This window comes from Aquimarina ulvae (assembly GCF_053613295.3).
Genome location: NZ_JBSIBP030000014.1, coordinates 1 through 57,671, shown reverse-complemented (window position 1 = coordinate 57,671; position 57,671 = coordinate 1). Strand labels below are relative to the sequence as shown.

General features: G+C 35.5%; 40 protein-coding genes and 1 riboswitch (1 of these 41 running past the window's edge). Of the genes, 20 read left to right on the top strand and 20 right to left on the bottom strand.

All coding sequences use genetic code 11. The annotated features are described in order from the left end of the window. Positions 1 to 680: the 3' portion of a ketol-acid reductoisomerase gene (ilvC, locus tag ACWGOQ_RS21270; protein WP_452059779.1), read on the top strand. 796 nt of this gene lie to the left of the window's left edge; 680 of the gene's 1,476 nt are visible here — the last part of the coding sequence; its start codon lies off the left edge, out of view; it ends in the stop codon at positions 678 to 680. A 113-nt stretch (positions 681 to 793) separates the two neighbouring features. Beyond that, a complete protein-coding gene (ilvA, locus tag ACWGOQ_RS21265) occupies positions 794 to 2,059 on the top strand; it encodes a threonine ammonia-lyase (RefSeq protein WP_452059780.1) in 1,266 nt (421 codons plus the stop codon). A 176-nt stretch (positions 2,060 to 2,235) separates the two neighbouring features. Here the strand turns inward: ilvA and ACWGOQ_RS21260 are convergent, their stop codons facing one another. From ACWGOQ_RS21260 to ACWGOQ_RS21225, 8 genes are all read right to left on the bottom strand, one after another. Continuing rightward, complete coding sequence (locus tag ACWGOQ_RS21260; RefSeq protein ID WP_452059781.1) at positions 2,236 to 2,625, bottom strand: hypothetical protein; 390 nt, start codon at positions 2,623 to 2,625, stop codon at positions 2,236 to 2,238. Positions 2,626 to 2,715: 90 nt separating this feature from the next. Continuing rightward, the gene (locus tag ACWGOQ_RS21255; protein ID WP_452059782.1) at positions 2,716 to 3,258 is read right to left on the bottom strand and encodes an acyl-CoA thioesterase; all 543 of its coding nucleotides are present in this window, start codon (positions 3,256 to 3,258) and stop codon (positions 2,716 to 2,718) included. Positions 3,259 to 3,272: 14 nt separating this feature from the next. Next, on the bottom strand, positions 3,273 to 3,638 hold the full coding sequence (locus ACWGOQ_RS21250) for a DUF8785 domain-containing protein (protein WP_452059783.1): 366 nt from the start codon (positions 3,636 to 3,638) through the stop codon (positions 3,273 to 3,275). 24 nt (positions 3,639 to 3,662) lie between these two features. Beyond that, positions 3,663 to 4,817, bottom strand: coding sequence for a serine hydrolase domain-containing protein (locus tag ACWGOQ_RS21245; protein WP_452059784.1), 1,155 nt, complete (start codon positions 4,815 to 4,817; stop codon positions 3,663 to 3,665). Further along, on the bottom strand, positions 4,814 to 5,158 hold the full coding sequence (locus ACWGOQ_RS21240) for a hypothetical protein (protein ID WP_452059785.1): 345 nt from the start codon (positions 5,156 to 5,158) through the stop codon (positions 4,814 to 4,816). The genes ACWGOQ_RS21245 and ACWGOQ_RS21240 overlap by 4 nt, the downstream gene beginning before the upstream one ends. A 10-nt stretch (positions 5,159 to 5,168) precedes the next feature. Next, on the bottom strand, positions 5,169 to 6,560 hold the full coding sequence (locus ACWGOQ_RS21235; protein ID WP_452059786.1) for a DNA recombination protein RmuC: 1,392 nt from the start codon (positions 6,558 to 6,560) through the stop codon (positions 5,169 to 5,171). 72 nt (positions 6,561 to 6,632) lie between these two features. Then, positions 6,633 to 7,097: a DUF5063 domain-containing protein gene (locus tag ACWGOQ_RS21230; RefSeq protein WP_452059787.1), complete on the bottom strand. Its 465-nt coding sequence runs from the start codon at positions 7,095 to 7,097 to the stop codon at positions 6,633 to 6,635. Between the two features lie 50 nt (positions 7,098 to 7,147). Further along, on the bottom strand, positions 7,148 to 8,617 hold the full coding sequence (locus ACWGOQ_RS21225) for an immunoglobulin domain-containing protein (protein ID WP_452059788.1): 1,470 nt from the start codon (positions 8,615 to 8,617) through the stop codon (positions 7,148 to 7,150). A 790-nt stretch (positions 8,618 to 9,407) separates the two neighbouring features. On the opposite strand from ACWGOQ_RS21225, the gene ACWGOQ_RS21220 reads away from it, so the two are divergent. The 5 genes from ACWGOQ_RS21220 (at position 9,408) to ACWGOQ_RS21200 (ending at position 30,732) form a co-directional block, all read left to right on the top strand. Then, positions 9,408 to 11,957 (top strand): TonB-dependent receptor, encoded by a 2,550-nt coding sequence (locus ACWGOQ_RS21220; RefSeq protein WP_452059789.1) that lies wholly within the window; start codon positions 9,408 to 9,410, stop codon positions 11,955 to 11,957. 3 nt (positions 11,958 to 11,960) lie between these two features. Continuing rightward, positions 11,961 to 17,684 carry a fibronectin type III domain-containing protein gene (locus ACWGOQ_RS21215; RefSeq protein ID WP_452059790.1) on the top strand — a complete coding sequence of 1,908 codons (5,724 nt, stop codon included), beginning with the start codon at positions 11,961 to 11,963 and terminating at the stop codon, positions 17,682 to 17,684. Positions 17,685 to 17,826: 142 nt separating this feature from the next. Then, positions 17,827 to 22,434, top strand: a complete 4,608-nt coding sequence (locus ACWGOQ_RS21210) for a hypothetical protein (protein WP_452059791.1) — start codon at positions 17,827 to 17,829, stop codon at positions 22,432 to 22,434. Further along, a complete protein-coding gene (locus tag ACWGOQ_RS21205) occupies positions 22,427 to 24,529 on the top strand; it encodes a fibronectin type III domain-containing protein (protein WP_452059792.1) in 2,103 nt (700 codons plus the stop codon). Before ACWGOQ_RS21210 ends, ACWGOQ_RS21205 begins: the two co-directional genes overlap by 8 nt. 8 nt (positions 24,530 to 24,537) lie before the next feature. Next, positions 24,538 to 30,732: a T9SS type A sorting domain-containing protein gene (locus ACWGOQ_RS21200; RefSeq protein WP_452059793.1), complete on the top strand. Its 6,195-nt coding sequence runs from the start codon at positions 24,538 to 24,540 to the stop codon at positions 30,730 to 30,732. A 143-nt stretch (positions 30,733 to 30,875) separates the two neighbouring features. On the opposite strand, the gene ACWGOQ_RS21195 is transcribed toward ACWGOQ_RS21200, so the two are convergent. The 3 genes from ACWGOQ_RS21195 to ACWGOQ_RS21185 all read right to left on the bottom strand — a co-directional run bounded on the left by ACWGOQ_RS21195 (position 30,876) and on the right by ACWGOQ_RS21185 (position 34,012). Beyond that, the gene (locus tag ACWGOQ_RS21195) at positions 30,876 to 31,685 is read right to left on the bottom strand and encodes an ABC transporter ATP-binding protein (protein WP_452059794.1); all 810 of its coding nucleotides are present in this window, start codon (positions 31,683 to 31,685) and stop codon (positions 30,876 to 30,878) included. 155 nt (positions 31,686 to 31,840) lie between these two features. Continuing rightward, the gene (locus tag ACWGOQ_RS21190; protein WP_452059795.1) at positions 31,841 to 32,872 is read right to left on the bottom strand and encodes a FecCD family ABC transporter permease; all 1,032 of its coding nucleotides are present in this window, start codon (positions 32,870 to 32,872) and stop codon (positions 31,841 to 31,843) included. Then, positions 32,873 to 34,012: an ABC transporter substrate-binding protein gene (locus ACWGOQ_RS21185; RefSeq protein ID WP_452059796.1), complete on the bottom strand. Its 1,140-nt coding sequence runs from the start codon at positions 34,010 to 34,012 to the stop codon at positions 32,873 to 32,875. Between the two features lie 87 nt (positions 34,013 to 34,099). Here ACWGOQ_RS21185 and ACWGOQ_RS21180 point away from each other — a divergent pair, with 87 nt between their 5' ends. Beyond that, complete coding sequence (locus tag ACWGOQ_RS21180; RefSeq protein ID WP_452059797.1) at positions 34,100 to 34,747, top strand: Dph6-related ATP pyrophosphatase; 648 nt, start codon at positions 34,100 to 34,102, stop codon at positions 34,745 to 34,747. Here the strand turns inward: ACWGOQ_RS21180 and cobC are convergent. The 5 genes from cobC to ACWGOQ_RS21155 are packed head-to-tail and all read right to left on the bottom strand — an operon-like array spanning position 34,744 to position 37,919. Beyond that, positions 34,744 to 35,262 carry an alpha-ribazole phosphatase gene (cobC, locus tag ACWGOQ_RS21175; protein ID WP_452059798.1) on the bottom strand — a complete coding sequence of 173 codons (519 nt, stop codon included), beginning with the start codon at positions 35,260 to 35,262 and terminating at the stop codon, positions 34,744 to 34,746. The genes ACWGOQ_RS21180 and cobC overlap by 4 nt on opposite strands. Next, positions 35,244 to 36,008 (bottom strand): adenosylcobinamide-GDP ribazoletransferase, encoded by a 765-nt coding sequence (locus tag ACWGOQ_RS21170; protein ID WP_452059799.1) that lies wholly within the window; start codon positions 36,006 to 36,008, stop codon positions 35,244 to 35,246. Before ACWGOQ_RS21170 ends, cobC begins: the two co-directional genes overlap by 19 nt. A gap of 21 nt (positions 36,009 to 36,029) precedes the next feature. Continuing rightward, positions 36,030 to 36,368 carry a hypothetical protein gene (locus ACWGOQ_RS21165; RefSeq protein ID WP_452059800.1) on the bottom strand — a complete coding sequence of 113 codons (339 nt, stop codon included), beginning with the start codon at positions 36,366 to 36,368 and terminating at the stop codon, positions 36,030 to 36,032. A 12-nt stretch (positions 36,369 to 36,380) separates the two neighbouring features. Further along, positions 36,381 to 37,415, bottom strand: coding sequence for a nicotinate-nucleotide--dimethylbenzimidazole phosphoribosyltransferase (gene cobT, locus ACWGOQ_RS21160; RefSeq protein ID WP_452059801.1), 1,035 nt, complete (start codon positions 37,413 to 37,415; stop codon positions 36,381 to 36,383). Further along, positions 37,416 to 37,919 carry a bifunctional adenosylcobinamide kinase/adenosylcobinamide-phosphate guanylyltransferase gene (locus ACWGOQ_RS21155; RefSeq protein ID WP_452059802.1) on the bottom strand — a complete coding sequence of 168 codons (504 nt, stop codon included), beginning with the start codon at positions 37,917 to 37,919 and terminating at the stop codon, positions 37,416 to 37,418. It lies immediately after the preceding gene. An 83-nt stretch (positions 37,920 to 38,002) separates the two neighbouring features. After that, positions 38,003 to 38,338, top strand: a riboswitch (cobalamin riboswitch). Between the two features lie 77 nt (positions 38,339 to 38,415). On the opposite strand from ACWGOQ_RS21155, the gene ACWGOQ_RS21150 reads away from it, so the two are divergent. After that, a complete protein-coding gene (locus ACWGOQ_RS21150; RefSeq protein WP_452059803.1) occupies positions 38,416 to 40,347 on the top strand; it encodes a TonB-dependent receptor plug domain-containing protein in 1,932 nt (643 codons plus the stop codon). Between the two features lie 65 nt (positions 40,348 to 40,412). Here ACWGOQ_RS21150 and ACWGOQ_RS21145 read toward each other — a convergent pair whose 3' ends face one another. After that, complete coding sequence (locus ACWGOQ_RS21145; RefSeq protein WP_452059804.1) at positions 40,413 to 41,873, bottom strand: GFO_1087 family putative carboxy terminal peptidase; 1,461 nt, start codon at positions 41,871 to 41,873, stop codon at positions 40,413 to 40,415. 138 nt (positions 41,874 to 42,011) lie between these two features. Between ACWGOQ_RS21145 and ACWGOQ_RS21140 the strand changes: the two genes are divergently transcribed. The 4 genes from ACWGOQ_RS21140 (at position 42,012) to ACWGOQ_RS21125 (ending at position 44,261) form a co-directional block, all read left to right on the top strand. Continuing rightward, the gene (locus tag ACWGOQ_RS21140) at positions 42,012 to 42,521 is read left to right on the top strand and encodes a GFO_1088 family ECF-type sigma factor (RefSeq protein WP_452059805.1); all 510 of its coding nucleotides are present in this window, start codon (positions 42,012 to 42,014) and stop codon (positions 42,519 to 42,521) included. Then, positions 42,508 to 43,014, top strand: a complete 507-nt coding sequence (locus tag ACWGOQ_RS21135) for a PG0215 family putative anti-sigma factor (RefSeq protein WP_452059806.1) — start codon at positions 42,508 to 42,510, stop codon at positions 43,012 to 43,014. The genes ACWGOQ_RS21140 and ACWGOQ_RS21135 overlap by 14 nt, the downstream gene beginning before the upstream one ends. Before the next feature lie 51 nt (positions 43,015 to 43,065). Next, positions 43,066 to 43,599, top strand: coding sequence for a GFO_1090 family protein (locus tag ACWGOQ_RS21130; RefSeq protein WP_452059807.1), 534 nt, complete (start codon positions 43,066 to 43,068; stop codon positions 43,597 to 43,599). A 113-nt stretch (positions 43,600 to 43,712) separates the two neighbouring features. Then, positions 43,713 to 44,261 (top strand): GFO_1091 family lipoprotein, encoded by a 549-nt coding sequence (locus tag ACWGOQ_RS21125; RefSeq protein ID WP_452059808.1) that lies wholly within the window; start codon positions 43,713 to 43,715, stop codon positions 44,259 to 44,261. 288 nt (positions 44,262 to 44,549) lie between these two features. Here ACWGOQ_RS21125 and purB read toward each other — a convergent pair whose 3' ends face one another. From purB to ACWGOQ_RS21110, 3 genes are all read right to left on the bottom strand, one after another. Continuing rightward, positions 44,550 to 45,893: an adenylosuccinate lyase gene (gene purB, locus ACWGOQ_RS21120; protein WP_452059809.1), complete on the bottom strand. Its 1,344-nt coding sequence runs from the start codon at positions 45,891 to 45,893 to the stop codon at positions 44,550 to 44,552. 136 nt (positions 45,894 to 46,029) lie between these two features. Then, the gene (locus ACWGOQ_RS21115) at positions 46,030 to 46,581 is read right to left on the bottom strand and encodes an adenylosuccinate lyase (protein ID WP_452059810.1); all 552 of its coding nucleotides are present in this window, start codon (positions 46,579 to 46,581) and stop codon (positions 46,030 to 46,032) included. A 197-nt stretch (positions 46,582 to 46,778) separates the two neighbouring features. Continuing rightward, positions 46,779 to 47,459 (bottom strand): SIR2 family NAD-dependent protein deacylase, encoded by a 681-nt coding sequence (locus ACWGOQ_RS21110; protein WP_452059811.1) that lies wholly within the window; start codon positions 47,457 to 47,459, stop codon positions 46,779 to 46,781. Positions 47,460 to 47,831: 372 nt separating this feature from the next. Between ACWGOQ_RS21110 and ACWGOQ_RS21105 the strand changes: the two genes are divergently transcribed. From ACWGOQ_RS21105 to ACWGOQ_RS21075, 7 genes are all read left to right on the top strand, one after another. Further along, entirely contained in the window at positions 47,832 to 48,569 is a 738-nt protein-coding gene (locus ACWGOQ_RS21105) for a LytR/AlgR family response regulator transcription factor (protein ID WP_452059812.1), read from the top strand. Between the two features lie 1,206 nt (positions 48,570 to 49,775). Next, positions 49,776 to 49,937, top strand: coding sequence for a hypothetical protein (locus ACWGOQ_RS21100; RefSeq protein ID WP_452059813.1), 162 nt, complete (start codon positions 49,776 to 49,778; stop codon positions 49,935 to 49,937). A gap of 201 nt (positions 49,938 to 50,138) precedes the next feature. Continuing rightward, the gene (locus tag ACWGOQ_RS21095; protein ID WP_452059814.1) at positions 50,139 to 52,085 is read left to right on the top strand and encodes a tetratricopeptide repeat-containing sensor histidine kinase; all 1,947 of its coding nucleotides are present in this window, start codon (positions 50,139 to 50,141) and stop codon (positions 52,083 to 52,085) included. 108 nt (positions 52,086 to 52,193) lie between these two features. Then, entirely contained in the window at positions 52,194 to 52,865 is a 672-nt protein-coding gene (locus ACWGOQ_RS21090) for a response regulator (protein ID WP_378295438.1), read from the top strand. Positions 52,866 to 53,388: 523 nt separating this feature from the next. Continuing rightward, on the top strand, positions 53,389 to 53,553 hold the full coding sequence (locus ACWGOQ_RS21085) for a hypothetical protein (protein ID WP_452059815.1): 165 nt from the start codon (positions 53,389 to 53,391) through the stop codon (positions 53,551 to 53,553). Between the two features lie 50 nt (positions 53,554 to 53,603). Then, entirely contained in the window at positions 53,604 to 53,768 is a 165-nt protein-coding gene (locus tag ACWGOQ_RS21080) for a hypothetical protein (RefSeq protein WP_452059816.1), read from the top strand. Positions 53,769 to 54,915: 1,147 nt separating this feature from the next. Further along, a partial coding sequence (locus tag ACWGOQ_RS21075; RefSeq protein ID WP_458202863.1) for a cadherin-like domain-containing protein occupies positions 54,916 to 57,671 on the top strand: 2,756 nt, incomplete at its 3' end.

Genomic DNA, 57,671 nt, shown 5'->3' with positions numbered 1-57,671 from the left:
AATATGGTGGAATCACCAATATGATGGATCGATTGTCTAACCCTTCTAAAATAAAAGCATTCCAGCTTTCTGAAGAATTAAAAGGTATTATGCGCCCATTATTCCAGAAACATATGGATGATATCATCGATGGTCATTTTTCTAAAACGATGATGGAAGATTGGGCCAATGATGATAAAAACTTACTATCATGGAGAGCGGCGACCGGAGAAACGGCATTTGAGAAAACTCCTGCAGGAGATGTAGAAATTTCTGAGCAAGCTTTTTATGACAATGGTGTGTTGATGGTAGCTATGGTAAGAGCAGGAGTAGAACTTGCTTTTGAAGCAATGACATCATCCGGAATTATAGAGGAATCTGCGTACTACGAGTCTTTACACGAAACACCACTTATCGCCAATACGATTGCCCGTAAAAAACTGTATGAAATGAATCGAGTGATTTCTGATACAGCAGAATACGGATGTTACTTATTTGATCATGCTTGTAAGCCATTATTAGAGGATTTCATGAAAAAGATCGATACTGATGTAATTGGTACGGCCTATGATGAAGGAAAAAGTAATGGAGTAGATAACGCAAAGCTGATTGAAGTGAACGCGGCATTGAGAAATCATCCTATAGAAGTTGTGGGAGCCAGGCTGAGAGCGTCTATGACAGCTATGAAGCCAATAGTATAATCAAGATAACTTATTTGTCTAGCTGGGTCTGTCGAAGTTTTTTGAGATGTGTATTGTGTAATCTTTGATGGACTCAGACTGGCAAATGCTTTAAAAATATAATTGAAATAATAGTGAATACTGAAGTGACAACATATTTTCCAGAACTAGAGGATATACAACGAGCAGCCTCTGTAATTAAAGAGGTTTCTATGGTTACTCCTTTGATGAATAGTATTCGATATTCAAGAAAATATGATGCAAATATTCTACTTAAGAGAGAAGATCTTCAACGAGTCCGATCATACAAGATCCGTGGAGCATTTAACAAGATAAATTCTTTAACTAAAGAACAATTGGCTAAGGGAGTTGTATGTGCTAGCGCAGGGAATCACGCACAAGGCGTAGCTTTTGCTTGTCATCATCTGGGTATACAAGGAACTATTTATATGCCATCTGTTACACCAAAGCAGAAAATAGCACAAACCAAAATGTTTGGTGGAGCATACGTAGAAATTGTTTTGGAAGGGGATACTTTTGATGACGCTTCCAAAGCTGCAAAAGAGGCTTGTGTGACGGAAGGAAAAACATTCGTACATCCATTTGATGATCCTAAAACTATCGAAGGTCAAGGAACGATAGGATTGGAGATATGTAAGCAAGTGGACCATCCTATTGACTATATTTTTGTTGCTGTAGGAGGAGGAGGTCTGGCGGCCGGTCTTTGTGGAGCTATGAAAGCATTATCGCCCAAGACCAACATCATCGGGATAGAACCAGAAGGAGCACCTTCGATGTTGACTTCTATAAAAAAAAACAAGAATACAGAGATTTTTGATATTGACAAGTTTATCGATGGAGCGGCTGTTCAGAAAGTAGGTGACCTAAACTTTGATATTTGTAAAACATATTTGTCAGATATGATTACCGTTCCCGAGGGATTGGTATGTCAGACAATTTTAGATTTATATAATAGGGATGCTATTGTGGTAGAACCAGCCGGAGCTTTAACGCTAGCTGCTTTAGAGTTTTATAAGGATAAAATAAAAGGCAAAAATGTGGTATGCATTATTAGTGGTAGTAATAATGATATTACCAGAACTGCAGAAATCAAAGAAAGAGCATTGTTGTATGCCGATCTTAAACATTATTTTATTGTTCGTTTTCCGCAGAGAGCCGGAGCCTTAAAACAATTTGTTGGTGAAATTTTAGGTCCCAATGATGATATCACTCATTTTGAATATTCTAAAAAATCAAGTAGAGAAAATGGTCCTGCAGTGGTAGGAATCGAACTCAAAGATAAAAACGATCTGCAACCACTAATTTCCCGAATGAAGAAATTTAATTTTTTTGGTGATTATCTCAATGATAAACCAGACCTGTTTCAGTTTTTGGTGTAACCCCAAGGTATAAACGTCATTGATCTTAACTCAAAAAAGAAACTAATTTTTAAAACTAAGTCTGCCCAAGTGTTGCACTCAGTTTGTTGAAATGTAAGTAGAACTTCAGCTTTGGCTAATCATTAGCTGTAGAAGAAGAATTCTAAGCGCAGTCTAAGGGTCGAATCTTCGGATAACTATTGCTGCAAAAGCCCATCAGCAATCCAATCTTCCACAACATCAATAGTCACTTGTGGTAATCTTCCTCCTTCTTCTGGCGGAGGCATTACGGTATTAATACCCATAGTTGCAACTCTGTTGAATAGGCCTCGATTATTTACAGCATCCACTACCTGATCATAGGTTGTTAGCATCATAATTGCACCTTGATCCAGTGGGTCTCCGTGACATTCTATACAATTTGTATCAATAATTGACTTCACATGAGAGATATAGGTAGAAGTTTGCTCTGGAATGGGGTCGGGATCAATGATCACCTCAGGTTCTGTAATACCTTCGTCACTGCCACCGCAACTTAGTAAAATAATCGTGCAAAAAACAAATACTAGGCGAATTGGGATTTTCATAGCTTTTTAATTTTTCTTTAAATATAACAAATATTAGCGTCAAGTATTTGATTGATACTATAGCAATAGAACGTAGAGAATTTAGATTAATTATAAATCTAATTTTATATTATATTTTTCTAATGATTCGAGATGATCTTCCAGCTTAAATTCTGATGCTTTAAATCGATCTTTTCTAGCTTTTGCATCATCTTTTCGAATAATACTTCTAACAAAACGACGCACTGCTGTTTTATTCTCTAAAACCAACCCTGGCACCGGGATACCTTTTCCCTTGTCATCTTTTGCCACCATGGTAAAGTAACTAGAGTTACAGTGTTTTACTTTGCCTGTCATTATATTTTCTGACTCTACCCGAACGCCAACCACCATAGACGTTGTACCTACATTGTTCACAGATGCTTTCATAGTTACCAGTTCACCAACTTCAATAGGTTTCAGAAAATCTACTTTGTCCACACTAGCTGTAACACAATATGCTTCAGAGTGTTTGGATCCACAAGCAAAGGCAATCTGATCCATAAGCGACAGAATATATCCACCGTGTATTTTTCCACTAAAATTAGAATGTGATGGAAGCATTAATTCCGAAATAATAACCCTAGATTCTCTTGCCGTCTTATATTTTTTCATAAATAACTTTTTTATTACTTTCTGAAATGTGGTGATTCTTCTTCTTCTACATCAATAACAAAATATTTGGTATCTCCTAACCATAAAATAGTTGCAAACCTTTCTTTATATTTCAATTTCACATAACTACCTTGAAACTCTTCTAGTTTTTTAATAACTTCTTTATTTTTGTCCTCTACTGAAAAACTAAAGATCTGAGCACCCGAAATTCCTTGACTGATTTCTCCTTCCCAAGTTTTAAACACTACACCTTTATTACTGAATTTGATGAGTTCTCCGCTTCGGACACCTTCACTATACTTGGCAAAGTAGATTATTGCATACCAAATGGCAAAAAGCAAGGTGATTACTAAAATGATAATGGCTAATATTTTTTTCATAGATAATGTGTGTAGTTGGAAATTTTAAAAAGCTGCATATACTTTGGTCACGAACTCGTCAATTTGACTTGGTGCTAACCATCGGGTCACAATAACGAGGTTTTGTTTTTGATCAATTACACTAAAATTACCTCCAAAACCTGCTGCATAAAATAAATGTTCTGGTAAGTCTTCCCAATGGTGATTTCCTTTTTGATTGAGCCACCACATTAATCCGTAGTTTGAATTAGCATCTGATGGTTTGATAGCTTCTCGTATCCAATTTTCTGAGATGAGTTGTTGATTTTTCCATCTGCCATCATTCATAAATAATAATCCAAAACGGGCGTGATCTTTTGTGTTAATGAATAGTCCACCGCCAGAATGACCACCACCACTAACTGATTGCATATGAATACCATCAATATTCATCCAAGAGTTATCATATCCATACCATCGCCAGGTTGTGGAGGCGCCGATGGGGTCCATAATTTGTTCTTTCAGGATTTGTGGTAGAGGTCTTCTCCAAACCTGTAGTAAGGAATAAGCTAATACATTAACTCGAACATCATTATACTCAAAAATAGTTCCGGGATCATTCAATGTTCTAAATTTCCAATCATCAATACCTCCATCTGCTGGCGGGCGATCTGCCCAATCATAACCACCCCATAATTGTCCTGACCAATCAGAAGACTGTGTTAATAAATGTCGCCAGCTTATTTTTTGATTATGGCTGCCATCATAGGTGTGATCCCAAACATAGTTGTATGCAAAATCATCAATGGAATGAATTAAATTTTGATCAATAGCTAACCCAGCCATCGTTGATAAATAGCTTTTGGTAACACTAAACGTCATATCCACACGATCTATATCACCCCATTTTGCAATGATAAATCCATCTTTGAGAATCAAACCGGCGGGAGCACCTCTTTTTTTAGTAGGCCCCAATATCTGGTGATAGGGTTCACTTTCGAAACCTTTTAGGATGGCTTGTCTCAGATCTTTCGACCCGGAATATTCATTTTCCTTTGCATACTGAACGGCTTCGTTAAGTTTTGTAGTATTTATCTTAAATTCTGAAGGACTTTTTTCTTCCCAGTTTTCGCGGTTGGGAAAATAGACTTGTTGTGCTAAACTAATCTCAGCCGTTAACAATAGTAAAAAGAATACAATGAATTTGTGGGGGCTTTTCATTCGGTCGAGGATTTTGTTTTGATTACTTTTTTCATCAACAATAATACACCAATAGCAAAGGCTAATGAACCAAAAAAGGAAAGGATATTGATAGCAGAAGATAAATAGGTATAAGATTCACCTTGCCATTTTTCGTAAAAAGCAAGCTGAATAAATATTACTTGATTTATTACTATAGAAATAAATATAATGCTATTGCCAATTAAAATTAGGATACCATCCGTTTGTGTTCCCATTTTTATCAAATAGTATATACTAATAACAATAAAAAACAGCGTTGGTATGGCATATGCAAGTCCCATTAATAATTGTACAATAATTTGAGAAAAATCTGAATTCATAGTAGTAAGGTTATAATTGATGATCATCAGAAGCACGTTTTATAATTGCTTCTGGAAGTGATTTTTTCGCTTTAGCTCCCATTTTTTTTAGCTTTTCTACACTACTAATTAAATTCCCTCGTCCTTCAACCAGTTTATTCATAGCTGCAGAGTAATCCTTTTTAGCATCATCGATCTTTTTGCCAACTCCGGTGAGATCTTTTACCAATCCCTCGAACTTATCATACAAAGCGCCCGCTTGTCGTGCAATTTCGATGGCGTTACGTTGTTGCTTTTCGTTATTCCACATGGTGTCGATAGTGCGTAAAGTAGCTAACAGCGTCGCAGGTGTTACAATTACTATGTTTTTTTCAAAAGCTTGATTGTACAGTTTGTTGTCTTCATTGATAGCGATAGCAAACGCAGGTTCTATTGGTACAAATAGTAGAACGAAATCAGGAGATTCTATATCATATAAATCCTGATAATTTTTTTCTGAAAGTTGATCGATATGACGTTTTAGTGCAATGATGTGTTCTTTTAAATGGGTAGCTCGTAGAGTGTCATCATCTTCATTTACATAACGTTCATAAGCGGTTAGCGTTACTTTAGAGTCGATTACCATTTTTTTACTGTCAGGTAAATGAATGACCACATCTGGTAGAACTCGTTGCCCGTCAGCTTTGGTAAAACTTTGCTGTACAAAATATTCCCGGTCTTTCTCTAATCCTGATTTTTCTAATACACGCTCTAAGACCAATTCCCCCCAGTTTCCTTGCATTTTGCTATCACCTTTTAGCGCTTTAGTAAGGTTGGTAGCCTCTTTACTCATCTGTTCATTTAAATCTTTAAGACCCAAAATTTGCTGTCGTAAAGCTGCGTGATAGTCGATGCTCTCTTTGTGTGTTTGTTCTACTTTTTTCTCGAAGGTATTGATTTTTTCTTGTAGCGGGCTAAGGATATTTTTAATATTCTCTTTATTCTGCTCTGTAAATTTATTAGATTTCTCATCCAAAATCTTATTCGCCAGATTTTCAAACTCTTTGGTGAATTTTTCCTGTAGCTTTTCTACTTCGTCTTTTTGTTGTTGATTTTTGAGCTGCAAGTTTTCGAACTCTGTATTTCTACGGGTAAGCTCGGTATTAAGGAAATCTTTTTCTCTACGAATTTCTTCTCGTTCGTTAGAAATTTCCGTAAGTTGTTTTTCTAACGATTGCTTATAGGTTTCTTGTTGTTGTTTGGTGAATTCTAATTGCTGATCGGCAGCTTTTTTGGCTTCTTCAAACTGCAGTTGTAATTGATTGGCACGTTCGTTTAATGTACTTTGATCACTTTTGCTTTTAAGTGAAGCCACGTATTTACCTATAAAAAAACCAATTATAATTGCTACTACTGCAACGATAAGCAATATGTATTCTGACATGTAATTTTTGTTTATTCAAAGATAAAGATTTAGCAACTATAAGTCGAAAAGATATACAGGGAAATACTTAAATTATAATTGCTCTTCCAGATCTTTTAGGGTCTTTAGCAGATTTACCAGATGTCGTTCTGAATGATGACGCATGATAAAATCAAAGTACCAAATAGCATCTATCGTACTGGTATTTTGAAATCGCCATTGAACCTCCATTAGATCTTTGATAATATCAGATAGATCATCATTCGCATCACCAAGTCCATTATCAGGTTTTGACATTTCAAAAGGATCCAAAATCATCTGATAAAATCCTAATTCAGGAAAATTAGAGCGTATGGTATTTGAAATTTTTTCAAAATTAAATTCAGGAGCTTCTGGATATTCTTTTTCATCTTCCAACACGTTTCCTTTTAAAGTAAGGTATTCCTGATATAGGGATATTAATGATTTCTTTAAAAAGAACTCTTTGTTTTCAAGAGGTAATTTTGGAGTGGTTCCCCACTGAATGATTGGTTCTATTATATTTAGTAGCTGATGCAAGGTTTTGTTTTTATGTGCATCTAAAATATTAAATTATAACGATATGTGTTCTAAAGTTTATAAAAACTTACGCATCCGCAGGTGGTACCTGTACCGGGTGGTGATGGTGCACCTCCGGAGCCTGTAATGACTCTATTTTGAAAACCTGCTAAAGGTGAAGTGCTTGTAAACAAATAGCTATAGGTACCATCTCCGTTAGTAGCCATTTTTAGTGTATGACTTCCTAAGTTTAGCCCTGGTATACTAGCATAAGGTACATTTTGTATCCATATCTCATATTCAAACGCAGTTCCTGTATTGTTCTGCACTTGTAGTTGATATGAGTTACCCGGTCCAAATTGACCGTCATCAAAAAAGTTAACGATCATATCGGTAGTGGGAGTTCCAGTGGGTGCAACAGTTGTTAAATTACCTGGGTTCACTCTGTATGTTATTCTTCTGTTCGTAATAACAGAACAAGATCGAATAGTGAGTATAACTTCTGTTCTGGTAATACTGGTATCACAACCTGTACTTATTGTACTGCGGGCTTCTGCATAATAACTACTTGCTGCGGTTGGTGTATAACTAGTATTTCCTGCTAATAATAAAGTGCCGCCGGTTGGAGCATCATACCAGTCTGCAGTTTCGCCTGGATTTACGGTTACGGTTAATGCAGGAATTGTAGCGCTGCTGCAAACATTCTGATTACCGCCGCTAGTCGGAGGATCCGGAGCTGTATTTACGGTTACATTTGTAGATTCTGTATTAGAGATCGTTCCGTCAGAAATCGTTACGGTATATGTATACATACCTGTTGCCAGTCCGGTAATTGTAGGGTTCTGAGCGGTAGAACTAAAAGAGTATCCCAATGGTCCTGTACCGGACCAAGAAAATGAAGCGCTTCCGCTTCCTGCTCCAGAAGGATTTGCTAAAAGATTAAGAGTTTCTCCAACGCAAATAGGGCTATTTGATGAGGGAGAAACATTTAGGGTTCCTCCACCATTGTTAAGTTCTTCAAATGAATAATCGGCTCCCGCGCCTCCATTACAGGTAGAGTAAATTGCTGTTCCAATTTGTATACGTTTTGCTGCACTACAAGGTCTAGAGGTGTCTAAACTACCACCTGATTCTATGACTACAGATGCCCCTGCTGGAAACGCTAAAGTAACATTAGATGTCCAGGAAGCATACCCTCCGTTGGCAATAATCCATAAAGAAGTATTAAAACTGGAAGTATTAGCCACGACCAATGTATCTGTTCCTGCAGTGGCATCTCCAACGGTCAAAGAATTAAAATTGTTGGTGATATTCGCAGAAATCGTTACAGAAAAACCTCCTTGAACAAAAACATCATTCGTTCCAGCCAGCTGACCAGGATATGTGGTTGCCGGAATCCATGCAGCCCCATTATAAACTTCCCAAATACCAGCTGTTGTCCAATTTCCCGAAGCTACCGACCTGTAATCATTCACGGATTGAGAATAACTTGCTTGGGTAAAAAATAATAATATAAGGACTCTAAGTAGTGTTTTTATCATAAATAGTGTTTTCAACTTCTAATACTATAACAATTTACTGGGTAAAACTCCTTTGATCTATGTGGTAAAAATATTCTTCAAGCATCTGGTTTTTATACATACGAAAATTTTAATGTGTTGGTTTTATTTTAACTAAAAAGCGAACACAATCGATTTTTGATGTATTGGTTTTACATTTCTTGGTAAAACTACTTCGTTAAAAATAGGTGGAAAATTTAAAAGGTAGCATTGATTAAAAAAGCATATGCTTTATAGTCTTGTTTTTTATGCAATTCTCAAAAAAAAATATTTTGTCATATATTAATTTTTTAGGGTATAAGATAGGTGAATTTCACAAAAGATCAATGTCTTACTTTATAACTTTCGGTTTTGGGATCTAAACAAATGTAATGAAATAACTTTAAAAAAGATACTAGAGAGGATAATGGCTGATTACATCTATGGTCTTACTTGCAGCTATTGTTAAAGTATGATTCGTATCAAATTGCAATGTTCTACTAATGTCAGTTTCCTCCTGTTTTATTGTCTTAGGTTCATTTACTTCGCTAAAATTTGCTATATAAATGTTTTTTGACTTTGCTGCTTCATTTTTATTAGTGTCAACACCAGTCACTAGACTACTTCACCGCTTCAATAAGCAAATCAAAGCAGAGTTTTTTTAAAACCCCTGAAAACCGTGAACTCTAAAATTCTCTTTTAATTTAATTTTGACTCAGAATAGAAGAAGTTAACAATATGACAACGATTCGAGTTGAAAAATAGTATAAAAAATGAGGTTTAGCAGAGGGATATGGGAACAAAGAAAGCTTTGTTGCCAAAAAGTTACGATGTGAACCTGAAAATTAAAGAGGAAGATTACTTGATGAGGATAATACTATTTTGTGGTTTTTTATTATTAAATGTTACAGTTGCTTTTACTCAGGATTTGGGTCAGATTGGAAAGGCTAAATTATTTAAACTAACTGGTGGGGTAGCAGCCAACGCGGTATATTATGAAGGAATGTCTAACAGAGACCCATTTACTTATATTTTGTCGGGTAATATCAACCTGAATATCAGCAATGTATATAATATTCCGTTTTCATTTTCGTATTCTAACCAAAAATTTGCCAGTAGCAATCCGTTTTCTTTTAACAGACTAAGTATGCATCCATCTTATAAATGGGTAACAACGCATATCGGCGATGTGAGCATGAATTTTTCTCCTTATACTTTAAGCGGTCATCAGTTCACAGGGTTTGGCTTTGATCTAACTCCTGGAGGAAAATGGAATATTAGCGCTATGTATGGTAGGTTATTGAAACAATCCGAATACAATGAAGATGACCCAAATTCGCAACCAGCATTTAAGAGAATGGGATATGGACTGAAAGCAGGGTATGCTTTCGAAAAATTCTCCCTGGGAGCAATTTTTTTCAAAGCTTCAGATGATCAGAACTCTATACAAAACCAGGTCCCTCTCACTTTCGAACTTCAGCCGAAAGATAATGTTGTAGTTAGTTTAGAGGGTAATATAAAGCTGTTAGACAAAGGTCAGATCCGGGCAGAAGCAGCGTTATCTACAATTACTGAGGATATAAATGCTACTGGAGAAGAAACCAACCCAGGTATCTTTTCTTCTTTGTTAAAAACCAATATTACTACCAATCAATATAAAGCATATAATTTGGGATTCTCTTATGCCGTTGGACAAGGAACGGTAGGGGTAAATTATGAATATATCGATCCTGAATACCGTACATTGGGGGCGTATTTTTTTAATAATGATTTGGAAAATATAACGATCAATGCTACACAAAATGTTTTTGACAATAAAGTAAGTATTGTATTTAACGGAGGATTGCAGCGCGATGATCTAGATAATGTAAAGAGTACACAGCTACAGCGTGTAGTTGGTTCGATAAATGTAACATACAATGCTTCAGAAAAATTAAATCTATCAGGGGGGTATTCTAACTTTCAATCGTTTACTAATATAAAGGATCAATTTGATTTTATAAACGAAGTATCTCAGACTGAAAATCTGGATACATTGGATTTTCAGCAGATTTCGCAAAATGCAAATCTTAATGTCAATTATATTTTGAAAGATACGGATCGCAAAAAACAAAATTTAGGAATGACTTTGTCATATCAAAATGCAGTAAATAAACAAGGAGGGAATACCTTAGAGAACGGAAAATCAAACTTCTACAATGGTAATGTATCGTATTCCATAGGATATCCTGCGAACGATTTGAATGTGTCCACATCTGTCAATGTTAGTTATAGTGCGGTTGGAGTCGAGAGTGCTACTACCTATGGTCCTATCTTGTCAGTAAACAAGAAATTTTTTGACAAGCAGTTGAGGACCAATGGTTCTGTGAGCTATAATCAAAGTCAAGTGAATGGGACAAAACAGGGAGAAGTTACCAACATCAGATTAGGGAGTAGCTACAGCTACAAAAAAAAGCATAATTTTAGTCTTAATTTGCTGTCTCAATTCAAGAATGGTACTACTTCAAACCAAAATTTCACAGCGACTTTCGGGTATAGTTATATTTTAGACAAATTTAAACCAAAAATTAACTTTCCTAAACGAAAACCTAAAGCAAGATCATCCAAAAAGAAAAACAAAAATAGAAAGGATAGTAAAGAAACAGTGAGTTTTCGCTACAGAGATTCTCTATACGCAGGTACGCTACCAGAAGTGAATATACAGTTGCAAAAGATACAGAACCATCCGCGATTTGATTATATGCCTACTTATAAAAAGGGAGAGCTGGCTATGTTACGACAAATAGCCGAGGATGAAAAGCATGCAAAAGAATACAAACCGAAAGCCTTAGAATTCCTTAAAGAATTATACAGTTATGAAGATTTCCTGGCTGGCTATGAGCGGTTAATCTATGAAACGATGATGGAATTAAAAAGAGATATGAATCGTTTAGATTATGCTTTTGAAATGGATTTTGTAAAGTCTAAGGTTAAGGTAGATCAACATAAATTGCATTCCATGACCTCGGATAATAGAACGAATACCTCTGAGAAATTACAAAAAGAATATCAGGAGGCTGTCAAAAATAACGAAACTGCTTTAGCGCGTTTAATAGGACATCGATGGATGCTTATCTATGTTATGAAGTATAACACATTAGAAGATATCAGAAAACCAGATCGATATTTGAAAGAAGTAATGGAAGTAGAAAAGGAAAATATTTTCAAGATGTGGGATCGAGATGAAGAACAACAAAGAATACAATTATATATCATAACCAAGATTATTGATTTTTATTTCAAAGAATCAGTGCACCATACGGATCCTAATAAATTTGAATTAAAATATATCGAAAAGAAATAAAATATGAGAAAGTTACTATTTGTCATTTTTGTACTATCTGTAGGTTTAGCTCAGGGAATTGCTCAACAATTTCCAATTACCGTTATTCCTCAGATCGCACAGCCTAGCCCTGTTAATTTTAGCAATTATTCGGATGCATCCACGTTAAATAGTCCCATACAGTTAAGGCTTTTACTTAACGATATCACAGCAAATAATGAGCAGATACGTTTAAAAATCTCCTTTGAAGGAAATGGGATCTCTTTCGAAAGTAATGAATTGGTGATAGGAGCCGAGCCTCTTTTTATTGATGGAGGAACACCACTTGAATTAACAAATACAGAGCTCGCCCCTTATTTTGAGTTTGAGAATATAAGAGGGATTAATCCGAATACCTATGGTGCTGCCATTCCAGAAGGTAGTTATCGATTCTGTTTTGAGGTTTTTGATGCCGTGACTGGAAATAGATTGGCTTCAAAAACTTGTGCTACTACCTATATTTTCAGAAATGAACCACCGCTACTAAATTTGCCTTTAAATAAAATCAATATCGAACCTACAGAGGTAGAAAATATTGTTTTTCAATGGACACCAAGACATATTAATGTAAGTAATGTAGTGTATGAATTGAGTATCGTAGAGATCTGGGATGATACGGTAGACCCGCAAACAGCATTTCTTTCTTCAGTTCCTGTATTCGAAACGACAACACGTTCTACAACTTTTATTTACGGTCCTTCTCAACCATTGTTGCTAACAGGTAAAAGGTATGCGTGGAGAATACAGGCAAAGGCACTGCAAGGAGCAGAAGAAATAGGGTTATTTAGGAATGAGGGGAAAAGTGAAATTTATTGGTTCTCTAAAGTAAACCCTTGTGAAGCGCCATTTAACGTATATGCAGAGGCAAAAGGAACTAATAAGATTAATGTTTTTTGGGAGGAAGATCTCAATAAATATAAAGAATATGCTATTGCTTATAGAGAGGCCAACAAACCAGGTGCAGAATGGTTTACGATGAGAACCAATAGTGGATGGGCTACTATTTGGCACTTAAAACCCGGTACAACATATGAAGTAAAAGTGCTTGGTACGTGTAAGTTTCAGGATAGTAAATTTTCTGAAATACAAGAAGTAACCACCGCAACTGAAGAAGATAGTAGCTCGGATTATAATTGTGGAATTGTTCCGGATGAAGTTGCTATTTCTAACCAAAATCCTCATCCAGGACTAAGCGTTGGAGATAGAATTACTGCGGGTGATTTCGTAATTACATTAATAGAGATTGAAAGTCAGAGCAATGGTATTATTTCTGGAAAGGGGTTTGTACGTGTTCCATATCTAAAGTATGCACGTCTTGCCGTAAACTATGAAGGTGTATTGGTCAACACCGATAATCAGCTTGCTCAAGGAGAAATAGTCACAGTATATGATGAGAATTTTGGTGATGGTACTGAGATAACCGTAGATGTAGAGATTGACCCAATTGATGTTATCACTGGTGACGAAGGCGAAATTACTACAGTAACAGTGGATTATGACATTGATACTATAGAGGTAAATGACAATGGCGGATGGACCATTACCGGAAGTGATGGAGAGGAAGGTACACTACCCGGTGGAGAAGATTATGTCATTACAGATAGTAATAATGATACCTATATTGTATCCGAAGACGGAACGATTACTCAGGGTGATATGGCTACTGGTGGTGCTGTTACAGCAGACACTACGAATGGAGCAGATAGTGATGGTATTTCAGAAATACAGCAGGTAGGTGTAACCATAGAATTCATAGCATCTGGGAAATATAGTTTTGATAAAATACATTCAGACGCTAGTACCTCTCTAGCATCCCAGTATCCAACCGTTACCTATGGGGATAAGGTGTATCCGATAGCGTTTAAGGCAGTGTCCAAGTTGAATGGAGACGACACTATCAAAGCAAAAGTCACCTTCGAAAATGATACCTATACACCAAACGATATTATTTTTAAGACGAAAGAAGGAATCTCTGTACCTGCCACATGGAAAGATGATGGAAGTGAGGTGACCCTTACTTTAAAACAGACTTTTGATTATGCTATAGAAGATATAGTAGCAACAGTTGTTACAAAAGAGGATGAAAATAAACAAGATATAATAGGCACTTTTAAACTAGTACATCTTGGGGCAGACGTATCTGATATTGATCTCATAATTGTACCTGTCAACAATGCAAGAATTGAAAATGGATTAGAACGCAAGATCAATGAAATTTATAATAAAGCAGGAGTTAACTTTAATACCAGAATTGCGGAGACGCTAGAGGTTCCTAAAAGTATCTGGGATCAGAATGAAAATAATTCGTTGGATATAGGAGATAGTAGTGTATTATCCTACTATACAGAAGAAGAAAATGCTATTGTCAAGTATTTTAAAGAACAAGATAGATACGAAGCTACTAAGTATTACATGTTTATTAGTGATCTGCCGGTTTCGGATTCCGATACGAATGGTTTTATGCCACTTAAAGGACAGTTTGGGTTTGTGTTTGATACATCAGATCAAGGAAAGATCGCTGCGCACGAGTTAGGGCATGGTGTTTTTGGGCTGGAACATCCCTTTACAAAATACGGAACTCCAGAAGGTACAACGGATTTCCTAATGGATTATGGAGGAGAGACCGCATTGTCTCATATGGATTGGAAAAAGATGCACGCACCCGGATTACAGCTATATTGGTTTCAAGGAGATGAGGATGGAGCCAGCGGAAGAAAAAAGCTAAGTAAAAAAGAAAAAATGCTTGTAGTTCTTGAGCACCTAAAGAAAAGTTACAATGATATTGATGAAGAAATTCCGTGGACTGTTTTTTTAAGGGAAACTAGTGGACGAAGCACAACATATTCGTCTTTAACGGGAGCATATGACTTTCCGATAAAAGACAATAAAAACCTCAAATTCTATCTAAAAAATCAACCTAGTTCCTCTATTTCTAAAATTAAAATCCTCAAAGGTGGAGAAGATTTAAATAAAAAAGATGGGGCAAATATCACTTATGAGCTGCAAGTAACAATAGACAATAGTGCTGATGATTTCATATTTGAGTTTGACCACCATGATGAACTGGAGGCTTTTTGCAACGAGATGTTGATCGGCAGGGACCAAGTATATACTAAATCCAATCAAAGTGAATTTTCAAAAGAAATTATTGCATACCTCCAAGATGAAAAATTTCCTAAAAATGGAATTACTGGAGTAACTGATTGTAATAATTTAGATGTTTATTTTGCAGAAATACCAGCGGACTATTTAGCAAATTTTGACGATGCGCAACTGTGGCTCGCGATGGGGAGTTTATTGGATTGTATAGTGGATGATAAAGGCACCTCAGAAGAGCAAGCATTGCTTACCATCATCAAAGCTTTAGGAGAAAAAAATCCAAATTTCTTTCTGAATAATCTGATAACAAAAGGTGACGATGGTAAAAACCTATTTGGAAAACTTTATTCCAAAATGGATAACTGGGGAGGAGCTGATAATTTCACCAAACTAATAGATGAAATTTACAGTATTTGGAAAAAATCGGAATTTGCGGTTGAAGCTGTTTTGGACGTTCCTTACGAAAGTGAAAAAGCTTTAGGGTTTTATGTAAGCGACTATGACCTGTTCTATGATGGAGAGACTTCGATTAGATTAATGAAAGAGGTTACCTACATCAACCCACGTCCTGGAACTGGAAATAATGACGGGATAGTGACTCAGAATCAACTTTTAGGAACCTATCATATCTACCAACCAATAAAACTAGTGAAATACAAAAACATCACTAGCCCTGGGTTTGATGTAAAATCTGGAAACATCCCGATTTTTGTATTACAAGCAATTGCACAAAACTACACAGCTAGTAACACAGATCGTGGAGCTAACTTTGCTTTTGATGCGGCATTAACAGTTTCCGGAATCGGTAACATTGCAAAACTAAGGCATTTGTCAAAGCTCGGAAAGCTTAAAAACTTAGTTCAAGGTCTGGAAGGAGTGGATGCTTTATTATCCACAACAAACTTGTTGCTCAAGTATTCTGGGTTTTGTGAGAAACCAACAACCGAAGGAAGAAAAGGATTTTGCGAAAAATTAGGTTTGTTTGGTGATGTCATGGGTTTAGCAAGCGGTTTTGGAAGTGCCACGGTTAGGATAGCTGAAACAAGGAAAAGAGCAAACGATCTTTTGGAAGATATTGAAAAGAACCCAGAAATCATAACAGATGCTGATGACCTGTACCTTATCAGAAAAGGTCTTATAGATATAATCCAAGGAGGAGATTTAACAGCCTTGCGAAAAGCTATTAATAGGGATCTAATCTTACGTGAGTTTACAAGCTTGGAAAATTTTGCACTTACAATGTCCTCACTGGAGCTCCTGTTAAAATACGCTGATAGTTGTAAGGAAGACGGAGTGTGTAAAGAAACCCTTTTCTTTTTAGGAATTATTCAAAAGGGTATAAAGGTGAAGGGTCTTAGTCAGAAAATTGCCAACCAAGCTAAAGGACTCAGGACGGCAATAGAAAAGAATCCGGCTGCTTACTCAGACGATTCGACCAAAAGAAAAAGCTTGTTGGAACAGTTGGAAACGACAGTATTTATAGGAGCCCTTGAAAGCACACCTTCTTTAAAAATAGCATTAGCAGACCCAAACAATAGTGCTTTGAAAAGACGATTCGAACAAGCTTCCTTTAGTAAGAAAGCTGATTTGTCTCGTGCTTGGAATGCTTTAGAAAAATTTCCTCGTATTCAAACGTATGAAGGAGGAAGAAACCTAGAAGTTCTTACGTCAGTCCACAACCGATTTAACTATTCCAACAAACCTTCGTATGAGGGGTTAAAGGAACTGTTCAGCGGTAATGCCAGCAAACAAAAGTTAATTGATGGACTAAAACAAGCTAATGATGTGTTCCCCGCAGATCTCCCCATTACATTTAGTGGGATCAAAAAAGGAGAAATCATCATCTCCAATGATAGAAATGGAAAAGGTGATGAAGTAGCTCGCTTTGTCGATGGAGTTCTGGAGAAAAGAAAAGTAATTCCTGATGATGAGGTTTCCCAGTATCAATTTGTAAAAAAGTATGACGAACAGTTTGACATCCATAAAAAAGGAGATCAGGTTGGATTTAGACAAAAAATAGATACTTATAAGAATGTTAGTTATGATGAGTTTATTAGGTCGGTAAGAGATTTTAGCGGTGGAAAAAATACTGAACTATCAAAAAAAGCTTATCAATTATGGGGTCAAGAAAACTGGAAAGATTTAGAAACATTGTTTGTCTCAAACAAGCTAAATGGCGAATGGCCTCCTTATAATGGATTTAAGTCAATTACCAAAATAGAAAAGGGAACATCTTTGGCAGGAAGATTATACGATAGATTTCAGGAAAGCCCAGAGTTAGGGGGGTCTTTTGCAAGTCCTGTTTTAAGTGTTTCTGAAGGGATCAACAATTATGTTTTTACTCACGATTCGAGAGCCTTAAAAGGAGTGCCTAAACGTGGCACGTATCATATTGTTTTTAGAATTAAAGAAAGTGTGCCGGCGAACCTTGAGTTTTCTCAGGGAGAAGCAATTCCTTGGTTTGGATATGAAGGAAAAGCTGAACAAATAAAATCCTCAAAAAAATTCGATGAAATAAAAGAACACGTCGAGATTGTAGAGATGCAATTATATAATGGTTCTGAATGGAAAGAGATGAAATTCAACGGTAATGAATGGGTAGAGAATTAAAAATAGTTTATTAAATCACTGTTTTCAGTGTGTTATAGAAACACTGAAATTAATACTATTGTACTCTAAATATTGATGGAGTTTAATAAAGTCTTAGAATACAGATTAGGTTGTTTTTTTAAAATAAAATAGGAAGGTTATAATGATAAAAATTAAAAGGATATTTTTTAGAAACCAAGTAGCTTTTATAACAGTATTTCTTATCAATATTGTACTCTGCTATGGTACGCCAGATAGCATCTTGGATACTGATAACAGAAATTCAGAAGTCTCTAAAAAAGATTCGAAACCCAAAACCGAAGAGACATTACCAGCCAAAACCTTTCGAAAATTCAAATCTCTCGAAAAGTTCAATACTCCGGTTCGCAAGCCAAAATCTGTAGCTGCTACAGTAGAAGAAGGCTTTGATTTTATTACAATAGACTCCTTACAAAATAGAAAATGGCTTGAAATGGCCGAGGAAACATTTGCTAAAATTGAAGAAACACAAAATTATATAGATCAGTTAACCAGTGATAAGCTGTCGCAGTTACCAGTCGCTATATCACCCAAAACTATTAGCAGTACGAAATATACAGTAGGAATCGCGAAGGCAGTATTTACTCCGTCTGTAGCCGAACTTACTGTTTTTCTCAAAGTAGAAACTGCAAGAGGTATATTGATATTAGGTGCAGAGGACATAAAATTATCTCATGACGGAGGAATTGTAGGTGATGCAACACTAAATCTTATTTCTAAATTTAATATAAACATTAATCAAGGTAAAATACTATTATCGCTTAACGGTAGTTTTAATGATCGTAAAACCTATGCAACCATTGACTGTGATGGTTTTAAGGAATTAGGAATTGATGCAGACGTAATTTTTTCCAGTGATTTAATTTTTCCTGTAAATGAAGATGGTAAAAAAATCGATGCGAAACAAGTTACTGCAAGCGTAAAAACTACGATAGCAGACTGGAACGATTGGGTTGTTAATATCTCATTGCCAGAATTTGGAGTCAAAGGATTAGAAGGAACAACGTTTCGTTTGAATACTGCAGTATTGGATTTTAGTGATCTTAGAAACGATGATGCAGTTCCTGCGGATTACATCAATACTTACTATTCTAATAATCCTACTCTTTGGAGAGGAGTATATGTAGAAAGTCTGCAAGTTGTATTACCCAAGGCTTTTAAAAAAAATAACAGCACTAAAAGAGTAGCCTTTACAGGAACCAAAATGATTATTGATGATGCTGGAGTAACGGGATCTTTTGAAGGGAATAGTGTACTGTCGATTGACGAAGGTTCTGCGTCAAAATGGCAGTTTTCTCTAGATTATTTTAAAATAGAATTACAAAGAAATACGCTGATCGATGGAGAATTTAACGGAGAGATGGTTCTTCCGGTTTCTAAAGTAGGCAGAATACAGTATAGTGCTTTTATCCAACCAGATGAGTATACATTTCAAGTTTCAAAGACCGAAGGGTTAAGTTTTGATGTCTGGAATGCTAATGTTGATTTAACGCCTGATTCTTATATAGAGATGAAGATTGAAGACGATGTATTTCGTCCGATGGCTACATTGCATGGTTCTGTCTCCATAGCTTCCAATTTAAAAAAAGATGATAATTCAAACGGAGATAAAACAGTAGATTTTAAGGGGATAACGTTTGAGAATATGGTTCTGCAAACCGAAGCTCCTAAGTTCTCAGTATCATATTTTGGGTATCAGGGAGAACAAAAACTCGCAAATTTTCCAGTAAGTTTAAATGAAGTTGGATTACGTCTAAAGGGTGAAGCTGCAGAGTTGGTGGTGGATTTTAGTGTTAACTTAACCTCAGAAAACGATGGAGGTAACGGAGGAGGTTGTAAACTGGCCATCAAAGCAAAATTAGAAGACGACAGCGGTCGAGAACGCTGGAATTATGATGGGATTGATCTGGAACGTCTTAATGTGAAGATGGAAGTTGCTGGATTAGAATTAGAAGGAGCCATTTTTATTTTTGAAGATGACCCTGCCTATGGAAAAGGGTTTGCCGGAGCTGTCGGAGCAAAATTTACAATGGGTATGGAACTGGATGTCGAGGCCAAAGCTTTATTCGGACGTACAGATGAGTTTAGATATTGGTTTGCAGATGCTGGCGTAACCTTGCCAACACCTATACCTATTTTTACAGGATTTGCCATTAATTATTTTGGCGGTGGTTTTTACAATCGTATGAAAATGGCAGGAATTGATCGAAGTGCAAATGGAACTTTTGAGAATATAGGAACTTCTGTTTCTGGGGTTATTTATGAGCCTAGTGCACAGAATAATTTTGGTATGAAAGCGTCTGTAGGGATCATTACCCAAAATTCAGAAGATCTTTTTAACGCTACTGTAGAATTGGGAATGTCTTTTCGTCGTTCTGGAGGGTTAGAGGAGATTTATTTTAAAGGTGAAGGGAACTTGATCTCAAGCATACCGAATTCATTTTACGATAGATTGACAGAAAAACTAGCAATCTTAGCAGATGGCGAAGATGCATTGGTTCCGGCATACCGTCCCGAAGGTCGCATTGCTGCCAACGTGTTTATCAAGCATGATTTTACCAATAAGGTCTTTCATGCGACCTCTGAGTTATATATCAATTTAGGCTTTTTAAAAGGGATTGGGGATAACGGAAGAGCAGGATGGATGGATTTTTATGCGGCACGGGATACTTGGCATCTATTAATAGGTACGCCCGAAGATCCTATAGGAACAAAAATGGATCTGGGAATTCTTAAAGAAGAAACCCGAGGATATTATATGACCGGACAGGATCTGCCTGGAAGCCCGCCACCTCCACAAATGGTAGCCCAACTTTTAGGGGTAGATGCCGCAAAACTTGAGTATACAAGAGATTTGAATAAACTAGATTCAGGTACCGGAATGGCGATGGGAATGCATTGGGCGATGACTACTGGAGATCTACGGTTTCTAATTTTTTATGCACGGTTTGATGCTGGGTTCGGATTTGATATTATGCTAAAAGATTATGGAGAGGCTCATTGTAAAGGATCATCAGAGCAGATAGGAATGGATGGATGGTATGCTAATGGCCAAGCGTACGCCTATCTTCAAGGTAAGGTTGGATTAAAAGTTAAGCTATTCTTCAAGACAAAAAAAATAGATATTTTTTCTGGTAGTGGAGCAGTTTTAGTACAAGCTCGCCTACCTAATCCGGTTTGGCTTCGTGGATATTTTAAGGGGCGTTACAGTGTTTTAGGCGGTTTGGTCAAAGGAAGTTTCAGATTTAAAATAGAATTGGGAGACAAATGTGAAGTAGTAGGAGAAAGCGCATTAGATGGTATCGTAGTGATTGGAGATATCGTCCCTAAGGAGAATGCAAGCGATATAGATGTGTTTTCTGTACCTCAAGTTGCGTTCAATTTACCTATTAATAAAGTATTTGAATTACCTGATGACGAGGGTGACCATCGTTACAAGATAATGTTAGATAAGTTTGAACTATCCAAGGGAGGGAACAAACTACCTGGAGCAATCGAATGGAATGACAGCAATGATTCTGCGACTTTCTATTCTCATGAGGTGTTACCTCCATCAAGCGATTTAAGGGCGATAGTTCAATTGCATTTTGAAGAATGGATCAATGGAAGATGGGAAGTAATACAAAATAACGGAAAACCTGCAAACGAGATTAAAGAAGTAACTTTTACTACAGGAGTGGCACCTGAAACTATCCCATTGAGTAACATAGAATATATGTATCCTGTATTGGGACAGAAAAATTTCTTTGTGAAAGAATATAAAACAGGATATGTTAAACTAAAAAGAGGGCAATCGTACCTGTTCGATGCGGTACCTGGTTGGAAGAAAGAAATAGTATTGAAAACTACTACAGAAGAAAAACAAGAAGAGTTTCAGTATAATGCAGCGAATAAGCAGCTTATGTACGACCTGCCTAAAGGTGTAAATACAGCAACGGACTATCTGGTGCAAATATCGCTAATGCCTCCTGATAGTGAATCAAATAGCAATGTATCAGAATCGTATAGCACTAGAAATCTTGGAAATGATAGTACAGGAAATGATGCAGAGATACGCTCCAGAACAATTGATCAATTGTCAGTAAATGGCGAAGAACGCGAATTGCTGAGTTATGAGTTTAGAACCAGTAAGTATACCACTTTCCAAGCTAAGGTAAATCGGATGGATAAAAAGCAAGATTTGTACAGGCATTTGTCTCCATATGAATTAATACTTCAGCAGGATATTGTCCCGGATGAACCTTTTGACCTTGTAGATTTGGTAGGGAATCGTTATTCAGGTAACAAGCCATTGGTTGTAGCCCAGGCGCAGCTGAATAATAAATATTATAAAAGCTATATCTACCCATTGTTATATAAAGAGTATCCGCTAGCCGATATGATTGAAGTTACAAGAAGTACAGATGGTGTTGGAGTTCCACCCGTGGAGGCAGTAGAGCCAGTAACGTCTTATATCACTTACTTAGAAAATGGAGTTTTTGATACTGAGAATTTTAACCCTTATAGTTATAATCTCACTTCTTATTATTATCGCGATTATCTGGATCTGAGATATCAGCTGATTCTAAAAGAAGATACTTCCTTATTACAAGAATATCCTCAATTGGTTTCAGGTACCTTTCCTTTTATGAGAAAAGGAGATTACAGAACGAAATGGAATTACAAATTACCAGGTCAATTACAAGGTCAATCAGGAAAAACTATAAACTATTATAATCCTCTTTATGAGTAAAAATTTCAACCATATTATTTATAATCTAACGTTCTTGTGCTTATTCGTTTCGAATGTCTATGCTCAAAAACCTATAGGCGATGTGGAACCAGCTATAGAGGTAATAGGTTTTGTAGGAAAAGAAAATATAAAGCTTCGATGGGCTCCTAATACACCATTGGCCTGGAAATATGCAAATCAATATGGGTTTTACATAGAACGTCAAACAATTGTAAAGGAGGGCAAAATACTCACTACGCCTATCATTCAAAGGTTGCATGTAATGACAATAAAGCCAAAGCCTATGGCAGAATGGGAGCAGCTAGTAGAAGATAATGACAATGCAGCCATCGTTGCTCAAGCGATCTACGGAGAGGATTTTGAAGTGGAAATGGAAGAAGGAGGCAATGGCATGTTAACGATTCTCAATCAGGCACAAGTGTTAGAACAACGTTTTGCTTTTGCTTTATATGCTGCTGATCAGGATTATGAAGTAGCTAAATTTTCTGGATTAGGCTATGTTGATAACGATGTAAAGCCTGGAGAACGCTACTTGTATAAGGTTTTTACTGAAGTGCCAGAAGAAAAAATGAATATTAAATTCGGAGGGGTATATGTAGGATTGCAAGATTATAGAGAACTACCAAAACCACAGGAGTTTGTAGGAGTTTTTAAAGATAAAAGTGTAATGCTAAGTTGGAATTATAGGCTCCTAGTGCGTGATTATAATAGCTATGTATTAGAGAAGTCAGCAGATCTTGGGCAAACTTTTGTAAAAGTGTTGAATGTACCAATTACTAATTTGAATAATAATAAGGAGCAAGCGGCTAGCCGAATGGTATATATAGATAGTCTTGCTCAGAACAATAAGGAATACCATTATAGACTAAAAGGAATTTCTCCATTTGGTGAAACAGGTCCATATTCGGATGTCTTAGTAGGAAAAGGGGTAAAAGGAAATTATTACAACCCTGCAATCCTCAAGGCAGATATATCAGAAAATCAAAAGAGCGTAAAAATCGTATGGGAGTTTCCTGAAGAGGGTAAGGAAGGTTTGTCTCATTTCGAAGTTCTTAGAGCAAACGAAATAAAAGGAAACTACGTATCGATACAACAAAACATACGTAAAACAAGTCGGACACTACAGCTTCAGGATATACAGCCGATAAGCTACTATAAAGTAGTTGCGGTCGGAAATGATGGATCCAGAAGAGAATCTTTTCCCTTTATGGTACAACCCGATGATGCCACTCCACCAAATGATCCAAAGGGATTAACAGGCAAAATTGATACTACAGGTGTTGTAACATTGCAATGGGAACAGAATACAGAACCAGATTTATTAGGATATCGTGTTTTTAGAGCGAACCTAGAGGGCGAGGAATTTACTCAAATTACGTTTGCACCTATCAAAGAAAACAAAGTTATTGATAGTATTCCGATCAAAACTTTGGTTAAGAAAATTTACTATAAAGTTCAAGCCTTTGATAAACGATATAATCCTTCTGGTTTTTCAGAAATATTAATGCTTAGGCGTCCTGATATTATACCACCAACGCCTCCGGTATTTTCTAAGTTTAAAGTAGAAGATAACGAGGTTCGATTGCAATGGGTTCCTAGCAGTAGCGAGGATGCTGTAAAAACAATCATTTATAGAAAAGAAAAAGGTACAGATCAAGATTGGCAATTAGTGACTGATCAGGATATTTCTCAGACTTCTTATGATGATACCACTATTCAAGAAAATACTACCTATTTGTATACCGCAATAACACAAGATGATACTGGGTTGGAATCAGATCCTATAAACCCATTACTTATTATTGTGCCAGAGGGTAGGGTCAAACCTACTATAGATCGTTTTACAGGGGTAGTAGATAGAGAACAGCAAAATATTATGCTCAATTGGAAATATAAAGAAAAAGGTATAACAGAGTTCTTGTTGTTTAAAGCCCAAGGGAATGAACGTCCTGGTTTATATAAAGTATTCAAAAATCAGGAACAAAAATTCACGGATACGGATCTGATAATCAATACTAATTATCAGTATTTACTGCAAGCAACGTTTGCATCAGGAGTAAAATCACCTCTTAAAAAAATTGAGGTAAAATACTAAAAAATAATATGAAAAGAATATTAGTAATTACGGGGATGTTTTTTCTAACTTTTCTAAGTTCGCATGCACAGGATTATAGGCTTAGATTAACAGGAACTACTGGAACTGCTGGAAGGGAAGATGAATGTAATGCAAGAAATATAACAGTATCTTTTCCTGGACTTTTTTATCAGGGTAGAATTACTAACACACCATATGAGATTAATGAAACTGAAATTCTAACTACTGGTAATTTACCTTCTAGCATTAACATGAGGATTACAGGAAATTTTAGTAGGGTCTCGTGCCCACCTATACATTCTAGAACTGTAGAATTAAATTATTCCTGCTCTAGAGGTTCTTTTAGTTTTCCTAATTGGGTAAGCAATGGGTCTGCAAGGTTAGAAATTATTCCAATAATTGATCTATCCTTTGCAGATGGCACTAGGCCTCCTGCCATAAATTACATTTGCGAATCAGAGCGTGTGCGTATCAATGCTACAGCGGGTTTTCCAGATCCCCAAACAGTGTACAATTGGCAGTTTTTTGATAATATAACGAGCTCTCCGGGTGTTTGGAGAAATATTACGCGCCATACCGGAAGTTCTTCTATTGATTTGACGCTTAGTGATTTATTTCCGAATGCAACAAATAGAGCAAGAGCTTTGGATAGAAGTATTCCGATTCGTATAAACCCAAACTGTGGTACTGTTGAGGAACTCCCCTCTAACGTGCTTACAGTAAATTACCAACAGGAACTTCCGGATTTTGCAACGACACCCTATTCTGTAACACAACCTTCTTGTTCGGATAGCAATGATGCGGTTTTAAAACTCAATTTCGACCGTCAGATTGATAGTTCGAGCGAACAGATGAGCATTAATCTTATTAATACTGATGATAATAGGCCATACGGTAGTAATATTGTTGGGTTCAATGGTACATCCGGAACACAATTTGTACCTGAAGGCAATGGTGTGTACTCCCATACGTGGCGGGTACCAAATGATGGAAGGCCACTAGTATCAGGTAATTACCGTGTGGAGATTGCTGGTTTTATAAGTGGTGCTACGATTAGCTGTCCAAAGGATCCGATAAATATCCGAATAACTGCTCCTACTGCTGTTAGTTTTACAGCTACAAAGATCAGAGATGAAGTATGTCCAAATCAGAATAATGGTCAGATTCGTTTAACCGCATCAGGAGGTAATAATAGGTATCAATACAGGAGATCACCTACAGGAGGTTGGCAAAATTTCTCCTCTGGCAATGTAATCACCTTAACACACGATACATATCAAATTTTAGTCAGAGATGGTAATCAATGTATAGGGAATGGAGGAACTTCTACTATGATTACAATAGAAGAGGCTACTCGGATAACACATACTGTAGGAACTGTTACAGAGCCTAGTGCGCCCGGTCGAAATGACGCCATAATAAGAATTACTAGTGTTAGTGGAGGAAACCCGGTTGTTTCTGGTGTTAGACGATATTATAATTATACAATTCTGACTACAACCCCAAATATTACAGGTACGGCTGATCGAGAAGGTTTTGATATCCTAGGATTACCAGCTGGGGTACACCGTATCCGATATACAGATGCCAACGGATGTCCTCAGGAGTATACGTTGCCAAGGATCAATGATCCACAACCTATTACCTTTGATGTGGGGTATGAAAGCCCAAGTTGTTCAGCATCTCAGGACGGGCGTATTATATTAGAAAATGTTAATGGAGGCTATCCACCTTATACGTATGTTTGGACCCGGGATGGCAGTCCTTATGGAACAGGTCAATCCTCCATAACAGGAGGCCAGGATAATTATTCAGTAGTTGTCACAGATACTAGAAATGGTCGGGTAGAAAGCACAAATCTAAGTTTTTCTAATATTCCGGACCCAATAACCATAGATAGTGTTGAGATTACCGAACTACTTTGTTATGATGGTACTGTTTCTGCTACCATTGCTACCAGTGGTTCAGGCAACTATGAATACGGTATTTGGAATGGAACTAGCACTAGTTATATTACTTCTAATGTAATCACAGATATTCCTTACTCTGGAGCAGGATACCGATTTGTAGTTAGGGATGCTACAGCGCAGGTATGTGTTTCGGAGATTAGTGAACTATACCAAATAAATCGACCTGATGAATTTTATATTGACTACAATCCTACTAGTGATGTTGTCAATAATACGGTGAACGGTGGGAATAGTGGATCCATAACAATTACGCCACAGGGAGGTAGATCTCCATACACGGTAACTTGGGAGGTTGAAGGGAGCACGCTTACACAAACAGGTGCATCGATTTCTGGTTTACCTGCAGGAAACTATGTGGCTAGTGTTACCGATGCCAACAATTGTTCAACTACTTCCGGTACGATAGCAATTACAGAGCCGGATCGACTCACCGCGCTTATTGATATCACTAATTTGATTCCATGTTACGGGGGTACAGGTACCTTGACCGTCAGTGCCTTGGGCGGGTTATTGGATCAAAACAATCAATACCGCTATCAATGGTTTGTCGAAGAAAATTCAGTTTTTATTCCAATTAACGCTGCCAATGGGGCGCAATTGGAAAATGTATTAGCAGGAAATTATCAGGTTGAAGTTAGTGATGATTATACAACCACTACAGCATCTATAATACTTAACCAACCCGACTTACTCACTTTATCAGTTTCCAAAACAGATGTCAGTTGCTATGATGGTACCGATGGTACCATTGTATTAACTCCTGATGGAGGAACAGCCCCATATTTTTATTCTTTGGACGATGTTAATTATATGTTGGTAAGTGAGCTTGCCGATAATACGGTTACAGGACTTGCAGAAGGAGATTATACGATTTACCTTCGAGATTCTGAGGATTGTACTCTTGTTAATGCTGAAACTATTAGATTGGATCAACCAGAGGCTATAAGCATTGTGGAGACAGATAACCAAGCAGTTACTACAGTAGGCGGTACTAATGGATCTTTGGATATTACTGTTACATTGGGAGCATCGCCATATACGTTTAATTGGACGCTTGACAATGATCCTGTGTTTACAGCAACTACAGAGGATATCAATAACCTTAGTGCAGGAAACTATACAGTAATTGTAACTGATGATAATGGCTGTCCGCAAGAAGGGACTTTCGAAATACAAGAACCGGGTCCTTTATTAGTGGAACTAACCCAGGAAATGCCAGTACTGTGCTATGGCGAACAAACTGGAGAACTGTTAGCCAATGTAAGTGGAGGCTTTCCAATCAATTCCACTGTGGATGATTTTGAGTTTCGATGGTATGTGATAGAAAATGGTACGGAACGATTTTTAGAAACCGGTAATGGCCTTGTTCGATTGGAAAATCTTGGAGCGGGCATCTATAGAGTAGAAGTAGAAGATACGGTAGGGACTCAAAATGAGGCTACCTTAGAGATTACCCAGCCTGATGATTTAGTGTTAGAATTAGAAAGTGACCCAGTACATGTTTTGTGTCATGGAAGCGCCACAGGTAGTATCGATGTAACAGTAACTGGTGGTCCCCGCGATGAAAATACGGGAGCATATTATCCGTATAACTTCCGATGGAGCAAGCAGGAAGACCCTGATTTTGAAGCTACAACCGAGGATCTGGAAGATATCACTTCGGGAACGTATGAATTGGTTGTGATCGATGAGAACCTATGTACTACATCTTTAGAGAATCCAATAGTAATCACTCAGCCAGATGCGCCGTTGGAGATTTATGATATAGTTGCTACAAATCTTACTGGATATCAAACTCAAAATGGAAGTATTTCATTAGAAGTACGTGGAGGAACCTCTCCTTATGAATATGAATGGATTGATACCAATAATCCATTATTTACAGCAAACAGTCAAGATATAGGTAACTTACCCTCCGGAAGCTACGAGCTGCTTATTACGGATGCCAATGGGTGTACAATTCCTTTGAGTCAGCAAATTACAGAACCTAACGAATTAATTGTTAGGATTCTTCCTATTGAAGAAGAAGGTGGAGTACAATGTTTTGGAGAATTATCTGTAGTACCGTTAACCACTACTACCGAAGGAGGAAGCGGAGAGTATACCTACCAATGGTATGAAGAAAGCGATCCAAATACTATTTTGTTTGAGAGTTCAGAGACAGCTACTATCCCTGCAGGAATTTACGTTGTTTTAGTGAGTGATGAAAACGGAAATATAGATACTGATCGTTATGAAATCACAGAACCAAACGCTCTGGAAATATCAGAAACTATTACAAATTTACTATGTAATGGTGATAGAGATGGCACCATTGATATTACAGTTAACGGAGGAGTACCTCCTTATAGTTATAGTTGGAGTAATGGAGAACAGACAGAGGATATAGGTTCATTAAGCGCAGGGAATTATATTGTTACAGTAACTGATGCCAATCAATGTATATTGGAAAAAGAATATCGAATTGAACAACCACCAGCATTATTTATAAGAGATATCACTCGTGTCTACCCATCATCGGATACAGCTAGAGATGGTAGTATCACCTTGGATATAGGAGGCGGAACTACACCTTACAGATTCGTATGGCAGGAAATTAACGGAGCCATACAACCTACCACAACAAATATCCTTTCTAATGTAGGATCTGAAAAATATAGTGCTCAAATTATTGATGCCAACAACTGTATGCTAATTATTGAAGATGTTGATCTTTTTGTACCACCCGCATTAGAGGTTTTAGTAGAACGGGTTAGTGTAGTATCATGTTTTGAGGATACCGAATCTGGAAGCTTGCGAGCTACTGTTACAGGAGGCATTCCGTTTAATTCTTCAAAACAATACAACTACCAGTGGTTTAACGCCGATACAGGAAACCCCATAGGAGAAGATGCATTCATATTGGAAGGTATTGGTGCAGGGAACTATTATGTGACCGTATCTGATGCAGTTGATGTGAGCGCTACCAGCTTAATTTTTCAACTTGGACAACCAGATTTACTGCAATTAGAGTTGGAATCAGATTTTATAAATTGTGGAGACCAGAACGATTGGTTTGTTAGCTCTATACCTTCCGGAGGTACACCGCCTTATAGATATCTTTGGAGCAATGGTACTAGTGAAGGACAAATAGAAAATGTAAATGCAGGTACTTATTGGTTGGAACTGATTGATAGTCGAGGTTGTTCTGCCAGACGCGAGATTACCCTTACTCCACCAGAGACACTGATTGCCGATATTTCTTATATAAACCCAACTTGCTATGAAGGATGTGATGGAACGGCTAGTTTGAGTGTGCAAGGAGGAACTGCACCATATACCTATCAGTGGAGTAATGGGATCACAACACAGAATTTAACCGATCTGTGTGAAGGAAGTTATGAAGTTATCGTCACAGACAGTAAAGGATGCACTGTAGCACAAGAAATCACACTAGAAAACCCTGAACAACTTATTGTTGATTTAGGTGAGGATATCACCTTATGTTTGGGGCAGTCTACGTTGTTGGACGCTACCATAAGCGATTCCAATGCTTCCTACGAATGGATTTCGACTAATGGCTTTACAAGTACTCAGGCAACAATAGAGGTAGCTACGACGGGTATTTATGAAGTAGAAGTTACAGACTCTAGAGGATGTATAGCTATAGGAAGTATTTATGTAGAGGCTACTTCAGAAGTGATCTCAGCTAACTTCTTATCGTCTACACAAGTTTTTGTTAGTCAGGAGTTTGTGATTGTAGATAATAGTGATCCGTTTCCAGATAGTGTAGAGTGGATATTCCCTCCAGAGGCAGTAGTCAGTTATAGTGATCAGAATTATGCAGAGGTGCAGTTTGATGTGCCAGGAACTTTTAGTATTACACAGATTACCCACAAAGGGCTTTGTGAGGAGTCTATTACAAAAATAGTTACGGTTGTTGAAAAAGAATTTGATGAAACAGATGATTCGTCTTCAGCGGATGATATTAAAACTTTTATACATTATTCCGTATTTCCAAACCCAACTACCGATGGTAATTTTTCGATCAACATCGAGCTATCCGAGGTCAATGATGTCAACTTAAAAATCTTCAATATGACCAATAATTTGGAGTTGGATTCCAGAGGATCACAGGGGAGTATGAATTATGATTTCACCTATAACATGGCAAGTCTTCCATCAGGATTGTATTTTCTCCTTATTGAAGTATCTAATGGAAGTAGTAGAGTGCATAAACTGGTAGTCAATTAATGCTACGAGCAAAATGATAGTGGGTATATTTTAACAATTTGTAAAATTATATATCTAAAATAGTCTTTAAAGTCAATGATTTTAAAGACTATTTTAGTTGAATACTAAAAAAGTCTTATTGTTTATAATCAAATAGTTAATACTTAATGTCTTACTTTATAACTTCCGGTTTTGGGATCAAATAAAATCAAGTCTTCTGGAAATAATGAAGAAAAAGCCCTGCATTGTATGAGTTCTTTTGGACGACCAAATTCAAAACCTTCATTGTTCATGACAATCATTTTATCACATAATTGTATGGCAAAGTCAATTTCGTGAGTGGAAAATAAAATTGTTTTTTGGGTTTCGAAGGCTAAACGTTTTAACAACTTTAGTATGTATGCTTTATGATATACGTCCAAATGTGTAGTTGGCTCATCCAACATGATAAAAGGGGTATCCTGTGCAATCGCACGTGCTATAAGTACTTTCTGTAATTGGCCATCGCTTAATTCGAAACACTTCCTATTTACAAGTTCTTTGATATGAGTGACTTCTATAGCTTTTCTTACTTTTTGTATATCCTCTTCTAGTAGTTTGCCCACCCAATTGGTATAAGGCTGTCTACCTAGCGCGATGAGTTCGTATACTGTTAAGTTTTTTGAGGCTATTTGCTCTGTGAGAACAATACTTAACTGTGATGCAAGTTCAGAGGTTTTGTAAGTTTTAATTTCTTTTTCACATAAAAAAACATTCCCGCGTAGAGCAGGTTGCACCTTTGATAAAGTGCGGAGCAATGTTGATTTACCAATACCATTTGCACCTACTAATCCCACAAGTTCCCCTTCATATAACTTCAAGTTAATATCAGCAGCGACTACCTCCAAATTATTTTTATGCTGGTAGCCAATAGAGAGATCCTCAGTCCTAAGGACAATATTTTGGTTTTCAGTATCTAATGATTCTATTTCCATAATTATTTTAGTACCTAGTGCAAAGTTTTTAGTACAGAGCGTTTTTAAATACGCTTATTTTACTCAATTTTTGTTATCCGAATTCATTTTTTTGTCATAAGGCTATTATGCTAAGCTTAAAACTTCATACTCAGTTTTCAAGAGGTTATACGATATTAAAACAACATTTTTCGTTTTCGTACTAGTAACCAAATCACAACCGGTGCTCCAATCAATGAAGTAATAGCATTAATAGGCAAGGTATATTCTGTGCCGGGTAATTGCGAAATGGTATCACAAACTAACATAATAATACTTCCAAATAATACAACTGCCGGAATTAATGTTTTATGATCGGATGTATGAAATAATTGTCTTGTTAGATGTGGTACAGCCAATCCTATAAAAGCAATGGGCCCTGCAAAAGCGGTAATACTTCCCGCTAGCAATCCGGTAGCAATTATAATAAGAAAACGACTTTTCTTTATATTTAAACCTAAGCTACGTGCATAATTTTCTCCTAGTAGTAATGTATTTAAAGGTTTTATAGCAAATATAGCCAATATCATTCCGATAGTTGCGATTATAGAAAATATCAATAAATCGACCCAGGATAAATTTCCTAAACTACCAAATCCCCAAAAAATATAGCGTTGCAATTGTTCTGCTGGGGCAAAGTAGGAGAGTACACTTACTATAGCAGCAGTGATACTACCGAACATTAAACCAATAATTAGAATTGCCATGGTATCTCGAACTCTTATAGACACTAGCATTACCATAAACAGGACTAAGACACTTCCGGTACTGGCAGCAATAACAAGACCCCAATTGGATACTAAAAACAATGCTGTAGAACCACCAACCAAAGCACTTCCGAGAATTAATAAGGCGACACCAAGACTTGCACCAGAACTAATTCCTAAAACAAAAGGTCCCGCTAATGGATTTCTAAATAAAGTTTGCATTAATAATCCCGAAACCCCCAAACCACTTCCTACGATGATGGCAGTGATTGCTTTAGGTAATCGATAATCGATAATAATATGTCTCCAGGATTCTTTTTCGACTGTGGCGCCAACTAAACTTTTTAGGGTGTCAAACCAAGGAATAAGTACAGAGCCTAAGCTAATATTCGTAACAAAACATAGTAGCAATACTACGATGATGATGATAAATACGCTTTTATATGATTTATTTGGGGTCAACTAGTTCAGTTTTTCGAAAAAATAAGGTTCGTAATCTGTTAATAATTCGGGATGTGCTATCTTAATGATATCTTTAAGAATCAAATCCGGACGCATTGGACCTAATTCATAGTATACCAATCCACCTTTCGCACCAGTCTTTAATGTTGAAGAATATACGGTTTTATTTTTAAATGCTTCAAAAAAGGTATATCGATTGTTCTTTCCTTTTAGTTCCTCCAAGGACCTAGAAGATCCTGAACCAATCCAAAATTTAGCATCTTGCGCTTTTTCTAATACACTCTCAAAATTTAATGCGATACTTCCTGTTTTTTTCGTTTCTGCCCATAGATAGCTGGTGTTGGCATCTTTTAAAAATTTAGCAACATAACTATCTCCTCCGGGTACGTGCCAAACATCTTTAAACATATTACCTGATAAAACAGTAGGAGTTGTTGCAGCATTATTAGCTAAGGTAATAGCATCATTATAATTTCTTTCAATTTTTTTAAATATACTATCTGCTTCTTTTTCTTTATTGTAAAAAGCGGCCACAAATTTTATCCACTCTGCACGCCCTAATGGATGCTGTTCCATCCAAGAGCCATTCATAACCACTGGAATTCCTGTTTTTTCCAAAAGATCATATGTTTTGATATCTCCCGTAGCAGAGTAACCAATGATAAGCTCAGGAGCTAATTCTAAAGTAAATTCGGTATTTAGATGACCATTATTTCCTAATTCTATAATGGTTCCATTATCAATTAAAGCTCGAGTTTTTTCTGATGAAATGTAATCACTATGAGGAAAGCCGATGAGCTTGTTTTCTAGGCCCAGATACTCCAGCATAGGTATATCTGTGGTAGAAGTAACCACAGTTTTATCTACAGGGACTTCTATATAGGAAGCCCTACCAGTAATAGTTGGTTTTTCTGATCCTTTAGGGTATAAAATATACGTGAATGTAGTTTTAGCTTCAGGCCAAGGGGCGGTTATGCTAATTTCTTTATACGTATCCTTGTTTTGTATCGTAAAACCAGTGGCATAGTCAATTTTTTGATCTGCAAGTTTCTCAATAGCTACAGGAACAATTAATTTCTTCTCTTGTTTACACGACAGAAAAGAAAAAAATAATACTATTAGAATTAGATAATTCTTCATATGATTTCTGAATATTTATCAAACTTCGATATTTTTTTGAAAACCTACTATGATTTACCGTTAATTTGTGTTTTTAAATATAGTGGTATGTCATTTTTGTGTTCTTGGAGTGGAGGAAAAGATAGTTGTTATGCGATGTATATGGCTACAGAAAAGGGATATATACCGTCCGTTTTATTAAATGTGCTAAACGAATATGGAGATCGATCTCGTTCACACGGAATTCCTAAAGCGATACTAAAAGCTCAGGGAAATTCTCTTGGAGTACCAATTCATTTTTTTGAAAGTACCTGGGATAATTATGAACAATTATATATTGAGAATTTAAAATCACTGACTACTACATATAATTTGAAATCTGCGGTTTTTGGAGATATCGATATTCAGACACATCGAGATTGGGAAGAAAAAGTATCTATGGCAGCTGGTCTAAAAGCGATGTTACCTATCTGGCAACACCGCAGAAAACAATTGGTATTGGATATGATTGATTATGGGATTGAAGCTATCATTGTATCTTGTAATCAAACGTTAGGCTCTGATTTTTTAGGTAGAATAATTGACCAGGAACTTATTAAAGACTTAGAAACTCTGGGTGTAGATGTTTGTGGAGAAAATGGAGAATATCATACACTGGTGGTAAATGCCCCACTATTTGCACATCGATTGAATGTCGAGGTAATTGGTACAGAAATATCTTCTAATTACAACTTTGCAAGACTAGCGTTGTATTAGATTTTAATGATATCTCCATAATGTATTTTGATACTAAAAGAGTCCTTAAGTGCTATTTGCCGAATGTACGAAAGTAATGCCCGCATCGGCCCAGCATGAGAGACAATCACAATACTTTCTGAAGAGGAATGATTCAGGGAATTATAAAATGCTACTATTCTCTCTTGAAGCATAACATAAGACTCACCATTAGGAACCTGCACATTCACAAAATCTTTCATCCAGAGATCTAAAGCTGAAGGATCAATGTCGTTCCAGGCTTTTAGTTCCCAATCACCAAAATTAAGCTCTTTAAGTCTGTCATCAAACGTAGTAGGAATATCAAACGTTTCGGCTAAAATTTTACAACGTTGTAATGGACTACAGCATATTTTTGATATTTCTTTTACTGGAATTTGGTTATGGATTTCTATAACTTCAGATTCAAAAGTATCGGTTACACCGAGATCACTTTGCCCGTAGCAAATTCCTTTTTCTATATTAGGAGTGGTATGTCTTACCAGATATATTTCCATAAAGCTATGATACTAAGATAAAATACTACTTCACTAAGCTGCTGCACGGCACCTGCACAATCACCTGTTTGGCCGCCTATCCATTTCTTAAATTTTGAGGCTAAAAAAAATTTAGATAGATACATCGGTATCAGTGTCAAAAATAGTAAAGGATTTAGGAATAAAAACAAGGGAATAATCCCAAATAAACCACTTATCAAAAGCATAGTAATACTCATGCTTTTTGCAGCTGGTTTCGCTTTGCTATCTTCTGTGTCGCGCACATATGGATGTGTAAATAATAGCGTAGTTGCGATAAACCGACTAAGACTGTGTCCGGCAATAATTACCAGAGGAATATAAAAAGTTTCGACTTCTTGTAGAGCCAAAAATTTGATAGCAAGTATCAATAGAATTCCGATGGTACCATAGGTTCCTAGTCTAGAATCTTTCATAATTAAAAGAATCTTTTCTTTGGTCCATCCACCACCAAAACCATCACAAACATCGGCAAACCCATCTTCATGAAAAGCTCCAGTAGTATAAATTGTAGCAAACATAGAAAGTAGTAAAGCAATTTCTACGGAAAAAATATAGGAACAAACATAAAAAACACCAGCACCAATGCTTCCCACTAGTATGCCTACTAATGAAAAATATTTCGAACTCTTTCGTAAATATTGCGGATCGTGATCTATCCACTTAGGACAAGGAATTCTGGTAAAAAACATAAGAGCAGTAAAAAATATATGAATCTCTTTTTTCATGAGTATAAGCTCTTTAAAATTTTAATTAATAACGATATCTAAACCCGAATCCTCTATCGGGTATTTCCAAAAAGGGATTAAAATTAAAATAAACAAAACTGTTGCCATAGCCATTCCAGTTAGTCCTATTTTATTTTTCTTTAAAAAAGATATGATACCCAGATAAAAACTTAATAGTGAAATGCATACTATCGTGATTATGCATAATCTTTTAAAAGAGGCTAAATCGTTAATAAACATAAAACGAACCTCTTTGTTAAGAATTAAACTACGGTATATTTCATGCATTAACGTATTATATTTATACATAAAGAAAAAGCCTATAAAAGAAACTACTATGGATAAAACACCTTTTTTCATATTAATGATTAACTATTCATTGGTGGTTACTTCGGCTTCTTCAAAACTCGCCATATGATTTAAGAATGCAATTGCAGATTCTAAAATAGGATAAGCGACTGCTGCTCCGGTACCTTCACCTAGTCGCATTCCAAGAGATAACAGCGGTTTCTTTTTAAGAAAGTTGAGCATTTTTTGATGCCCTTGTTCTTCGGATGTATGCGCAAAAATACAATAATCCAGTACATTATTATGAATTGCAAATGCTGATAAAAGCGCAGCTGTAACTATAAAACCATCAATCATAATAGTCATTTTTAATTCAGCTGATTTTAGTATTGCTCCTGTAATCATTGCAATTTCAAAACCACCAAAAGTAGCTAAAGCTTCTAACGGAGTTTTTGGGGAGTGTTTCTTAAAAACGGTCTCTAGAATCGTTTGCTTTGTTTTTATTGCCTCGCCTTGGGCTCCTGTTCCTGCACCAACACATGCTGTAATTGGAATTTGGGTAAAATGTGCCATTAGTAGTGCAGCTGCAGATGAATTTCCAATTCCCATTTCGCCAAATCCTATCACATTACATCCATTTTGAAATGTTTTCAAAACAACAGTAGCTCCTTTTTCAATAGCCTCATTACATTGATTAATAGACATTGCAGGTGCTAGCTCATAGTTTTTGGTTCCATACGCTACTTTAGCATCAATGAGTCCTTTCATTTTCTCAAAATCATGGTTCACACCAGCGTCTATTATTTTTAGATGAATTTTATGTTGCACGCAGAATGAATTAATAGCAGCACCACCATTAAGGAAATTGTAGACCATTTGTTGGGTCACTACCTGAGGATAAGGATTTACCTCTCCTTTTTCTGCTATTCCGTGATCTCCTGCAAAAACAAGTATAGTAGGTTCTTGTAATACAGGATGCGTAGTGTTTTGTATTAATCCAATTTGTAATGCAATTTTTTCTAATGTGCCTAAGGAACCTTGAGGTTTCGTTTTGAGATTAATTTTATGCTGAATTTTATCTTCTAATGATTTGTCTAATGGAGTAATGTCGAAACTCATTTATTTTATTTTTACTGGTATTCCTGATACCATTAGTATAGCATGATCGGCTTGCTTTGAAATATGTTGATTCATCCAACCTTGTAATTCGGTGAACTTCCTTCCTATTTCGGTAGCAGCGTGAACCCCCATTCCGATTTCATTGGATATGATAATGACAGTTGCATTGATTTCCAGAAGTTTATCAAATTCTCTTTTAGCTTGAGATAAGGAAAGTTCAATATCATTTTTAGTATCTACAAAAAAATTGGTAAGCCATAATGTGACACAATCGATAACAACAACCGTATCTTTTTCAATAACTTTGGATAGTTCTTTTTCTTCCTCAATAGACTCCCACCGACCATCGCGATCTGCAATATGTCTATTAATACGTTTTCGATGATCTCCATCCCAGACTCTCGATGTAGCTATGTAGATTGGGTTGTCTGAAAGTTCTAAGGCGAGGTTCTGAGCATAACTGCTTTTGCCCGAACGCTCTCCACCAGTGATGTAATACAACATTTGTAATAGGTTTTAAGGAGCGCAAAGATACTGGTAAAACTAATTTATTCGGTAAAGCGAACAAATTTTCGAAGAAATATAATACATTCGCCCAGAATTTTGGTTCCAATACGCTTTTCATAGCGTTGAAGATTAAAAGGGAATCAGGTGCATAAATTAAGAATTCATAATTATGAATTTAGAATTAATAAATCCTGAGCTGTTCCCGCAACTGTAAGCTGTGCCGAATCGTCACTGATAAATTAGTATCAGTAATGTAATAGGCGTTTGTTGTTAATTCTTTAAAACCACTGCTTGTGTCGAACTCGTTTCGACATTTTTTTAATTATTTTAAAAAGAAACTGAAAAAAGTTCAGTTAAAGTGGGAAGGTGAATAACAAGACGCAAGCCAGGAGACCTGCCTTAGTTCATAATGTCAAACTTTCGGGATAGAAGTTTAGGTATGGGTAAACTACATACTTTTTTCCGGTAATTGTAAAATTAAGTCATTTTGGAAATGAACAAAAAAGTGTTTTTTGGGGCTGCACTATGGATATTAGGAGCTCAGGTTGTTTCAGCGCAGGATTCAACAAAAAATGAAAAAGTAAACGAATTAGAGCAGGTAGTACTTTCTGATTCTAAATTCAAATTAAAAAGAGAACAAAGTGGTAAGGTAATTACCAAAATCACCTCCGAAGAGTTAGAACGTAGCCAAGGACAATCTGTGGCTACTGTTTTAAATAGAATCGCTGGAGTTTTTATCAATGGTAGTAACAATGCAGCCGGAGAGCCCTTAGGAGTATATGTTCGTGGTGGTCGTAATCGTCAGGTAGTTATCAGAATTGATGGAGTTACGGTGAGTGATCCCTCATCATCTGCTGGTGATTTTGACCTCAGGTTACTTTCGGTAAATCAAATAGAATCTATAGAAATTCTGAAAGGAGCTTCTAGTACGCTATATGGGTCTGGTGCTGCTACAGCGGTTATTAATATTACCACTAAATCTGAAAGCAATAAGAAGATTGCCGCACAATTCTCTTCTACAATAGGCACAAACCAATCTCAGGAGGATCAGGATTATGATATCAACGAGTTTGTGAATTTAGCATCTATTAGTGGTACAGTTAATAAGGTGAGTTATCTGGCAAGTTTTAGTAATCAATTTACAGATGGATTATCGGCAGCAGAAGCAAAAGGAGCAGAAAGTGATGCCTACAATAAATTTAATGTCTTAGCAAAATTAGGATATCAGTGGAACAAGCATTTTAAGTTTCATTTTTTTGGAAATCTGGATCAATATAAAACAGATTTTGATGGCGGTGCAGGACTTGATGCTGATAATCAATTTAAAAGTCGACAGATGAGAGCCGGTTCTTTTTGGGAATATAATTATCCTAATGGGAGCTTTACTTTTGTAGATAGTTATTCTTTATTAGAAAGAGAGTTTGTATTTGGTTCCCCATCCAGATACGAGAGTAAAGTGTATACATTCGACACGTATAACAAATACAATATCAAAAACACACTGTATACTGTAGTTGGAGCAAACGGATCTTACAGTGATTTTAATTTATTTAACATTCCTTTTGGTAGCAATGCTTTAGAGCAAACCATTAATGATAATGAGGCAGATTTTGATATTATTGACCCATATATAAATGTGGTGTACGTGTCCAAATTTGGTTTATATGTCAATGCAGGAGCACGATTAAATATTCATAGCGCTTATGGTAATCACATAGTCTATAATCTTAACCCATCTTTTACGTATGTTTTTGGTGATAATTATGTTAAAGGTTTAGCATCGTATAGTACTGCATATATTACTCCATCATTATTTCAACTATATGACACCGCATTTTTTAGTGGAAATCCGGATCTAGAACCCGAAGAAAGTAGAACTATAGAAGCAGGAGTAGCGCTATCTCATGAAAAAAGAGCGACCATTAGTATGGTTTATTTTAATAGAAAGTCAGAAAAATTTATCACATTTGATCCAAATACCTTTGCAAACTTTAATTCTCCAGATGATATTAAGGTGGATGGTATCGAGCTCGAGTTTGATACCAAAATGTTAGATGATAAACTAAAAATTGGAGGTAATTATACCTACACCAATATATCCAGATTAGAAAATAATATTAGAATCCCGGAGCATAGTGTTCAGGCGAATATCGGATATCAACTGTCCGCAAAAACCTTTACATCGTTAAGTTACCAATATAATGGAGAACGCACAGATACCAATTTTGATCCCGTTACATTTGCACCTACACCAGTTCCTTTAGATGGTTATGGGATTTTTGATTTTTATATAAGTCATCAGCTTTCAAATAATATGACTGTTTTTGCAGCGATGAATAATATTACTAATGAAGAATATCAAGAAATAGTTGGATTTAGTACCAGAGGAAGAAATGCTAGGATAGGATTTAATTTGAAATTTTAAATATAATATTAGTTAAAAAAGGCTCCCAAACTAGAAAGTTTGGGAGCCTTTTTATATAATCTATTTTATTGAAAAATGAAATCTTTTATCTTAGATACGTCGGTATCTTTGTACATTCTTTGGTAATTAGGGGTATACATTTTACTTTCACCCAGAGTTTCTAATACTGTTGTATTATATTTTGCTAGGGATCTGTTTCCTAAAATATCATCAATTGCCGCATTCAATAGAGGCTCGTTAGGGTCTCCTAATACTCCAAGGTTAGCAAAGTCTTCGGCGATTTCAATTTCTGGAACAAAACCACCAAAATAATCCGTAAAACCTACAGAATTTAATGATCTAAGAACTAAAGGTTGCATAGCGTATGTATGTCCTGGATTCGCTCCGTTACGTCCAAAACCATCAGAGTCATACAAGGTTACAGATGCCTGAAATTTTCCTCTACTGGTAGAACCAATCTGTATTACATTAATATATGGGTCCAGACCATTAATTACCAGCTCACTTGCAGAAGCAGAGCTTCGGGTAGTCAATATATAAACTCGACTTAGGTTTAAACTATTGATTCCTGCGCCTGTTCTGATTTGATTGTCAAAAAAATTAGTATCGCCAAATTGTTCCTGGCGATCCTCATTCCATTCTTCTGTAGTAAACACTTGTCCGTTAAACTGTCCTGTGATCATACTGGCCAGGTCAATGGCTGTAGTTACTGAGCCACCACCGTTATAACGCAGGTCCAAAACCAAATCAGTTACATTGGCTGCGGCAAACTGTCCAAATACGTTATTTAATTGTGTGTCAAAGTCCCCTGTAAAACCGTTATACATTAAATACCCAACAGGATCTCCACCTACATCAAGAACTTTGTGAAGAAAAACAGGATTCTCTGTGTATTGTACTTTGGTTAGGGAGACAGATACGCCAGTAGGCGTAATATTATTTCCATCAAAAGTAGCAAGACCAATGGTGTACGTATCCGGACTTAATAATTGACTAAAGTTCTGATCCGTGATCTGAGTTCCATTAATAGTGTTAAATATATTGCCTCTTACAATTCCATTCGTTTCGGCATCGGTTCCCGGTAGCACGTAACGAACATACCCAAACACATTAGAAGCATCATTAGGATATCGAACCAGACCAAATTCCATACCATTATTTCTTGTAATTCCATCAAAAGCTTGTTCTAACGCTACATAATCATCAACTAAGAAACTAAATTCATCAACTTTTATCTGTTCAGAACCTACCGTTACTGTTTCTTGGGTTCTTAAACCTTCAAAAATGGCTTCTGGTGATGAGAAATCATTAAGAAAATCGGTATATTCCTGATCAGAAGAAAAACGATCATTTGCCAAATCCGGAACCATCGATTTATACACATAAAAAGCATTCATGCCTTTCCATATAAAATCGTTGATCTCCAATACACTTGCTATTCTTGGAACATCGTCATTGTCATCAAAACAACTGTTAAGCGTACCTCCGATAATAAGCAGTAAGGTAAAATACTTTAAAAATTTCATAGATTATTTTTATTTTATATAACCCTAAAAATAGGGACTTTATTATAATTTCAAAAAATTGTGTAACAAATTATACGTATAGTCGTCTCCCTTATATAAAGCTAACAAGTTAGTTTTGTAACAACCAACCAACATTTTATGAAAGAAAGAGCATTTATAACGCTTACAAATGGTTTTAAGGACAAGCTATATAGGTTGGCTAAACGATTGTTGGTGAGCAATGAAGAAGCAGAAGATGCGACACAAGAAGTATTGTTAAAGCTATGGAGGAATAAGACCAAAATGGCGGAGTACAAAAACGTAGAAGCATTTGCAATGACAATGACCAAAAATTATTGCTATGATAAACTAAAAGCAAAAGAAGCTGGGAATTTAAAAATAGTACATAGTAATTATAAAGATGAACGACCTTCATTGCAAAGAGAAGTAGAGGCAAGGGATAGTCTGGAGTGGGTAGGAAAGATTATGCAAGGACTACCAGAGCAACAACGAATGATTATTCAATTGCGGGATATAGAACAATATAATAATGCAGAAATAGCAGAAATGTTGGAGATGAATGAAACAGCAGTGCGCGTAGCATTATCAAGAGGAAGAAAAGTAATACGACAAGAATTATTAAAAAAACACAATTATGGAGTTGGCTAACATAGAAAAATTACTGGAAAAGTATTTTGAAGGAGAAACGACCCTTTCTGAAGAAAAAGAATTAAAGGTTTACTTTACCGGAGAAAGCGTGCCGTCACATTTGGAGAGATACAAGGATTTATTTCAGTTCTTTTCTGAAGAAAGTCAAGTAACTGCTAGTTCAGAAGTTATATTAAGTACCAATACAGTGCCTTGGTATGCCTGGATAGGCGTAGCTGCATCGATAGCTTTGATTGTGGGGCTGTTTATGACAAATCTATTACCAGGAGCTGACCCCGACAAAGGTCCACTGCTGGTTATGGAAAAAGATTTAGGTACCTATGATGATCCCGAAATAGCTTTACAAAAAACCAAAGAGGCCCTCGATTTGGTTGCAACATTAATGAATGAGGGTAAAAAGGACCTGGTGTACCTGAATGAATTTGATACCGCCAAAAAAGAACTGGTGTATCTTAAGGAGTTCGAAACTGCCAAAAACAAATTAATAAAATAAAAACGAATAGTATTTTTCCCAAATAAGGGAACCTTTAAAAATGAATTAATTATGAAAAAGTTTGCAATTATATTAGTAGTAGTACTAGTACCTTACCTATCGGTTGCTCAGAGCAATTTTGATAAATATGAAGATATGAATGAAGTATCATCTGTTGTGGTAACTAGTAAAATGTTTAAGCTGTTAAGCAAAATGGATCTGGAGAGTAATGATCCTGAAGTTAAGGAATATATGAATCTTGTAGAAAATATTAAAAACATCAAGGTGTTTGCTACAGAGAATAATGAAATTGGTCAGAAGATGAAAGCTGATGTTCAAAAATATCTAAGCAGTACATCCTTAGACGAATTGATGCGCGTAAAGAGTGATGGAAAGAATGTAAAGTTTTACTCCAAGCCTGGAAAAAATGACAATTTTGTGACAGAACTGTTTATGTTTATGGAAGGAATGGAAAATGATGGAGGACCAAATACAGTAGTGCTGACAATTACCGGAGATATTGACTTAAGACAAGTGTCTAAAATTGCAGATCACCTTAATGTTCCGGGAGGGCAAGAGCTTAAAAAAGTAAAAAAGAAAAATTAAACGAATAGTATTTAGTTTTTGTTACACCCAAGCTTCTTTAGATGAAGGTCTGAAGAAGCTTATTATCATCAATCAATCAACCTTATTTGCCTAGGCGAACAAAACCAATAAAAATGAAAAATATTATCAAAATAGTTGCTGTAGCTTGTACGATGCTACTGATAAGTTGTAACAGTGAAATATCACTTCAGAAATATTTTGTAGATCATCAAGGAGATGCCGATTTTATTGCGGTGGATCTTGCTACAAGCTTGTTGGATGCCAGAACTAGAAAAGTGGACCTGTCTGAAGAAGAAAGAGAAGCACTGGAGAGTATTAAAAAAGTTAATTTTTTAGCGATGCCGCTAAAAGAAGAAAACAAAAAGAGGTTTGAAGAAGAGAAAACCAAAATCAATACCATTCTTGATGCCGATAAATATGAAACCTTAATGAGGTTTGGTTCTAACGGAACCAAAGCAGTATTAAAGTTTCAGGGAGAAGAAGATAATATTGATGAAATGATTGTATTTGCATCTCATAACGAAAGAGGATTGGCGCTGGTGCGGGTTTTGGGAGATGATATGAAACCAGAAAATGTTGCCAAATTAATGAATGCAATCGATAAAGGAAATGTAAATATGGGTGCTATTAAAGATATCCTGGGAGAGATAAATATCGACTAAACAGCGATATAAATACTATTTTATTAAGTACATAAAACAAAAAAGCTTCGAACTGCTCTAGTATCGAAGCTTTTTTGTTTAGTGAATAGACATTAAACCCGGATTATGCATTGGAACTTCGTAATGAAGCATTGAGACCCAATAAATAGTAGCTTTTTCTTGATTTTAGCATAGCACCGCCAAGGTGAAATTAAAAAAAGAAGTGAAACATCAGTATTTGAAGTGGCTCAAAGATGTAATGGATTTTCTAATGCATAATGCGGGTTAAATTCCATCAACCACCATCAACTAAATTCCGGTATAATTAGATGGTGTGATCGTTTTTAATTCTGTTTTTATAGCATCAGAAATTTCTAAGGTTTCTATAAACGCTGCAATAGACTGTTGATTGATCTTGTCATTCGTTCTGGTAAGCCCTTTTAAGGCTTCATACGGATTTGGATATCCTTCTCTTCTCAATATCGTCTGAATCGCTTCTGCAACCACAGCCCAGTTATTTTCGAGATCTTGAGCAAATTTCTCTTTGTTCAATAATAGTTTATTCAATCCTTTTAAAGTAGCCTGAAACGCGATGAGCGTATGTCCAAAAGGAACGCCTACATTTCTTAAAACGGTACTGTCTGTTAAGTCACGTTGCAAACGACTCACCGGTAATTTAGCTGATAAATGTTCGAATAGCGCATTGGCAATACCAATATTTCCTTCACTATTTTCAAAATCAATAGGATTGACTTTATGAGGCATTGCAGAAGAACCGACTTCTCCTTTTTTGATTTTTTGTTTAAAGTAATCCATAGAAACGTATGTCCATACATCACGATCCAGATCCAGAATGATCGTATTGATACGTTTTAGTCCGTCAAACAAAGCTGCCATATGATCATAATGCTCAATCTGGGTGGTTGGGAAAGAATGGTGTAAACCTAATTTTTCTTGTACAAAACGAGTTCCAAATTCTTTCCAATCGATGGCAGGATAAGCAACTTTATGTGCGTTATAGTTTCCAGTTGCTCCACCAAATTTGGCAGCACTTGGGATATCATTTAATAAATCAAATTGTGCCTCTAGTCTGGTTACATATACCTGAAATTCTTTTCCTAATCGGGTAGGAGAGGCGGGTTGTCCGTGAGTACGTGCCAGCATAGAAATATCAGACCATTCTCCTACCAGTGATTTTAGTTTGTCCTTTAGCGCTAGATAATGTGGGATATATACATCACCAATGGCTTCCTTTATACTTAGAGGGATGGCGGTATTATTAATATCCTGAGAAGTTAATCCAAAATGAATAAATTCTTTATAATCTTGTAAACCAAGAGTATCAAATTTTTCTTTAATAAAATACTCTACCGCTTTTACATCGTGATTGGTTACCTTTTCTATATCCTTTATCGCCTGTGCATCCGCTGTAGAGAATTGCGTGTAGATTTCTCTAAGCTTTCCAAAAACGGCCGTATCAATATCCGTAAGCTGTGGTAGCGGAATTTCGCATAACGCAATAAAGTATTCGATCTCTACCAGTACGCGATATTTTATCAAAGCTTCTTCACTAAAATAAGTACTTAATGATTGTGTTTTAGAAGCATAACGGCCATCGATAGGTGAAATAGCTTGCAAAGGAGATAATGACATAACGTAGTTTTTTGAAAGCTGCAAAGATAATTTATTTAATATTGAATATCGAAGTGTGAAGAATGATTTTTGTTGAAATAATGGGTTAGTAGTTACGAGGTGTGTTTAGGATTTAACAATTCACCTAATATCTAATTCACAATTTCTTCAAAACCATTCGAGATCTTGCTTTGTACGCAGCACTACCTTTATGATAATTATTTTCTATAATACTCTTTAATTCTGGATGTACCCAATCATATTCGGTGCCTAGTAAATACAAACTAGTCATAGAATATGCTTTTGAGGCTACTTTCTGGTCAGTAATCAACCAGTCAAAACAAGCTTCTGTTATTTTTTCTCTATAAAGTGGTTTCAGGTGTTTTCTTACTTCTGGATTTTTGCTTTTATAAAATGCAAGTATCAGATATTCGCATATTTTTGCTACGGGTCTTACAGCAGAATCCTGATATACTTTGGGTAACAAGTATATGAATGAATCCAAATATGGAAGTATTGTCTCTAAGTTCTTTTTACATAGGAACTCTAATCCCCAGGAAGCTTTGCAGGATATTTCTTCATCTACTAAATGACAGACTTCCATCAACTGCGGGAGCAATTCTGGATTATGTAAGATTAGGTTGGCGAAATAATTCCGCTTTTCTCTAGAATGATTGGTGTTTCTGATTTCCTCTTCCAGATTAATCATAATGAATCCTACTATTTTAAAACAAATGTTTTAAGAATCCCAGTCATTTATTAATGTAGTGTTACGTTACATTCCCATTCATAATAAACTTCGACTGAAATTTGTTTTTATAAAATGATGAGTTTTGATTTTCAAATATAAATATTCTAAAATCTTTTTTTTTAATTATGAGTGTCATATTATAAATACAATTTCTATCAATTATTAAGCAATTCACTTACCACCTTCGGAACTCCGATGGTAGCTTTTTCTGACAAAATCGTCAGGTTTTTTTTTGGAGCTATTGCTGGTTTGGGGTCAATAAAATAGATAGGAGTATCCTGCGGCGCAAATTGTAATAGGCTGGCAGCCGGATAAACTTGCATGGATGTACCTATAATCACAAGGATGTCTGCTTGTTCCGTAATCTGTATGGCGAGATCCAGCATCGGTACTTCTTCTCCAAACCATACAATGTGAGGACGCAGTTGAGAATTGTGTTCACAGAAATCCCCAATGTTTAGATCTGTTTTCCAATCTAAAACCAAATCGTTGTCAAATTGGCTGCGCACTTTTAATAATTCTCCGTGTAAATGTACTACCTGACTACTGCCAGCACGTTCATGAAGATCATCTACATTTTGAGTTACAATAGTAACTTGATGTGTCTTTTCTAATTCTACAAGAGCCTGATGTGCTGTATTAGGAGCGACTAACTGCAATTGACTTCGTCTTTTATTATAAAAATCTAACACCAATGCCGGATTATTGTTCCACCCAATAGGAGAAGCCACTTCCATAATATCATGTCCCTCCCATAAACCATCAGCATCCCTAAAGGTATTGATTCCGCTTTCGGCGCTAATACCTGCCCCGGTAAGTACCACTATTTTTTTCATTTTTTCTCTAAAACTATCTAAAATATTTTAATCTACCATCGTGAGCGGTATCAATCGTATAAAATTTATGCGACGGTACTCTTGGGGCGTTAGCATCAGTAAGTTTTAGGTGCTATTTTAAAAAAAGTATACGAATCCGTGTCTTTTTTCGTTTAGAGACTCTTAACCCCATAAACCGATAATATGCAATTTTATCTCGATAAAAGAAATCTTCATAACCACCGCAACAGTTGTTATTCCATATCAATATTGAGGTTTTACCGTATCAAAAGTATTGCTAAATATCCTAACTTGTATTCAGTAAATGTGTACAATTTTTTAAGAATACTAACAGTATTTAATAACCAACGCTAACCTTTAATTGTTTACCTCATGAAATACCCTTATATCATTATTGATAATGATCAGAATTCTGCGCGCACAATTCAGATCGCATTAGAAGATCACAATGATTATATCTGTACTGGAATTGCCAAAAATGAACAAGAAGCTTTGGATTTAATTTTAGAGAGAAAGCCTAGGTTAATTTTCTTGGAGCCGGAAGTTCCAGGCGTTCAATCTTCCAAAACCCAGTATAATTTATTGTCAGAACTTACCAGATACATGACCAACCTTCCAGAAGTTGTTATTGTTACAAAAACTTCTGAGTATGCTATAGAAGGTATACGCAATAGTGTTTTGGATTATATCCTGAAACCATTAACCAAAAGTGACCTGATCAAAACCTTGCATAGGTTTGAAAAAGACACTGATGGAGTGATGGATAATACATTGTGTTTTAAGTCCTACGGAGATTACCGGTTTGTAAATATCGATGAAGTATTGTATCTGAAAGCAGATAATAATACCACGGATTTTATAATGAATAATGGTAATAAAGTAGAAGCTTTTAAAACACTGAAGCATTTTCAGAACTTGTTGCCGGATCATTTTGTAAGGATTCATAATAGTTATATTATCAATACTAAGTATGTATCCAGGATACATTTTGGGAAAGCAAAATGTGCTATTAAGAATACGAGTGATTTGATTCCTTTCTCTAAATCGTATAAAACAAACGTAGAAGAAATTAAAGACACGTTGGCTAAGAACAGCTTTCTATATGTGTAGTGAGACTTTGTTTTATGAAAATTGCAGAATGTAAATTTTGTAAAACGAACAGTTAAGCTTCTTTCTCCCTATACCCTAAATAGTATGTGAGGTTGTCGTACTTAGCTGTCACACTGCGCTTGTCGAAGAGTAGCTGAATTTTGGAATAAATTCTGGTAGCTTCTACATATAGTTATATGTTGTTTACAAAACCTAATAAAGCGAATCCAACTCGATAAAAGTAAGTCATACGATTAGTGTGTTATGTAAAATAGTTAGTAAATGTGTATCATGGTAGCTGATTGTTTTTATGGTTTACAAAATAAACAACATCTGCTCGATACGAATACCTAAGTCTAATAACCTCCTTGTTGCAACAAGGAGGTTATATTTTTTGATACCATCATATTGTCTTTTTTTATTTACTATACGTATTCCCACCTCCTTAGTATTCGTGACTATTATATATACAATCGTACAGAAATATTTGTAATATAAAAAGTGAAATTTTCCCCAAATATATATATCGCAATGTACTTTTATTTGTAACTATTTGTTTTATAGTTGTTTACGGATAACTCTGTATAATCTATTAGAATTTTAAAACAAGAAAATTCCCCGAAAATTAAGTAGCCTGTAGGTCGAGCTGGTGGTTTTGCTACACGGGGATTTTTTATAACACACTAGAAACTAAAAACTTACGTATGCTGAGGGGATTTTTTAATCCTTTTATGGGGAAAATCTATGATTTATTCTATTAGGTGATAGAGGATGTTCTATTGATAAAGATACCTGCGATGATGATTTTGTCAAATTTTTACTTTTTTTTAAGGTTTTTTTACTATTTATTTACCAAAATCAGTAGAGTAATCGATTTCCTACATTTTTAGCCCTTTTTAAAATCGGGTCATTCACACGCATACCATACCCATCTACACCCCAAAGGCATCCATCTACTAAACACACCTTAATATATTAGGCGCGAGGGGGCAATCTCCCTACATTTGTAGTGTACAATTAAGGTTATCAACCTATTACACATTTACTAAAAGGATATACAAAGAGAAATCGGAGTATTGCTGGCCAGCAAAATCCTTACTAATGAGAAACAGAATAGCCATTTGTCTATTCTTACTGGACAAAAAAAGTCTTGAGAAAGAAAAAAGAAAAATTTAATAAACCGAATTACAACCAAAATAAGATATATAATTTTAAAAACAAACTATTATGAAAGCTATAAAAACTATATTCGCAGTATTATTCGTAAGTTCAATGTTCATCGCTTGTGAAGCAGACAACATCAATGATGAAGTGGGAGTTGAGGAAATGGAATTTGATACTTTTGCAGGAGAGGATGATGAGGAGGAAACTTCTCCAGAGGGTAAATAATTTTTACATTAATATATAAGATTTAAGAGAAGTCAATAAATAGACTTCTCTTTTTTTTATAATTTTTAATTATTACTTTAGAGTCAAATTATTCTCATGAATATTTCTTTTAAATATGGTTTTGTTTTTTTCTCTATAATTTTTCTTTTCGCTTGTAATTCAAATAAGGAAGAGATAGAAGATACGAGTTTGAAAAACAAAATGATAGATTCAAATATTAGTGACTCTCAGGATAATTCTAGACCAATAGCCGAACGTAAGGAAAAATTAAATATCGCTTATGGAGTCACTACAACATTAGCCAATGATTTTGAAAAAATTGATAAATTGTTAAGCATAGCAGCTAAATATTATAGTTTAGGTGATTATGAAAATTTTAAAAAAATCAACGAACGATCTTTAGCATTATCTAAGAAATTGTCAGATTCTTTGTCAATGGCAAAATCTTATAATTACTTAGGAATGTATTATAGGGATATTAAGCTTGATAGTGCATATAACTTTTTTTATGAGGCAAATAAAATATATGCTGCTTTTGACAAGAGTGAGTCAAAGGATATTAAGGATTATGCGTTTGATCACGGATCTGTTTTAATCGACTTAGCCAAATTATCACGAAAAGTAAAAGATTACAGTGAGAGTGAGGATCTGAATATTAGAGCTATTGAAAAATTTAAATTATCTGATAATAATTCATATTTACCTTTATCATATACCAATTTAGGAATTATTGCCAAACAATTAGAAAGATATGATGATGCTGTAACTTATCATTTGAAGGCTATTGAATATGCGAAAGACACTCCTAAAGATACACTTTACAGTGTTATAGGAAATAATAATATAGGTACTGTCTACAAGTCGATGAAAAAGTATGAAAAAGCTAAGGAATATTATAATAAATCTCTTTCCTATGAAAATTTTTTATCAAAAAGGCCAAAAAGATTTTCAAGATATTTGGATAATTTAGCTTATGTGAAATTTTTATCTGGTGATGATGATACTGATGCTTTACGATTGTTTAATAAAACATTAAGAATTAGGGATAGCTTAGGGGATTACGTTGGAATATCCACAAACACTTTACATCTTGCTGAATATTACAAATCAAAAGGAAGAGATAGTATTGCAAAACAATTTGCTGAAAGAGCCAAAAACGTCTCTTCTGAGGTTAATAATAATGTGGAATTACTTCAATCTTACCAATTATTATCGGAGGTCTCAAATAGTGAAGAGGGTCTCGTATACGCACAGAAGTATATAAGATTAAACGATAGCCTTCAACGTGAAGAAAGACTGTTTAAAAATAAGTTTGCTAGGATTCGCTTTGAAACAGCGGAAAAAGAAAAGCAAATTAGTGCCATTAGCCGCGAAAATCAACTACTCATTTTTGCGATACTCGGCTTATCTGTGTTATCCTTATTAGGATATGTCATCTTTAAACAGCAACAGAGTAATAAAGAACTACTATTTGAGCAAAAACAGCAACAGTCTAACCAGGAGATTTATCGTTTACTGCTTAGTCAGCAATTAAAGTTGGAAGAAGGGCGTAAACTAGAGCAGCATCGTATGTCAGAAGAGCTGCACGATGGGGTGTTGGGTAGGCTTTTTGGAGTTCGATTAAGCCTGGATGGGATCAATCAGCGTGCCAATGATGGATTTACAGATTCCAGAAATAAATATATAGAGGAACTAAAATCCATAGAACGCGAGATCCGATTGATATCGCATGACCTGGGTACAGAAACCTTGTCACCTGATATTGCCTATGTAGATGTGGTAGAAAGCCTGGTGAGCGATCTATGCACAGTGCACAAAATGGAGTTTGAGTTTGCTAACGATGAGAATATTGATTGGGAGACAGTAGATGATCAGAAAAAAGTAAATCTCTTCCGTATTATACAAGAGTCTCTACAAAATATATTTAAACACGCAAAAGCAAAAAGCGTAAAAATAAGCTTCAATTGTGTGGATGATAAAATAAATCTTACTATTTTAGATGATGGAATAGGATTTAAAAGTAGTAAGGTTAAAAGGGGAATTGGTCTAAAAAATATTACATCGAGAGTTACCCAAATGAACGGTGTGGTAGATTTTATAAGTAATCAGGATTCAGGTACAAAAGTATCTGTTGGTATACCAATTTAATTAATGTAAAAAGTTATCACATCCGGTTTCCGTATAATAAAAGGTGATGAATATAGTTACTACTATACAGAGCCGATAGGATAACAGTTGACACACAAATTTTAAAAGATGAAGAAAAAGCTAAAAGTTCTTATGATCGATGATCACCCTATGATTATTGAAGGATACAAGAACACGTTATTAGGAGAAAATCAAAAAGAATATCAGATTAAGATCGATATCGCATCTAACTGTGATGATGCGTATGAGAGTATTCTGAAGTCTTCTAAAACCACCCCTTATGATATGCTTTTTGTAGATATTAAATTACCGCCCTCTTCTGATGGAAGCATTACATCCGGAGAAGATCTGGCAAAACATGCAAAAGAGCTGTTACCAAAGGCAAAGATAATTATCCTTACGATGCATAGAGAGGATCATAGGATTCATAACATATTAAAAAATATCAATCCATCCGGGTTTTTGATAAAAAGTGATCTTACCTCCAGTGAACTATTACTGGCTTTTAATAATATCGTAAGTGGTACACCTTATTATAGTGCTACGGTGAACAATCATTTTAGAAAAATGATGACCAATAACTTTTCACTAGATGAAAAGAACCTAAAAATTTTATATCATTTGTCTAGAGGAGTCAAAACGAAAAACTTACCTAATTATGTGAGTTTATCATTGAGTGCGATCGAAAAGCGCAAGAATCAGATTAAGGAGATGTTTTCTATTGCAAAAGCAGATGATCAAAAGCTATTAGAAGAAGCAAGGAAAAGAGGTTTTGTTTGATAGACAATGACTTATAATCTCAAAATTAACTTATATAGGGTAGCCAATATGCTACCCTTTTTTTATACCCGTATAAATACAATCCGATACGTAATATAAAAGTTAATTGTGCTTCAGTAAGAATGTTACTAAATTTTTGAACTAAAATTTTGGTTTACTGTGGATTATATATTCTAAATAAGAGTCTTTTTTTAGAAATAAATAATTTATTTGGATTTTATATAAGGGGAAAAACCCCTTAACCTTATATTTTAATTAACATTTATTTAACATTTTGACGTCTTTTTTTGGGTCATTCTGTTAATACTGTTGTTAAATGAGGTTTAACCGTAACTTTATTTTGTGAAAAGATTTTGATTTAGAATATATTAGCCAAAGAGTTAGAGGGAAATTTTAACTCGCTTCACACATCTTTTTACTCGGGCTTAGCATATATAAACGTCAATTATAATTACATAAAACAAGACATATACTGTGGGTGTCTATAAATAATTCACAAATAAAAAACTAAACCCAAATAATTATGAAAAATTTATTAAACATTGAAGGTGTAACAACACTAAGTAGAGATGCTCAAAGAACAATCCAAGGTGGAGATTACATCATGGATAGTTGCAGTGATTATTGTCCAGGTACTATAGAAGGAAACATCTTTACGGGGCAATGTACTTGCATTACTGGATCATAAAACAGAATGCATATCGAAAAATTCAAAGTATGATCCTAAATTAAAATACTATGAATATTTGGGTAAACCCAGAAGGTGTAATAACACAAAGTAGAGATGCACAAATAACAATCCAAGATGAAGATCACATCGAGGATAGTTGCAGTGATTGGTGTTCAGGAACTACAGAAGGAAATATCTTTATAGGGCAATGTACTTGTATTACCAAAGGATAAATCGTAACCAATAATGATACTTTACATTAGTTTAATTTAAAATTCAGTAATATAAAACCTCCCAATATGGGAGGTTTTTTTAAATAAGACAATTTAGTATTACGTATTTTTTCTACATAATTAAAAGCACTCATTTTCGTTTGGAATATTTTTTTAATGCTATGTTAATTTTCAACGAGTTAGCTTTTTTGTGATTAATCTTTTAAAAGGGGATAATTGCATTTTAAAAAAAAAATACAAAAGGGAATTGTCCCTTTTTGTATTTAGGTCTTTATTATTAAATAGGTATCTTCAGGTGATTTATGGTTTTAGCACAAAAATTCTGAGGTCACTACTTATTACTTATCTGATTATTATCTATAAATTTAAAAAATCAAATAATCTTACTTTCTATTAACTTATTATTTCAATAATTTTTGATTTTTTTAATGAATAATTTTGTCGATTTTAAGCATATTCGATATTGTTTTAGGTTGTCTTTTTTTAGTAGATCTAAATGAGGATTAATATAAAAATGTTTGTGTACAGATGATTTTTTCAAGCATTTTTTAATTAAATAACTTGGTTAATATTTAGATAAGTATGATAAACGTGTTTGGCATAAGAAAGGTTGACGCTTTTTTAAATTAAGAAAAACTGAAATGGCATATGAGAATAATTACTATATCAATTAATAAATTAATATCGTCTAAAATTTTTATAACTAAATTCTTTTTACGGGAGAATAATAATTCACTCACTCAGAATAGGCGTCGATCAAGATCCTTTGTTGAAGTATTTATAGATCGTTACAAAAACTTTTTGTTAAAATACATCTTATTAATTAGACATTTAAATAAAAGGGTGAGTTGTGAGATAAAAATGGTAACAGATTTAAAACCGATCATTTTCCCTAATCCAATAAGCAATAGATTGCATTTTTTACAGAACAAATAGCGGTTCTTGGACTTTGAACTTTTCTTGTGAAAGAAGAGTGTCTTGAGAGTTATTGTTATAATATTTATTAAAATTTAACGTTGCACATATGCAAAACTTGAGTAAAGAGGGTACAAGTCAGATCGGTTTATCAAAAAAAAATAATCCTACAAACAATCATTATAGCAAACCAGAAAGATGTAAATACTTAATTATAATATCATGTATTTGTATGATATTGTTTTCATTATCCGGTTTTTCTCAGGATAATGACTTAGAAGTAAGTGTTAAAGAATATCAAAGTTTTTACCCTAAGGATCAAATAAACAATTTAAAAGGCAATAAATTGTTTTTAAATTGGGCTAAGGATAAGGACCATTTTAGTACAGAATCTCCTTTAGTATTTTCTAGAAATTCTTTTATTTCAAAGTCACCTTCAGACCCCCCAACATTAGACTTGGATGCTATCACTGTTGGTGAGGATTATGAGTTTTTTTTGGAGCCTACTACTTTTAATGTTTTCCCTGTTACTAGGGGAAATGCAGCTATAACGTCTGATACAGGTACGATTTCTAACGCAACCATTATAGTTTCTGGAAACCTTGATCCAAGTGAGCTTTTAGCTATAAATAATGGAGCTGGTTTTGATCTATATTTTCTTACAGGTAATAACACTTTTACTTACGATTTTGGTGGAGGTATTATTATAGAAGTTGAACAAACAGGAACTAGCTTTGTCATTACTGAGACCACTAATGATCCTATACCAAATAATATATTTGAAGATTTTTTAGAGACCATATTCTATGGAGATCTTACCTCACCATATACAGAGGGAGTTAGGACGTTGGATATCACACTAAATGATACTACTGGAGGTTCGACTACATCGCAAACTATTATAAATGTTGTTACAGCACCTGTTGCCGTAGATGATACTAATAATATAAATGCGGATGCAACAGTACCTGTTACAGGAAATATTGTTACAAATGACACAGATGCAACCTCTGGAGGAGATGTTCTGTCGATAACAGAAGTTAATGTTTTTCCAGGCACAGTTGGAGGAACTTATAATACTTTATACGGTTCCATAGTGGTCCAATCAGACGGAAGCTATTCTTACACCGTAGATACCGATAGTCCCGCGGTAGCTGGTTTGGTAAATGGAACAATTTTACAAGATATTTTTGCATACACAGTAGAGGACAGCACTGGAGCTTTTGATTATGGAATTTTAACAATAACTATAAATGGGATTGATGATTTACCTGTCGCTGTTGATGATAACGATAGTGTAACCGTTAATGTGGTTAATACCGCAACAGGTAATGTTATTGAAGGAAATGGAACTGATGGAGAAGATCTGCTGGATAGGCCCTTATCAAGGCTAATTTGGGAAAATGAATTTACAAATGGAACCACAGTAGGAGGAACTACAAGAACTATAGATGGCGTTAATCTTAATTTTACATCGCTGGATCCAGATGGGATAGGTACGGTGAATAATCAAATTTCTGCGAATACAGATACCAATGGAGGACACACTGGATATTTATTATTTAATATAGATGCTGCTACAAATTCTGTAGCAGACACACAATTAATTATAGATTTTAGCCAAGAAGTTTTTAATTTGGGTTTTCTAGTCACCGATATTGATTTTTCACAAGGTACGGTGTGGCAGGATCAAATAACAATTCAGGGTTTTTCTGGAGGTTCTCCTACGCCTATAAGTTATAATTTTATTAGAACAGGTGGGATCGTAGAAGCTGGAGGAGATACGTATTATGGTACTGGAGTTGCGATACCAGAAGATGCTACAGGAAATATTAATATAGCTTTTCAATCACCAATTGATCAATTAATATTATCCTATAATTATGGGCCTGATGTTACAGATGCTAATCCGGGAGGACAGATAGCAGGTATTTCGGATATCTTTTGGCAAGGAGATAATAATGTTACGATAGTAGCGGTAGATGGTAACCCACTTAGTGTTGGAAATACAATTGCCACCACTTATGGCTTCCTTACCTTAAATTCAGATGGATCTTATACATATACACTAGACACAACGAACACTGCTGTACAAGCATTACCTCAAGGAAGTACTTTAATAGATACGATTCCATATACATTAAGGGATGCTTTGCTCAGTACAGATACAGCTAACTTGATTATTACAATCAATGGTACTGCTGCGGATACAGATGGAGATGGAATAGTAGATAGTTTGGATGATGATGATGACAACGATGGTGTTTTAGACACAGTAGAAAATAGTTTGGGTGTCGATCCATCAGGAGATGCCGATGGTGACGGTATCTTAAACTATGAAGATTTTACTGATAATGGCAGTGGTACAGCTCCTGTTTGTGCGGATAACGATTCTAATGGTATCTGTGATACTCTAGATCCTGTTTTTGATTTTGATCAGGATGGTATTCCTAATCATTTTGATTTAGATAGTGATAATGATGGTGTCTATGATGTCGTTGAAGCTGGTGGAACAGATGCAAATCAAGATGGAATTGCTGATGGTGCCGTAGATGGCAGTGGTGTTCCCTCTTCTGCATCAGGAGGAATTGCTCCAATAGATACAAATTCTGATGGGTCTTTGGATTTTCTAAATCTGGATAGTGATGGAGATGGATGTAGTGACGCTAACGAAGCTTACAATAGTTCATCTGCTGATGGTGGTGACTCTGGGGTTTATGGTACAGATCCTGTAACTGTAGATAGCGATGGATTAGTTAGTGGGGCATCATATAATACAGGAAATGTTGCAGCTGTAACAGATTCAAGTTTTGCTAAAGCTTGTGTTTTAGACCTTGTGATCAGTAAGACAGTTACAGACAGTACTCCAGATGAAGGCGATACGATTGTCTATACGATTACAGTGACCAACAACGGTCCAATTGAAGCGACCAATATAAGTTTGGACGATGTACTACCAACAGGCGTTACTGCTACGGGTACCAATGT

Bases quoted from the DNA above. Each gene is read 5' to 3' on its own strand.
- ACWGOQ_RS21260 (WP_452059781.1), bottom strand. From the start codon at position 2,625: ATGAAAATCCCAATTCGCCTAGTATTTGTTTTTTGCACGATTATTTTA.
- ACWGOQ_RS21255 (WP_452059782.1), bottom strand. From the start codon at position 3,258: ATGAAAAAATATAAGACGGCAAGAGAATCTAGGGTTATTATTTCGGAA.
- ACWGOQ_RS21250 (WP_452059783.1), bottom strand. From the start codon at position 3,638: ATGAAAAAAATATTAGCCATTATCATTTTAGTAATCACCTTGCTTTTT.
- ACWGOQ_RS21245 (WP_452059784.1), bottom strand. From the start codon at position 4,817: ATGAAAAGCCCCCACAAATTCATTGTATTCTTTTTACTATTGTTAACG.
- ACWGOQ_RS21240 (WP_452059785.1), bottom strand. From the start codon at position 5,158: ATGAATTCAGATTTTTCTCAAATTATTGTACAATTATTAATGGGACTT.
- ACWGOQ_RS21235 (WP_452059786.1), bottom strand. From the start codon at position 6,560: ATGTCAGAATACATATTGCTTATCGTTGCAGTAGTAGCAATTATAATT.
- ACWGOQ_RS21225 (WP_452059788.1), bottom strand. From the start codon at position 8,617: ATGATAAAAACACTACTTAGAGTCCTTATATTATTATTTTTTACCCAA.
- ACWGOQ_RS21220 (WP_452059789.1), top strand. From the start codon at position 9,408: ATGGGAACAAAGAAAGCTTTGTTGCCAAAAAGTTACGATGTGAACCTG.
- ACWGOQ_RS21215 (WP_452059790.1), top strand. From the start codon at position 11,961: ATGAGAAAGTTACTATTTGTCATTTTTGTACTATCTGTAGGTTTAGCT.
- ACWGOQ_RS21210 (WP_452059791.1), top strand. From the start codon at position 17,827: ATGATAAAAATTAAAAGGATATTTTTTAGAAACCAAGTAGCTTTTATA.
- ACWGOQ_RS21205 (WP_452059792.1), top strand. From the start codon at position 22,427: ATGAGTAAAAATTTCAACCATATTATTTATAATCTAACGTTCTTGTGC.
- ACWGOQ_RS21200 (WP_452059793.1), top strand. From the start codon at position 24,538: ATGAAAAGAATATTAGTAATTACGGGGATGTTTTTTCTAACTTTTCTA.
- ACWGOQ_RS21195 (WP_452059794.1), bottom strand. From the start codon at position 31,685: ATGGAAATAGAATCATTAGATACTGAAAACCAAAATATTGTCCTTAGG.
- ACWGOQ_RS21185 (WP_452059796.1), bottom strand. From the start codon at position 34,012: ATGAAGAATTATCTAATTCTAATAGTATTATTTTTTTCTTTTCTGTCG.
- ACWGOQ_RS21180 (WP_452059797.1), top strand. From the start codon at position 34,100: ATGTCATTTTTGTGTTCTTGGAGTGGAGGAAAAGATAGTTGTTATGCG.
- cobC (WP_452059798.1), bottom strand. From the start codon at position 35,262: ATGGAAATATATCTGGTAAGACATACCACTCCTAATATAGAAAAAGGA.
- ACWGOQ_RS21170 (WP_452059799.1), bottom strand. From the start codon at position 36,008: ATGAAAAAAGAGATTCATATATTTTTTACTGCTCTTATGTTTTTTACC.
- ACWGOQ_RS21165 (WP_452059800.1), bottom strand. From the start codon at position 36,368: ATGAAAAAAGGTGTTTTATCCATAGTAGTTTCTTTTATAGGCTTTTTC.
- cobT (WP_452059801.1), bottom strand. From the start codon at position 37,415: ATGAGTTTCGACATTACTCCATTAGACAAATCATTAGAAGATAAAATT.
- ACWGOQ_RS21155 (WP_452059802.1), bottom strand. From the start codon at position 37,919: ATGTTGTATTACATCACTGGTGGAGAGCGTTCGGGCAAAAGCAGTTAT.
- ACWGOQ_RS21150 (WP_452059803.1), top strand. From the start codon at position 38,416: ATGAACAAAAAAGTGTTTTTTGGGGCTGCACTATGGATATTAGGAGCT.
- ACWGOQ_RS21145 (WP_452059804.1), bottom strand. From the start codon at position 41,873: ATGAAATTTTTAAAGTATTTTACCTTACTGCTTATTATCGGAGGTACG.
- ACWGOQ_RS21140 (WP_452059805.1), top strand. From the start codon at position 42,012: ATGAAAGAAAGAGCATTTATAACGCTTACAAATGGTTTTAAGGACAAG.
- ACWGOQ_RS21135 (WP_452059806.1), top strand. From the start codon at position 42,508: ATGGAGTTGGCTAACATAGAAAAATTACTGGAAAAGTATTTTGAAGGA.
- ACWGOQ_RS21130 (WP_452059807.1), top strand. From the start codon at position 43,066: ATGAAAAAGTTTGCAATTATATTAGTAGTAGTACTAGTACCTTACCTA.
- ACWGOQ_RS21125 (WP_452059808.1), top strand. From the start codon at position 43,713: ATGAAAAATATTATCAAAATAGTTGCTGTAGCTTGTACGATGCTACTG.
- purB (WP_452059809.1), bottom strand. From the start codon at position 45,893: ATGTCATTATCTCCTTTGCAAGCTATTTCACCTATCGATGGCCGTTAT.
- ACWGOQ_RS21115 (WP_452059810.1), bottom strand. From the start codon at position 46,581: ATGATTAATCTGGAAGAGGAAATCAGAAACACCAATCATTCTAGAGAA.
- ACWGOQ_RS21110 (WP_452059811.1), bottom strand. From the start codon at position 47,459: ATGAAAAAAATAGTGGTACTTACCGGGGCAGGTATTAGCGCCGAAAGC.
- ACWGOQ_RS21105 (WP_452059812.1), top strand. From the start codon at position 47,832: ATGAAATACCCTTATATCATTATTGATAATGATCAGAATTCTGCGCGC.
- ACWGOQ_RS21100 (WP_452059813.1), top strand. From the start codon at position 49,776: ATGAAAGCTATAAAAACTATATTCGCAGTATTATTCGTAAGTTCAATG.
- ACWGOQ_RS21095 (WP_452059814.1), top strand. From the start codon at position 50,139: ATGATAGATTCAAATATTAGTGACTCTCAGGATAATTCTAGACCAATA.
- ACWGOQ_RS21090 (WP_378295438.1), top strand. From the start codon at position 52,194: ATGAAGAAAAAGCTAAAAGTTCTTATGATCGATGATCACCCTATGATT.
- ACWGOQ_RS21085 (WP_452059815.1), top strand. From the start codon at position 53,389: ATGAAAAATTTATTAAACATTGAAGGTGTAACAACACTAAGTAGAGAT.
- ACWGOQ_RS21080 (WP_452059816.1), top strand. From the start codon at position 53,604: ATGAATATTTGGGTAAACCCAGAAGGTGTAATAACACAAAGTAGAGAT.